The sequence below is a fragment of the Pseudomonas sp. XP1 genome (assembly GCF_053557675.1).
Genome location: NZ_JBNRIJ010000022.1, coordinates 18034 through 75212 on the forward strand (window position 1 = coordinate 18034; position 57179 = coordinate 75212).

A 57179-nucleotide genomic window follows, 5' to 3' on the forward strand; every position below is an offset into this window, starting at 1 on the left:
CCTGCAGTCTTGCGACATGCTCCTGATCGACGGCCTGCACGCCTTCGACTTCACCTCCGATGAATCCGGCCTCACCATCGAATGCATGGACGGCCGCCAGCTCCGCCGCTGGTCCTTCACCCCCGAGCAGATCACTGCTGCCATCGCCGTGGGTGACGAGTGGCAACTCGACGATGCCAACGGCGAGCATCGACTAGTCTGTATGAGTGCCTTTCGTGCCCCGGATGATGATGAAGATGAATCGGATCTGGACGAGCCTGCTGACCGCTAGCCTGATGAGCATGACCCTCCACGCCCACGCCGCCACCTTGTTGGTGGGCAGTTACACCGATGGCGCCAGCCAGGGCATCTACCGCTATCGGTTTGACGAAAAGACCGGCCATATCGACCCTGCGCCGCAGCAGGTGGTGAAGAGTGTCAGCCCTTCCTGGCTGGTACTGTCGGCCGATCAACGCCAGCTGTTCGCAGTCAATGAAACCCCGAACGGCCATGCCAGCAGTTTCAGCGTCAGTGCAAAAGGCGAGATCAAGCCCCTCAACCAGGTGGCCAGCCAAGGTGACGAGCCGACTCACGCCAGCCTCAGCCAGGACCAGCGTTACCTGTTCGTGGCCAACTACGCGGTCCAGCCCGACCCCGGCGGCAGCCTGGTGGTAATCCCGGTGGCCAAGGACGGCAAGCTCAAGCCAGTGGTGCAACAGGCCCGGCACAAGGCGAGTGGGGTCAACCCCGAGCGCCAGGTCGGCGCTCATGTGCATTCGCTGGTGTTGTCACCGGACGGTCGCCACCTGTATGCCAGCGACCTGGGTGCCGACAAGGTGTTCATCTACCGCTACGACGGTGCCAGCACAGACCACCCGCTGACGCCGGCGATCCCCGCGTCGGTGGACCTGCCGCCGGGCAGCGGGCCGCGCCACCTGTTGTTCGACGCCAAGGGCCGGCACGCCTACCTGACCCTGGAGATGACTGCCGAAGTGGTGATGTTCGATGTGCAGGAGGGCAACCTGGTCGAGCGCCAGCGCCTGCCCCTGACCGAGAGCAGAGAAGCTGCGGCTAAAGCGGCAGGTGGCTTGCATCTGTCGGCGGACGGGCGCTTCCTTTATGTGAGCAACCGTGGCACTGTCAACGAGATCGTGGTGTTCAGCGTGGGCAAGCAGGACGGCCAGTTGGCATTCCTGCAGCGCCGTTCGGTGGAGGGTGATCACCCCCGCGAGTTCGCCCTCGACCCGAGTGACAACTTCCTGCTGGTGGCCAACCAGAAGAGCAACCAGATCGTGGTGATACGCCGCGATCCGCGCAGCGGCCGCCTGTTGGAGACGGTACAGACACTGAAGCAGGATGCGCCGTCGGACCTGAAGTTCATCGAGTGATATCGATCGGCGTGATAATCGATACTGCCGCAATGAATTTTTGCCTGCGGCTTCGGCGGCGTAAGTTTGACCCAAGGCCCAAACGGGCCAACGTCAAACCACCGCCGTCGAGGTCAGCCCAGATGAACTTCAATCTCTTCCCGGTCATTGCCGCATCCGCCATTTCCGCTTCGGTCGTATTGCCGACGCATGCCCATGCCGACAGCAGCGGCAAGGCGTCCGCCACCCATAGCTACACCGAACAGTACCTGCGCCAGAGTGCCAATTTCCACGCGGCATTGAGTGGCAAGCACAACCACTGAATCCTGTACTGGCCCTATCGCCGGCAAGCCGGCTCCCACAGGGGTTGAGCAGGCCTCAGGTCCAGCACCGTACCTGTGGGAGCTGGCTTGCCGGCGATAGGGCCAGTACAGGAAACAGGGTTCATTTGGCCATTACGGCCTTGAACAGCTCCGAAGCCAACCACCCCTCCAGCCAGCTCCGCACCCGCGGATAAGCCGCCTCGGCGAACCACTGCGGTTCGACCCCGGCAAACTGGCGCATCAGGGGCAGCAATGCGGCATCGGCAATGCTCGGGTGCGTGGCCAGCAAGTAGGGCCTGCCCGCCAGCAGGCCTTCGAGCTCCGCCAGCCAGGCCTCGGCCTGCTGGCGGTAATGCTCGCGGGTATGCTCGGGGTAGCGCTCGGCATACTTGTACAGGTTTACCTGCCCCTTGAACGTGCTGTCGTTGCGCGCAATCAGTGTTTCAGCCTGCTGCGCCGCCGCAGGGTCGCCCTGCAGTCGCCAGTCCTGTGGGTCGTTTTGCGCCAGCGCCCAGTGCATGATGTCCAGGCTTTCTTCGAGCACTCCGGCACCGGTATCCAGTACCGGCACCGTGCCCTTGGGTGACAAGGCCAGCAGTTGCGCCGGCTTGTTCTTCATCGCCACCTCGCGAATCTCCACCTCGCACCCCGCATAGCGCAGGGCCAGGCGCGCGCGCATGGCCCAGGGGCAGCGGCGGAACGAGTAGAGGATCACCCGCACACCTCCACGTCACTCAGGCCATTGCCTTGGCGGCGCACCTGGATCTGCACCGGGATGCGTTCGTGCATTTCCTGCACGTGGGAAATAACCGCCACCTTGCGGCCCTGAGCTTGCAAACCGTCGAGGGCGTCCATGGCCAGTTGCAGCGACTCGGGGTCGAGGCTGCCGAAGCCTTCGTCGATGAACAGCGATTCGATACGCAGCGTGCTGGAGGCCATCGAGGCCAGCCCCAGGGCCAGGGCCAGCGACACCAGGAAGGTTTCCCCGCCAGACAGCGAGTGCACCGAACGCAGTTCGTCACCCATCTCGGTGTCCAGCACCAGCAGGCCGAGGGCGCTGCCGCCGCGCTTGAGGCGGTAGCGGCGGGCCAGCTGGCGCAACTGGGCGTTGGCGTGGTGCAGCAGCAGGTCGAGGTTGTAGCCCTGGGCGATCTTGCGGAACACATCGCCCGAGGCCGAACCGATCAGGGCGTTCAGGCGAGCCCAGCGTTGCCACTGCTGATGGGCCTGCTCGATTTCCGCCGCCAGCGCCTGGTGCGCCTGTTGGCGACGCTGGTCATCGGCCTGCTGTGCACGCAGTTCGGCGCATTGCTGCTCGTGGCCGGCCAAGCGTTCGCGCAGCTCGGCCAGGGCCTGTTCCAACGCGTCGGCAGAGGTGTCCACGGTCATTTGCGCAGCATGTTGCTGCAGGCGTTGTTCACGTTCCTGCAGCAGCACGCGGCCCTGTTCGATGGCTTTTTCCGCCCCTTGCAGGCGCTGGCGCAGTTCATTGACTTGCGTGTCATCCATGCTCAGCAGGCGATTCAGGCCGGCGTCGTCCAGTTCCGGGTGTTCACCGCGCCACTGGGCGATCTGGCCCTGCAACTGCTGGCACTCGGCATACAGCGCCTGCTGCTGCTGGGTGTTGGCCTTGAGTTCGCTGGCCAGTTGCACGCCTTGGGTGCGCAGGTCCTGCAGGCGCTGGGCAGTGTCGGCGTCGAGGGCGCGGGCCTGCTCCAGCGTGGTGTCCATGTGCTGTTGCCAGGCTTCGGCGCTGTCGTGCTCGCCCAGCAGTTCGCCGAGCGAAGCCTGGGCCTGTTGGCGCTGTTCGTCGAGGGCGGCAAGTGTCTGCTGCAACTGCTGCAGGGTCTGAATGCGAGCCTGTTGCTGGTCACGCAGTTTGTCCAGCTGGGCCTGGCGGGCTTGCTGTTCTTCCTGTTCGTCCTTGCGCTGATCGAGTTGCTGCAGGCGTTGGGCAATCTGCTGGTCCAGAGCGAGGAAGGCATTGGCCGGGTCGTCGTTCAAGGCCTTGAGGGCCTCTTCGGGCAACACCCCGGCCAGGTCGTCAAGGCCTTGCTGCAACTGCTGCTCGTCGCTGGCCAGGGCCTGGTGCTGTTGCTCCAGATGGCGCTGGGCTTGCTGTTGCGCCTGTTGGGCAGCCTGCAGTTGCTGGTTGAGACGGGCTGCATCTTTTTGCAGGGCGAGCAGGGCGCTCTGGCGTTTCTCATCCTGGCCGATTTCTTCGTCCAGGCGTCGCAGCTGGCTGTCGAGCCAGGAACTGCGGGCCTTGTCGTCCTGCGGGGCCAGGGCCGGCCACAGGCTGTGTGCCTGCACCTGGGCTACCAGCGGTTGCAGCTGTTCGCCCAGTTGCTGCTGTTGCTGCTGGAAGTCCTTGAGCTGGGCGTTGACCACGCCCAGCTGAGTGCGCAGCTCAACCAGCTTGCTGTTGAGGGTTTCGACCTGCTTCTGCGCGGCATCTTCCTCGGCCTGGTCATGGCGACCCAGGCTTTGCAGCAGCGCTTCTGGCTGGTGAAACGGGTGCTCGGCGCTGCCACACACCGGGCAGGGTTCGCCATCGCGCAACTGGCCGCGCAACTCTTCGACGCTGGTATTGCGTGCCAGGCGCTGGCGTTCCAGCAACTGGCGGGTGAGGTTGAACGCTTGCTCGGCGGCCTCCAGCTCGGCCTTGGCGGCGGTGCCTTCGGTAATCAGTTGCTGGCGCTGCTGCATGGCCTGCTGCTGACGCACGCGCACGGCCTCCAGCTGCTGACGCAGTTCCAGTTCGCGGCCATGCAGGCGTGACAGCTCTTCCACGGCGCGCTGCTGCTTGCGGTTGTCCTGCAGCATGCTACCCAGCAGGTCGATCTGTTCTGCCAGGGCCTGGGGTTCGGCCTTGGCTTCGCGGAACAGCAGTTCGAAGGCATCGCGCTCGGCCTGCAAGTGCGCATTGGCCTGGCTGGCCTGGGCCTGCAGGCCGGGCAATTCTTCGCGGCCCTTGGCCAGGCGGCCACCGATCAGCATCACTTGCTTCAGCTGCGGCAGGTAGGCGTGCCAGGCATTGGCCAGGCCCGCCAGGTGCTGGCTGTCGGCGAGCGCGGTATCGATCTGCGCCAGTTGCTGCAGGCTGCGCTGCTGGTTGTCTTCCAGCTGCTGCAGGTGCTGTTGGCCTTCGGCGACCTGCTGCTCGGCCTGCAGGCCGGCACTGCGCTGTGCTGCCAGCTCCTGGTCCAGGCGGGCCAGGTTGTCCTGGGCGGCAAAGGCCTGGCGCAGGCGAGGGGCGTTTTCGCTGTGTTGGGCCAGGCTATCGGCAAGTGCCTGACGCGCGGCGTCCAGCGCCTGTTCGAGCTCGCTGGTGCGTACCTGCAGCTCGGCTTGCTGCTGCTGTTGCTCGGCGATCTTCGCTGCCAGCGGTGCCAGTTGCGCGGTCAGTGTCTGCTGGCGGTGGAACTGGTGACGCTGCGGGGCCAGGCGCTCCAGGCGCACCAGGTCCAGGCGCTGGTCAGCCAGTTGTTGCCAGTCCTGTTCGGCGGCCTGCAGCGCAGTGCCGGCTTCGGCGTGCTGGGCCTGCAGTTGGCGCTGCACGCTCAGCCAGTTGCGTTGCTGTTCCAGCTGGCGCTCGCCGGCCTGGTCGGCCTTGAACTGCAATTGCGCCTGCTCCAGGCGCTGGTCGAGCTCGGCGCGTGCTTCGGCGGCCATCGGCAGCAGGTGGCTGGCACGGTCCTTCAGGGCGTTGTGGGCCTCGCCGGCTTCGCGTGCCTTGCTGAAGGCGCGCTGGCCCAGGCGGGTGTAGATGGCGGTGTTGGTAAGCTTTTCCAGCAGCTCGCTGCGTTCTTTGTCGTCGGCCTTGAGGAAGGCGCCGAATTCGCTCTGGGCCAGCATCACCGCGCGGGTGAACTGTTCGAAGTTCAGGCCCAGGCGGGCTTCGACCAGTTGTTTGTATTCGTTCTTGCCGCTGCCCAGTACCTGCTCGCTGTCCAGGTCGTAGAAGCTCTGGCGGCTGTGCTGCAGCTTGCCGTTTGCCTTGTCGCGGGCGCGGTTGGCTTCCCAGCGGGCGCGGTAGCGGCGGCCATCGATGCCGACGAAATCGACTTCGGCAAAGCCACTGCCGGTGCCGCGGCGCAGCAGGTTGCGCGGGTCGGAGGTAGGGATTTCACCGTCGGCGTCGGGCACCTTGGCTTCGCGGCCAATGTCGTTCAGCCGTGGCACGGTGCCGAACAACGCCAGGCAAAGGGCGTCGAGCAGGGTACTCTTGCCCGCCCCGGTAGGCCCGGTGATGGCGAACAGGCCGGCGCTGGCCAGCGGCTCGGCGGTGAAATCGATATCGACCGGGCCAGCCAGGGATGCCAGGTTCTTCAGGCGGATGGCGAGAATCTTCATGGCTGTTCCTCTTCCTGCTGCACGTCCTGCAACAGCAGGGCGAAGTCGGCCAGCGCCTGTTCGTCGGCGGGGTTGCCATAGGCCTGCTCCCAGGCACGGCTGAACAGGTCCTGCGGGGTCATCTGGGCCAGTTCGACAAAGGCCAGGTCATCGTCTTCGGTATTGTTGCGGCCGGCGTATTCGGCGCTGATGCGGATCAAGCGCACGGCCTTGCCTTGCAGTGCGGTTTCGATCTGCTGGCGCAGGTCGGGTTGCGGCTCGTCCAGTATCACCCGCACCTCCAGCCAGGGCTGGCGATTGGGGTCTTCGAGCAGGTCGACCACTGGCAGATCGGCCAGCTGTTCCAGCAGTTCGCCCAGTGGTGCCGGGCCGACCCGTTGCAGGGCTACGGCGCGCGGTACCGGGCGCGGTTCGACGCTGACCAGGCCGGTGCCGTCCAGCTCCACTTCCAGCACCTGGTGCGGGTAGTTGATTTCGGCGAACGACAGCGGGATCGGCGAGCCGCTGTAGCGGATGCGTTCTTCGCGGTTGACCTTCTGCGGCTTGTGCAGGTGGCCCAGGGCGACGTAACTGATGGCCTTGTCGAACAGCTTGGCCGGCAGCGCCTCGGCGTTGCCGATGATCAGGCTGCGCTCGGAGTCCTCCGACACCGCACCACCGGCCATGTGCGCGTGGCTGATGGCGATCAGCGCCTGGTCCTTCTTGCGCTTTTTTTGCGCGGCGGCGATCAGCTGCTGGTGCACCTGGGTGATGCCTTGCAGGTAGTCGTCGCCCAATTGCGGGCCGGTCACCTCGGCCGGGCGCAGGAAGGGCAGGGCCAGGCACCAGGCAGCGACCTTGCCACGGCCGTTGGTCAACGGAATCAGCAGGCGCTCGGCGTCCAGCTGGCCCTCGTCCAGCCAGTGCACACGGCCCAGGGCATGGGTGCGCAGGCGGCGCATCAGCGCCGCGGGCAGCTCGATGCGCGAGCCGGAGTCGTGGTTGCCGGCGATCATCACGATGTCCAGCTTCGGCTGTTGCTCGTGGGCCTGGACGATGAAGTCGTAGAGACGTTCCTGGGCTTTGACCGGCGGGTTGACCGTGTCGAAGATATCGCCGGCGATCAGCAGCGCATCCGGCTGGCGCAGGCGCAGCTGGCCGAGCAGCCAGTCGAGGAAGCAGGCGTGTTCGAAGTCGCGTTCCTGGCCGTGCAGGCTTTGGCCCAGGTGCCAGTCGGAGGTATGAAACAGACGCATGGATGACCTGTTGGTGTCGAGTCGAGCAAGCGGGGAAAGGGCGGTATGGTAACCCAAGCATGGGGCTAACAGGTGCTCGCCTGAAGATGTATGGCGCTCGATCTCTCAGGCGCTGAAAGTGTGTTAGAGAACACCTGACAGCCTTGATGCGATCACGCTTTCTGCAGTAGCGGCCTTGTGTCGCCAAAGGGCGTTGGGTTGCAGGTGCAGAAATATCTTACGGTGGCACCGGCTGCGCCGGTGTTCGCGGGTGAACCCGCTCCCACAGGTACTGCGCAAGGTTCCTGGCGTACGCGGTCATTGTGGGAGCGGGTTTACCCGCGAAGAGGCCCGCAGAGGCAGCACATCACTTGGGATAGAGCGGCGGCAGGCTGCCATTCTCGCCCGCCGGCAACAACACCTGCTCAGCCGGCGGTATCGTCCCAATCGCCCGCCACAAATCCTCACCCTGCCAATACTGGCCACTCTCGCTGTACAGCGCCCCGTTCAACCCATCCAGTGCATCCGACAACGGCACGAACCGCGCCGCCATCTCGGCCAGGGTTTCCGGCTGCTGGCGGGCCCAGGCGTCCAGCGCCTGGCGGGTTGCCTGTGGGTCGTTGGCCTGGCAAGCGCGCTTGAGGTCGTCCAGCAAGGTACGGGGGCTCGGCCCGGCCTGCGCGGCGCGCAGCACTGCCGGCTGCGAGCGGGCACGCCACCACAGGGCAAAGCCCAGCAAGGTGGTGAGGGCGAACAGCAGGGTGGCCAGCTGCCAGGGCCACAGCAAGCCGCTGGCACTGCTGTTATCGCCCGCCGGGGTGTCGGCACTCAGCGCCGGGTTGTCCTGCACGTTCAGCGTGCGCGCCGGCAGGCTACTGTGCTCCAGGTGGTCTTCGCGGGTGTTCCACCAGGTCACTTCCAGCGCCGGCAGCGCCAGCGCACCGCTGTGGGTCGGTACCAGGGCTTCGCGCTCTTCGCGGTTGGCGGTCATGCCGCGGTCGCTGATTTCGTTGCGCAGCAACGGCTGGTCGGGATAGCGGCGCAGGCCGGTGATTTCGGTGGCTGGCAGCGGTGGCAGCTGGGTGCTGGACAAGCCTTCGGCACGCAAGGTGATGTTGCGGGTCAGCGAGTCGCCAATCTGCACCTGCTGGTTGCCAGGGTCGGGGTTCCAGTGCTCTTCCAGGGTCAGGCTGCGGGCCGGTAGCCATGGCACGCCAGCAGGCCAGGCCGCCGGAATCGGCCGTACGGCCAGGCGCAATGGCAGCGAGCTGACCTGCACCTGGTGGCCGGCCCGGGCCGTGCCGTTGGTTTGTGTGGCCTCGTCCGGGCTGGCGGCGGCGGTGGCGGTGAAGGTCAGCGGCGGGATGTCGAGGGTGCCGCTTTGCTGGGCATACACGGCATAGCGGGTTTCGATCACGCCGTGGCGGACGCCGTTGATTTCCTTTTCATACGTGCGCGATTCACCCAGCGGTTCGACTTTGGCGTTTTCCAGCTGCAGCGGGCTCAGGCTGCTGTCGTCGTACAGTGCCACCGAATGGTAGATGCGCAGGGTGAGTACGGCCTGGGCCTGGACGTAGACCTCGCTGCTGTCGAGCGTGGCTTCGATGAACACCTGCGAGGCACTGTCCTGACGGCTGGCATCGGCCTGCAACACTTGCAGTTCGATGGCCTGGCTGTGCGACTGACCCAGTTGCAGTTCGGGGATGCGCAGGCTGCCGCTGCGCCGCGGCAGCAGGGTGATGATCCAGCGGGTGCTGGCGCGGGTTTCGCCGTCGAGGCTGTGCAGGCTGTTCAGCTGGCGCGTGCCGCGCACCTCGAAGTCACCCTCCAGCGCGCGCAGGTCGGGCTTGCCGAACTGGGTGACGTCCTGGCTTTCCAGGGTCAGCTCCAGGCTTTCGCCGGCTTCCAGGCGGGTGCGGTCGACGCTGGCCCGCAGCAGCGGTTCGGCCTGGGCCAGCACGGCCCACAGCAGACTGAGGAGAAAGACGCCGAAGCGACTCATCATGGGGTTTCCTGATGCAATTGCTGTTCATACCAGAATTTGCGCCGCAGCAGCTCCGCCGGATTATCGGGGATTTCCCGCAGCCATTGTTCCAGGGCCTGGCGCTGTTCGGCATCGAGGCTGGTCGATACCGGGCGCTGCGGCGGCTGGATGACGCTGTCATCCGCGCCCGCCTGGTTGCCGGGCGCTGCCTGGCTGTTGCTGGTGCCTTCGCCGGGCTGTTCGGCGCTGGCTTGTTCGTCGTTGCCGGGCGTGCCCTGGGCCGGGCTGCTGGCCGAGCTGCTGTTGCCTTCGGTTTCGCTGCCGGGCGTGCCTTGGGCATCGCCGCTGGCCGGTTGTTCCTCGGCCTTGGCCTCGCGCTGTTGCAACAGTTGTTGCACGAGAGCCTGGTTGTCCAGCGCCGGTTGCAGGTCGGGCTGGCGTTCCAGGGCTTGTTCGTAGGCGTCCAGGGCAGCTTCCAGCTCACCGCTGCGGGCCAGGGCATTGCCTCGATTGTAGTGGGCGGCGGCGGTGTCGCCTTGGGAAAAGGCTTCGGCGGCGCCGGCATAGTCGCCCGCCTGGTACAGGGCCATGCCGCGCCATTGCGGGTCCTGGAACTGGCGCGCAGCGCTTGCCGGACGGTTCTGCTCCAGCAGGCGCTGGCCTTGCTGGTCGGGGCGCAGCCACAGGTCGTTGAACTCGAAGGCCTGGCTGGGCTGGGGCAGGGCCAGCAGCAGCGGCAGGCAGAATAGCCAGCCGCGTCGGCCGGCACAGGCGGCCAGCAGCAACAGCGGTAGCAGCAGCCAGTAACCCTGATCGGCCCAGCTGTCCAGTTGCAGGGTCTGGCCGTCATTGCGCCCGGTGCGCGGGTTGTCGAACAGGCCCAGGCCACGCAGGTCGAGGTCGTCGATGCGGGCATGCCGGTAGCGCCCGCCTGTACCGCTGATGAAGCCCTTGAGGCTGGCGCTGTCCAGGCGTGGCACCAGGATGCCGCCCTGGTCGTCCTTGAGATATTCGCCATTGACCTGACGCACCGGTGCGCCTTCGCGGCTGCCGATGCCCAGCATCAGCAGGCTCGGGCCCTGGCGGCCGAGGGCCTGGGCGATGCCTTGGCGCTCCGGGGCGCTGAGCGACGAGCCGATCAGCAGCAGCCGGCCCTGGCCCAGGCCACTCTGGGCCAGCAGGGCCAGGCCTTTTTGCACGGCCAGGTCGGCGCGCTGGCCAGGTTTGGGCATGATCGACGGGTCGATCGCCTCAAGCAGGTTGCGGCTGGTGGCCAGGTCGTCGGACAGCGGCACCAGGGTGTGCGCGGAGCCGGCATAGACCACCAGCGCGGTCTGGCTGTCGCGGCGGTGCTCCAACAGGTCGAGGATTTTGCGCCTTGCTTGCTCCAGACGGTTGGGCGGGCTGTCTTCGGCGAGCATCTGCGGGGTCAGTTCCAGCAGGATCACCAGCGGGTCGGCCGGGCGCTGGCGGCTTTCTTCCACGCGCTGCCAACTGGGCCCGAGCAGGGCCAGGACCACCAGAGCCCAGGCCAGGCCCAGCGCTACCCACGGCAGCTTGCTGGTGCTGCCGCTGCCACCGCCGAGCAGGACGCCATGGAACGCCGGTGGCAGAATCATCTGCCAGCGCCCGGCGCGCTTGCGCCGGTGCCACAGTTTGTACAGCAGCCAGCCGAGCAGGGGCACGGCCAGCAGCCAGAGCGGGCGCAACCATTCGGGCCACAGTTCGATCATCGCCGCCTCCTCAGGCGCAGGCGCTTCAGGCGCTGGCGCCATTCCGGGTGCGGTTGCAGGAAGCGCGGCTTGCGCAGCATGCGGTGCAACAGGTTGTCGGGCCATTGCACGGCCAGCACCAGCAGCACGCTCAGCAGCAAGGCCAGGGCCAGGGGCCAGGCATACAAGGCCTTGGCCGTGCGCGCCTGGGTGGGTTGCTGGGCCACCGGCTCGAGCTGGTCGAGGGTGTCGCCGATGGCGTCAAGTTCGGCGCCGTCATGGGCGCGGAAGTAGGTACCGTGGGTGATGTCGGCAATTTCCTTGAGCGAGGCTTCGTCCAGATCCAGGCTCGGGTTCAGGCCGAGCAGGCCAGGGGTGCCACTGGCTTCGGGGTTGGCGCCGATGCCGATGGTGTAGATGCGCACGCCTTCCTGGGCGGCCAGGCGGGCGGCGGTCAGCGGGTGGATCTGCCCGCCGTTGTTGGCGCCGTCGGTGATCAGCACCAGTACCCGGCTTTGTGCCGGGCGTTGGCGCAGGCGCTTGACCGCCAGGCCAATGGCGTCGCCGATGGCGGTGTTCTTGCCGGCGATGCCGATCTGCGCTTCGTCGAGGAAGGTGCGCACGGTGCGCCGGTCAAAAGTGAGCGGGGCCTGCAGGTAGGCCTGGCTGCCGAACAGGATCAGGCCCACGCGGTCGCCCTCGCGGTCCTGCAGAAAGTCGCCGAGCAGCGCCTTGACCAGGTCGAGGCGGCTGATCTCTTCGTTCTGCCACTGCATGTCGGGGAAGTCCATCGACCCGGACACATCCACCGCCACCAGCAGGTCGCGGCCGCTGGCAGCCACTGGTACCGGCTCGCCCAACCATTGCGGGCGGGCGGCGGCGCACAGCAGCAACAGCCAGATGACGACAAAGGGTGCCTGCTGGCGCCAGGTCGGCAGGTTGAGCCGCGCGCGGCGCCCGGCCAGGCCTTCCAGTTCGTCGAGGAAGCCCACCTTGAGCACCGGTTCGCCGCTGTCGGCGGCCGGCAGCACCAGGCGCGCCAGCCACGGCAGCGGCAACAGGGCGAAGACCCACGGCCAGGCCAGTTCAAACATGCTTGCGAATCCAGGTTTCGACGGCCTGGCTGAGCCCGGCGATGGCTTTGTCGTCAAGCTTGCACTCGGGCTTGTAGGCGCCTTCTACCAGTACCATCCAGCGGGTCAGGCCGGCGGCCGGGCAGCGGTTGTCGAGAAACGCCAGCCACTGGCGGCCGTTGAGGGTATGGCTGTTGGCGCCTGGGTAATGGTTGCGGCACAGGCGTTTGAGCAGGGCGTTGATCTGTTGCAGCCAGGCTCCGGCCGGGGCGCCGTCGTAGGGGCGCGGCAGGCGGGCCAGTTCGGCCAGCGCTTCCACGCGTACCGGGTCCAAAGGTTGTTCGGCACGCACGATGCGGCGTTTGCCCGGGCGCCAGCGGCGCACCCGCCACAGGCCCCAGGCCAGCAGCGGCAGCACAGCCACCAGTAGCCACCAGCCGGGTGCCGGCGGCCACAGGCCGATCGGTGCGGGGGCGATCAGCGGCTGCAGTTGGTCAAGCGGGTTCATCGGCCGCTGCTCTTCATGACGCGCTCCGTGGCCGCTGGGCGTTCAGGTATTCGCGTAGCTGTTCGATCATTTCGCTCTGGGTGCTCAGGGGCATCAGCAGCACGCGCAGCTTTTGCGCCATCAGCTCCCAGCGCTCGATGCGCGCTTCGGCCTGCTGGCGGTAGGCCCGGCGCAGGTTGGTGTCCAGGGTGTCGAGCTCAAGCTGCGCGCTGCGCTGGGCAAAGCGCAGCAGGCCGGCGGCGGGCAGTGCGTGGTCGAGCGGGTCGGACACCGGCATCAGCAGCAGGTCGCAATGGCGCGAGAGCATGGCCAGGTGCTGTTCCACCTGGGCAGTGAGCGAGCGCTCATCGCAGATGACGATGGCCAGGCTGCCGGGGCGCAGCACTTCGCGGGCGCGGCGCAGGGCCAGGCCGAGGCTGTCGGCACCGGGCGTGGCCTCGGTGTGCAGCGCCTGGTTGACCTTGGCCAGGCGGTTGAGCAGTTGCAGCAAGCTCTGCTTGCTGCGCCGGGGCTTGATTTCGTGGTGCTCGTTGTCGCCGAACACCAAACCGCCAATGCGGTCGTTGTGGCCCAGCGCGGCCCAGCCGAACAGCGCGGCGGCCTGGGCGGCCAGCACCGACTTGAATATCAGCCCAGAGCCGAAGAACAGCCGCTGGCTCTGCTCGACGAGGATGAAGATGGGCCGTTCGCGCTCCTCGTGGAACAGCTTGGTGTGCGGCTCCTGGGTACGCGCGGTGACCCGCCAGTCGATGTTGCGCACATCGTCACCGGCCTGGTACACGCGCACCTGGTCGAAGTCCACGCCCCGTCCGCGCAATTTGGAGTGGTGCAGCCCCACCAGCGGGCTGCGCTGGCCGGGCCGGGAAAACAGCTGGATTTCGCGCACGCGGTGGCGCATGTCGATCAGCTCGGCAAGGCCGATGCGGATGCCGGGCTCGGCCAGCGATGCGGTGGGCATGGGCTCAGGCAACGGCGACGACGTCGAGGATGCGCTGGACCACGCGGTCCTGGTCGATCCCCGCCGCCTCGGCCTCGAACGAGAGGATGATGCGGTGGCGCAGTACGTCGAACAGTACCGCCTGGATGTCTTCGGGGCTGACGAAGTCGCGCCCGGCCAGCCAGGCGTGCGCGCGCGCGCAGCGGTCCAGCGATATGGAGCCACGCGGGCTGGCGCCGTAGGCGATCCAGTCGGCCAGTTCGGCGTCGAACTTGGCCGGAGTGCGGGTGGCCATCACCAGTTGCACCAGGTACTCCTCCACCGCGTCGGCCATGTACAGGCCGAGGATTTCCTTGCGGGCGGCGAAGATCGCCTGCTGGCTGACCCGGCGCTCGGGCTTGGTCTCGCCGCCCAGGGCTTCACCACGAGCCTGCAGCAGGATGCGCCGCTCCACTGCCGCGTCGGGGAAGCCGATTTTCACGTGCATCAGGAAGCGGTCGAGCTGGGCCTCGGGCAGTGGGTAGGTGCCTTCCTGCTCGATCGGGTTCTGCGTTGCCATCACCAGGAACAGCGGCGACAGGTCGTAGGTACTGCGGCCCACGCTGACCTGGCGTTCGGCCATGGCTTCGAGCAGTGCGGACTGCACCTTGGCCGGGGCGCGGTTGATTTCGTCGGCCAGCACCAGGTTATGGAAGATCGGCCCCTGCTGGAACACGAAGCTGCCGGTTTCCGGGCGGTAGATTTCGGTGCCGGTGATGTCGGCCGGGAGCAGGTCGGGGGTGAACTGAATGCGATGGAACTGTGCCTCGATGCCTTCGGCAAGCTCTTTGATGGCTTTGGTCTTGGCCAGGCCCGGCGCGCCTTCGACCAGCATGTGGCCGTCGGCCAGGAGCACGATCAACAGCCGCTCGACCAGTTTTTCCTGGCCTAGGATCTGGGAAGAAAGAAAGGTGCGCAGCGCGATCAGCGCTTCACGGTGTTCCATCGGTGACGGTTCCTGGTATGGGGCCGCAGGCGGCTGGAAGCAGCTGCCCTGGCAAGGGGTGATACTTTAATCCATCCGGGGGGGTGGCGACCAATGGCGGTAGGGAAATTTATCCTTGCCGGGGCCATGCAGGTGCGGAAATGTCCTGCATATGGCTGGCCATTGGCTGATGTTCCGCAGCGGCGTGTTGGCGCTTGCTTGTGCTTTTTGTACAAGCAGGAGGCACCACGATGGACCTGAACAGCTGTAGCACCGCACACATCACGCCAGTCACTCTGCGTTTTGGTGTGTTCTTCGATGGCACCGGTAACAACCTGAACAATGTGATGCCGGTGGATGCACCGGGGGGTAAAGGAGGCAGTTATGCCAATGCCTTGAGCAACGTGGCCCTGTTGTATGCGCTGTACCCGGCGCAGGGGGCCGGCGCTGACGGGGCCACGGTGTTCCTCAAGCGCTATGTCGAAGGCGTGGGCACCCTGGCGGGCGAGGAGGATCATGTCTATGCCTTCTTCACCGGGCGTGGGTGCAGGGGGGCCGAGACCCGGGTCAACGAGGCCCTGGAGGGAATTGCCGGGCAACTGCGGGAGTGGGGCCAGGCGAATCCGCAGGCAAGACTCGAGCGGGTCGAGTTCGACTTGTTCGGTTTCAGCCGAGGGGCAGCTGCTGTGCGACATCTGGCCAACCTGCTGCATGATGGCGGCGGCAGCCTGTTGGCTGTGCCCTGTGGCATCGTGATCAACTTCATCGGCCTGTTCGACACGGTGGCGGCGATCATCGCGCCGCTGCAGGGCGACTTCGACCCCGCCGACGACCGCCATGGTGACTTGCGCCTGGGCCTGGGCGCGGGCATTGCTCGGCAAATGGTGCAGCTGGTGGCGGAGGACGAGCAGCGACACAACTTCCCGCTGGTGCGCAGCGACCATGACATCGTGCTTCCGGGCGTGCACTCGAACATTGGCGGTGGTTACCCGGATACCACACAAGAGCAGGTGCTGCTGTGCAAACCGCAGTCACAGCGGGTGCCAGTGGGCATGCGCGCCGAGCAGACTCGCGTGCATGCCACCGTCAGTGCCTTGCTGGCGTCGGCGTTCGGCGAACTGGGGGCGCCCAGGCCGCAGGTGCTCGCCTGGGAGGAACCGATCGCCGGTGGCCGGCCGAGCGAGGCGCAAAAGCAGGTATATGCGGCGGTGTACCGCGAGCGGGAAGTGGCGGGACAGCTCTCCCGGGTATACCTGAGCATCATGCGGGAGCTGGCAGTGCGGGCGGGTGTGCCGTTTGCGCCGTTGGGCGGGCAGGCTGAGCATCGGTTGCCGGAGGAGTTGCTGGGCATCAGCCGCAAGTTGCACGGGTTTGCCTTGGGTGAGTGTGAACAGCATGGGTTGACCGAGGATGAACTGCGTTTGTTGCGTGACAGGTATGTGCATACATCGGCGAACTGGAATGCGTTGAAGGGGTTGCGTAACAGTGTGTTGGATGTGCTGTTCGTCGATCGGCCGGCGGCGGGAGGGCGGGTGATACACGCCAACCCGGTTGGGTGATTGGCCTGGATGGATAGAAGGGCGTGATGGCTGGCGGGTCTTCGCCGTTGCGTTTTCAGGGCCTGTCCGAATCAGCGCCGCGCGGGCGGCGCTCGATCTGACAGGCGCTACAAATATTGTGGCAAACACCCGCCAGCCATCATGCCAGCTCCTCCAGCAGGCCCTTCAGGTAGGCGCTACCGTGCCCGTCCAGCGGCTGCAGGGGCAGGCGTGGAGCGCCGACATCCTGGCCGAGCAGCTTCAAACCGGCCTTGATGGTGGTGGGCAGGCCGCGGCGGGTGATGTACTCCAACAGTTCGTACTGGCGGTAGAACAGCGCGCGAGCTTCAGCCAGGTCGCCTTGCTGCACCGCGTCCCACAGTGCCAGGTTCAGCGCCGGGATCAGGTTGGGCGCGGCAGTGCACCAGCCGGTGGCGCCGGCCACCAGGGCTTCCAGGGTGAGCGGGTTGCAACCGTTGTAGAAGGCCACCTGGCCATCGGTGGCCTTGAACAGGCGGTGCATGCGCTGTATGTCGCCGGTGCTTTCCTTGACCATGGTCACATTGGGCACTTCGCCGAGAATGCGCAGGATCAGCTCCACAGACAGGTCGGTGCCGCTGGTGCCCGGGTTGTTGTAGAGCATGATCGGAATGTCGATGGCCGCGCCCACGGCCTTGTAGTGGGCGACCACTTCGGCTTCGGTGAGCTTCCAGTAGGAGACGGGCAGCACCATCACCGCCGTGGCGCCGCAGGCCTGTGCCAGGCGAGCGCGCTGCACGGTGTGTGCGGTGGTCAGGTCGGAGACGCTGACCACGCTGGGCACGCGACCGGCAATGCGTGCCAGGCTGAAGCGCACCACCGTTTCCCATTCGCTGTCGGACAGGTAGGCGCCTTCGCCGGTGCTGCCCAGCGGGGCAATGGCATGCACGCCGTCGGCGATCAGCCGGTCGATGGACAGGCCCAGGGCATCCAGGTCGAGTGTGCCGTCTGCCGTGAAGGGAGTGATGGTGTAGCCGATAACGCCGCGAATTACAGGTGTAGACATAACCAGGCACCTCTGCCGTTGTTGGGGAAAGAGTACAACTTCAGTCAGCCCAGGCAGTCGCCATGGGCACGCAAGGCACGGCGCGCGTAATAGCTGAAGGCGGCGCCATGACGTTTGGGGGTGGAGATCCAGTCGTGAGCCTCCTTGCCCAGGGCATCCGGAATGGGGCGGATGTCACCGGCACCCATGGCCAGCAGCTGCATCTTGGCCGCGCGCTCGAACAGCAGGGCGAGCACGCAGGCTTCCTCGATCGAGCGGCCGGCGATCAGCAGGCCATGGTGGGAAAGCAGGATCGCGCGCTTGTCGCCGATCGCCCTGGAAATGATTTCACCTTCTTCGTTGCCCACCGGTACGCCGGGCCATTTCTTGAGGAACGCGCAGTCGTCGAACAGTGGGCACAGGTCCATGTGCGAGATGGCCAGCGGCACTTCCAGCATCGACAGGGCGGCGCTGTGCAGCGGGTGGGTGTGGATGATGCAGTTGACGTCGGGGCGTGCGCGGTACAGCCAGCTGTGGAAGCGGTTGGCCGGGTTGGCCATGCCGCTGCCTTGCAGCACGGTGAGGTCTTCGTCGACCACCAGCAGGTTGGAAGCGGCGATCTCGTCGAAACCCAGGCCGAGTTGTTGCGTGTAGTAGGTGCCAGGCTGCTCGGCGCGGGCGGTGATCTGCCCGGCCAGGCCGGAGTCGTGGCCGCCATCGAACAGGATGCGGCAGGTGAGGGCGAGCTTTTGTCGAGGGGTGTAGGTGTTGTCGGTCAGCGCCGTCAGCATCTGCTGCTGGGCGAGCTTGACCAGCTGGTCCTTGGGTGTCTGCATGGTGGTCGTCATGGGCGGTACCTGCATGGGGAGGGGCGATGGATTGCTGATCGGCGAGGGCGCCGTCAGGACACAATTGCGATATTAATGACACAAAGTGTCATATGCAAGCGATGTGTCATCTCCAATATCAGTTCAGGCAATGTGGCCCAGTGCAAACCGTTATGGCCCGCATACGCAACTGGTATTACTTGCTCCGGCTGCACGCTGTTTAGCATCGACCGGGTCTTAACCGCGACGAGAACAACAACGTGAACCTCGCAACCCTAACCAGTCGAAGTGCCAGATACTGGCCGGAACGTTTGGCGGTGATCGACCGCCACACCCGGCTTACCTTTGCCCAGCTTGAACAGCGGACCAATCAGTTGGCCTCGGCCTTGTTGGCCCATGGCATCGCCACCGGCGAACATGTCGCGATCCTGGCTCCCAACCGGGTCGAACTGGTGGAGGCGGAGGTGGCTTTCTACAAGGCCGGCCTGGTCAAGGTCCCGGTCAATGCACGCCTGGCGCTGGATGAAGTGATCCAGGTACTGAACGACGCCTGCAGCGTCGCGCTGATCGCCGACCCACAAGCTGCCGAGGCCTTGCTGGCGCGCAGGCAGGAGGTGCCTGCGCTGCGCCTGATCGTTACCCTCGGCGAGCAGGGCGGTGACATCGGCTACGCCGCACTGCTGGCCCAGGGCAGCAGCCAGCCAGTCAGTTGCGACCTGCCTGACGAAGCACTGGCCGTGTTGCACTACACCTCGGGCAGTTCCGGTGTGCTCAAGGCAGCAATGCTCAGTGTCGGCAACCGCAAGGCGCTGATCCGCAAGAGCATCGCCAGCCCCACGCGGCGTGCCGGCCCAGGCGACATCATGGCCCATGTCGGCCCCATCACCCATGCCAGCGGCATGCAGCTGATGCCGCTGCTGGCGGTGGGCGCCTGCAACCTGTTGCTGGATCGCTACGATGACCAGTTGCTGCTCGAGACCATCCAGCGCGAGGGCGTGACCCGGTTGTTCCTGGTACCGGCCATGATCAACCGTCTGGTCAATTTCCCCGGGGTCGAGCGCTATGACCTGAGCAGCCTGCGCCTGGTGATGTATGGCGCAGCGCCAATGGCGCCAGCGCTCGTCAAGCGGGCCATCGAGGTGTTCGGGCCGATATTGGCCCAGGGCTACGGCGCTGGCGAAACCTGCTCGCTGGTGACGGTGCTGACCGAGCAGGACCACCTGTGCGAAGACGGCGACTACCGCCGGCTGGCCTCGTGCGGACGATGCTACTTCGAGACCGACCTGCGTGTAGTGAACGACGATTTTAGCGACGTCCAGCCAGGCGAGGTGGGCGAGATCGTGGTCAAGGGCCCGGACATCATGCAGGGCTACTGGCGCGCACCGCACCTTACCGCCGAGGTGATGCGTGACGGCTACTACCTCACCGGCGACCTGGCCACAGTGGACCAGCAGGGCTACGTGTTCATCGTCGACCGCAAGAAGGAAATGATCATTTCCGGCGGCTTCAACATCTACCCCAGCGAAGTCGAGCAGGTGCTCTACAGCCTGCCGCAAGTGTTCGAGGCCGCCGTGGTGGGCGTGCCCGACGAGCAGTGGGGCGAAGCGGTGCGTGCAGTGATCGTGCTCAAGCCTGGCATGCAGCTGCAGGAACACGAGGTGATCGAACATTGTGCCCAGGCCCTTGCCGGGTTCAAGAAACCGCGCGGGGTGGACTTCGTCAGCGAGCTGCCGAAGAACCCCAACGGCAAGGTGGTGCGCCGCCTGATTCGAGACGCCTACTGGCAAAACAGCGAACGCCGCATTTGACCTGAGGAATTGCCATGTACCAGCCAAGTGAAAAGGCCAGACAGATCATCGAGGCCATCGGCGGCTTCGTTCGCAACGAGATCCTGCCCCTGGAACAAAGCGCCGGCCTCAGCTGGGCCGAGCCCCACCCGCGTGAAGTGCTGCAGCAGGTGTGGCAGCGCTCGTGCGAGCAGGGCTTCTACAACATCATGCTGCCTGAAACGATCGGTGGTGCAGGATTGAGCGTGTCCGATTTATGTGCGGTGAAAGAGGCCACGGTGCTGACTGGCTCCATGCTGGCGCCGCATATTCTCGGCGAGCTTTCCGGGCCGCCGCGTGTTGGCCACCTGTTCAAGGTGGCCAGCCCAACCCAGGTCGAGGCATTCCTGCAGCCGGTGTGCCGGGCCGAAAAGGCCGTGTGCTTCGCGCTGACCGAAAGTGAAGCCGGGTCCGATGCCACGGCGATCAGGACTACCGCCCGGCTTGAAGGCGAGTACTACGTGCTGAGCGGGGCCAAGCGCTACATTTCCGGTGCACCTTATGCCGAAATCGCGGTACTGCTCGCGGTCACTGGTCCCGGGCGCGGCGCCCAAGGCATCTCGGCATTCTTTGTCGAGCTGGATGCACCGGGAGTGCGGGTAGAAAGCGATTACTCGGTCATGTCCGGCGGCGGCGCCCATGGCGACATCCTTCTCGATGAGGTACGGGTGCCGGTGGCCAACCGCATTGGCGAGGAAGGGCAGGGCTTCAAGCTGGCAATGGGCCGCATCACCCTCAATCGTCTGCTGCATTGTCCAACCATGCTGGGCCTGGCGGGGCTGGCGCTGAACCTGTCGATCGACTACGCCCGCACGCGCAAGCAGTTTGGCCAGCCGATCGCGATGTTCCAGTCGATCAATCACATGATCGCCGACATGGCCACCGAGCTGCATGCGGCACGCAGCATGGTCTATGCCACTGCCGCGCTGAATGACGCCGGTGGCGATATCCGTACCCAGGCGCCGATGTGCAAGCTGTTCGTATCGGAAACGGCCTTCCGTATCGCCGACCGTGCCGTGCAGATTCATGGGGGGGCCGGGCTGTTGCGGGGCAACCCGGTGGAGTGGATTTTCCGTGCGACCCGTATGATGCGCATTCTTACCGGAACCAGCGAAATCCAGCGCAACACCATTGCCAAGGGCGTGCTCATGCCCGAGCAGTGAACTGCACACCCGGCCTCGATTGGCCGGGCTCTCCCACAAGAACAATAAGAGAGATCGACATGACTCATACTGACTCCCCCGCGCGTGCAGGCACGGCCTGGATGATTGCGGTACTGCTGGCGATGCTTATGTTGGTGAACTTCCTGGACAAGGTGGTCATCGGCCTTGTAGCGGTACCCATGTCCAGGGAACTGGGTTTGTCCCCGGCCGAGTTCGGCCTGGTAGGCGGCGCGTTGCACTGGTTCTTCGCCATCTCTGCGGTGGTCGGCGGCTTCATGGCCAACCGCCGGCCGACCCGCACGCTGCTGTTGGGCATGGGCGCGTTCTGGGCACTGATCCAGTTGCCCATGCTGTTCGTCACCTCCCTGTGGGCGATTGTCGCTTGCCGGGTGTTGCTGGGCATCGGCGAAGGGCCGGCGTCACCGGTGGCTACCCATGCCTTGTACAAGTGGTTCCCCAACGACCGGCGCAACCTGCCGGTGGCGCTGTTGCATACCGGTAGTGCACTGGGGCTGCTGGTGGCAGGCGCAATGATTCCATGGATCAGCGTGCACTATGGCTGGCGCATGAACTTCATCGTGCTGGCTCTGATCGGCGCGGCGTGGTGCGCGCTGTGGTGGGCATTGGGGCGTGAGGGTACGCTTGACCGCATCCGCCCCGGCCAGCTCAAGGAAGAGCAGGCGCACATCGCCTACCGTCGTCTGCTCGGCGACCGCACGGTGCTGGGCAATTACCTGTGCCACTTCGCCGCCAATTGGTCGCTGGCCCTGACCTTGACCTGGGTGCCGAGCTACCTGGAAACCGGGCTGGGCATCGACCCGATCATGACCGGCCGGGTGTTCGTGCTGTTCGTGGTGGTGACCACGCCGCTGAGCCTGTTCATGGCGTGGCTGTCGCAGCGCATGATGCGCGCCGGGGTGGCGACGCGCTGGTCGCGCGGGGCCTTCGTCTCTCTGTGCCTGATTGCCAGCGGGTTGCTGTCGGCGGCGTTGTTCCTGCCGGGTCTGGGCAATGTCGAGCGAATCATGAGCCTGACCTTCAGCGGCGGGCTGGCGCTGGTCATGTACTCGGTGGGGCCAGCCATGCTGGCGGAGTTCACGCCTAGCGGGCAGCGTGGCGGCATTCTGGCTATCGGCAATGGTATCGCTTCGCTGGCAGGGCTGGCGGCACCCGTAGTCACGGGTTTGCTGGTGCAGGGCGCCGGAGCCGACCACCCGGCAGGGTATGGCCAGGGCTTCCTGGTGTGCGGGGCGGTGCTGGTGATCGCCGGGTTGACCGGGCTGGTGTGGATGGACCCGCAGAAAACCCGCCAACGGCTGCTGCAGGTGGACACGGCTGCGCTGGCCCGGGCCTGAGCTGCGCTGCGTTCAGAGGCTCTGCTGCGGCAGTGGAGCACGCTCGATCAGGGTGCCTCTCCAGCGCTCGCTGCGCACCGCATCCACCAGCAGCCCGCGCACCAGGTCGCGCATGCAGGCGGCGGCGAATGACAGTGGCTTGTGTTGCGAATGGGCCAGGGCAATGGTACGGGTGATGCGCGGTTCCACGATCAGCCGCGCACTGGCCGGGGCTGCCAGGTCCAGCAAGGGCGGCCAGTTGCTGATGGTCGCCGCCAGGCCGGCACGTACCAGGCTGGTTATGCCGGGTGCCGACTGCTGTTCATAGCTTGAATCCAGCGTCACGCCGGTTTCCATGGCCGCCTGCTCGATGCGCCTGCGCAGGTGCAGGCTGCGCGGCGGCATCACCAGCCGGCTCGACGCTGCCTCGGCCAGAGTGATTGGTGAGTCGTCCGGACCATGCGCAGGCAGGCCTACCCAGTACAGGTCTTCGGAGAACACGGGTTCGGCAACCACGTGCGCCAGCTCTTCGGCGTTGGGCACCACACCGAAATCCACCTTGCCCAGCTCGATCGCCTGGCCGCCTTCGCGGCTCAAGCCGTCCCATACGGTGAGCTTGATGCCGGGAAAGCGTGCCTGCGCCTGGGTGATGATGGCTGGCAACAGCAACGCCGAAGCCGTGGCCGGAATCGAGATGGCCACGTGGCCCTTGGGGTTGCCCCGGCTGGATTTGAGTTCGTCCTTGACCGAATCGAGCTTCTGTATCACCGAGCGTGCCACCTCGTACAGCTGGCGCCCTGCATCGGTCAGCTCGATGCCGTCATGCTGGCGCGCCAGCAATTGCATTTCCAGTTCGCTTTCCAGCAGGCCTATCTGACGGCTCAATGCCGGCTGGGCAATGAACGCGTGCCGCGCGGCGTTGGAGAAACTGCCGGCTTCGACAATGGCAATCAGGTAACGCAGCTGTTTCAAAGTCATGGCAATTCTCAGGCTATGCCGAAGTGGTATGGCAACTATCGGGAGACGTTATTTGTTCCGGTCTGGTGGCCTACTTAGTATCAGGGAACACCGAATCGAGGATAACAGAAACGTTCGCTTATTTACCCAAGCCCTTTCATACAAGCCTTTGCGCCGTGTTACGGCGCTAACTCGCAACTCACTCTCGAATAAACACAATAAGAGGTTAAGAGTGATGGCATTCCGTACTTCTGGTCTTTCGGGGCCGTTGTCGTTGCTTGCATCTGCACTTTTTTCTATGCCTGCCCTGGCCGTGCAATTTAATCTTGGAGCGTTTGAAGGACAGTTTGATTCAGCGCTTTCGTTTGGCACCAGCATTTCCACTGCCAACCCGGACCCGGCTTTGCACAATAGTGCAAACAGTGATGACGGCCGCCTGAACTTTGCCTCGGGTGATGTGTTTTCGGCAGTGTTCAAAGGTACCCATGATCTGGAGCTCAAACATGCCAACCTGGGTGTGTTCCTGCGTGGCTCCTACTGGTACGACACGGCGCTGCGTGACCATGACCAGCGCCTCAAGGCGGTCGAGGACAACAACCGCAAGCGCTCGGCCAAGACCGCAGGTACACAGTTGCTCGACGCCTTCGGCTACTACCTCTACGACATCGATGGCCAGCCAGGCTCGGTAAGGCTGGGCAAGCAGGTGGTGAACTGGGGCGAGAGCACCTTCATCCAGGGCGGGCTGAACGTCATCAATCCCTTCAACCTGGCGGCGTTGCGCCGCCCAGGTTCGGAGGTGAAGGACGCGCTGGTACCGGTGAACCTGTTCTATTTCACTCAAAACCTGACCGAGGCGTTGTCGGTCGATGGCTTCTACCAGCTGGACTGGGACCAGACCCAGCTCGACAACTGCGGCACGTTCTTCTCCAACAACGACTTCCTGCCCGATGGTTGCGATGGCCTGGACGTGGGGGCCAGGTTGCTTGGCAACCCGGCTGCCGTGGCCGGCCTTGCACCGTTTGGCGTGAACCTGACCAGCGAAGGCGTGCGCATACCCCGGGGCAGTGACCAGGATGCCCGCGACGGCGGGCAGTGGGGCGTTTCGCTGCGCTGGTACGTGGCGGCGCTGGACACCGAGTTCGGTGCCTACGCTGCCAACTATCACAGCCGCACGCCTTATCTGGGGACGGTCAGCAGCCCATACTTCGACAACAGCCGCTTCGCCCCACAGTTGTGCGCCAACCTGGGCATTGGCCCGGCCGGCTGTGCCGGGTTTCTCGGTTCCGCTGCCGGTCAGTCGCTGGCCGGCGCATTGCGCCTGGGTACCTCCCAGTACCGCGTGCAGTACCCCGAGGACATCCGCATGTACGGTTTGTCGTTCGCCACCACCCTGCGCAGCGGTACGGCTCTGCAGGGTGAGCTGAGTTACCGGCCGAATATGCCCATGCAGCTCAACGGTACCGACATCATCCAGTCACTGCTCAATGTCGAGGGGCGTTCGCCTTTGCTGGGCGACGGGCTGCGGCCAGACAGCGCCAGCACCTTGTTCGATGGCTACCGGCGCAAGGAGGTGACCCAGCTTCAGGTCACCGCCGTGCATGCCTTCAGCCAGGTACTGGGGGCCAACCAGATGCTGCTGGTGGGCGAGGCCGGGGCCACCTACGTCGGCGGGCTGGAGGGCGGCACAGGCCCGCGTTACGGCCGCTCGGGTACCTTCAACAGTGGCGAACTGGCGGACAACAGCGTATGCCGGGCGATTTCCAAGACGCCAGAGCACTGCAACGACCAAGGCTTCATGACCCCGTTCTCCTGGGGCTACCGGCTACGCGCCACCTTGACCTACCCCAACGTGATCGCCGGCTTCGACCTGCGGCCAAACCTGTCCTGGTCGCACGATGTGCACGGTACAGGCCCGGTGGAGGGCTCGGCTTTCAGCGAAGGCTCCAGGGCCATTAGCGTCGGGCTGGATGCGACGCTTGCCAGCACCTACAGCCTGAGCCTGTCGTACACCGACTTTATCGACGGCGATTATGGCACCCGTGGCGACCGGGACTTTGTCTCGCTGAGCCTGGGCGTCACCTTCTGAGGGCATGATGATGAAAATGCGAATGCTGATGATCGGCCTGTTCTGGGCCAGCGCCGGGTTGGCTGCAGCAGGCCTGCCTGACAACCTGACCCCTGTGGGCGCTGAACGTGCAGCCAGCCCGGACGGCCGTATCCCGGCCTGGCAAGGCGGGTTGACAGTAGCCCAGCAGCGCTTGGGCGACAACGGCACGCCGCTGGATCCGTATGCCGCCGAGCAGCCACTGTACCGGATCACGGCGGCCAACTATCGGCTTTACCAGAGCCAGCTTTCCGACGGCCAGGTAGCTTTGCTCAAGCGCTTCCCGCAAACCTTCGAACTGCCGGTCTACCCTACCCATCGCAGCGTGGCGGTGCCTGCCGGAGTCGCCGCCTCGGCCGCCCGCAACGCAGTGCAGGTGCAGCTGGATGACCAGGGCAACGGGCTGCGCGGGTTCAGTGGCGTGATTGCGTTTCCTCGGCCGGACAATGGCCTGGAGGTGATCTGGAACCACCTGACCCGGCACCGCAATGCCAGCTACATTCAGATGTCCGACAGCGTCACACCGCTCAAGAACGGCCGCTTCGTGCTGATGAGCGCGCGCCAGGACCTGGCCCGCCCGGAAGGCCTGAGCGGGCTGGGTGCAAGCAATGTGCTGTATTACTTCACCTACCGCATGATGGCACCATCACGGCTTGCCGGTGATGCCATGGTGGTCCATGAAACCCTTGACCAGGTAGCCGAGCCCCGCTTGTCCTGGGTCTACAGTGCCAGTCAGCGGCGTGTACGGCGCGCGCCGAGCATCGCCTACGACACCACCGGGCCAGGCACTGCCGGCCTGCGTACTGCCGACAGCCGCGACATGTTCAATGGCGCCCCCGACCGTTACGAATGGAAGTTGCTGGGCAAGCAGGCCCTGCATGTGCCCTACAACAGCTACCGCCTGGCATCGCCCGAGCTGAGCTATGCCGAGCTGATCAAACCTGGCCATGTCAATCCGGCGCCCACCCGCTACGAGCTGCATCGGGTGTGGGTGGTGGAGGCGACTCTGAAGCCCGGCGCACAGCACATCTACGCCAAGCGACGCTTCTATGTGGACGAAGACACCTGGGCCATTCTCGAAACCGACAGCTACGATGCTGGCGGCCAGCTGTGGCGTACATCACAGGCCCACAGCTTTTACCACCCGGGCGGCGAGGTGGCGGTCAACGCAATGGAGGTCACCTATGACCTCAAGAGTGGCCGCTACCATGCGTCAGGGCTGATCAACGAGCAGCGTCGCCCGTTTGACTTCAATGTTCGCACCAGCCTTTCGTATTTCTCTCCCGGCGCTTTGCGCAGCTTTGGCGTGCGCTGATGGACGTGTTCGAACCACGGCCGGACTGGACTCGGCGCCTGCTGGGGCAAGGCGAGGCGCCCGACCCTCGTTTCACCCTGGCCAACGAGCGCACGTTCCTGGCCTGGATCCGTACCGCGCTGGCGTTGCTGGGAGGTGCTATTGCCATCGAGACCTTTGCCGGCCAGGCCCTGCAGGCGCCGCTTCGGCTTTGGCTGGTCGGCGGCCTGATGTTGTTGAGCACGCTGCTGAGCGCCGGCGCCTGCCTGCGCTGGCTGCGGGTGGAGCGTGCCTTGCGCCAACGCCGGCCATTGCCGCTGCCAGCGCTGGTGCCGATGTTGGCACTGGGTTGCCTGGTCGCGGCATTGATGGCCGCTGCCGTGTTGTGGCCGCGTTGGCATGCTTGACCCGGGTTTGCAGGCCGAACGCACCGAACTGGCCTGGCGGCGTACCTGGCTGGCGCTGGTGGCAGTCGCGGGGCTGGCTTTGCGACAGGGCGACCTGCCGCTGGCCGCACTGGTGGGCTGCGCAACGCTGATGCTGTTGGCCCGCCAGGGGCGGCGCTACAGCGAGGGCCTGGCGATGTTGCGCGCCGAGCGCGGTCAGCCTGCGATTCTGCCGGTATTGGCGCTGGGTGGCGGGGTGTGCCTGATGGCGCTGGCAGGGTTGTACCGCTTGGCGAACGGGGGCTGAAACCTCTCCCACAGGTACAATGTGAGTCTGAAAGCCAAGACGGTACCGGTGGGAGCGGGCTTGCTGGCGAAGACGCCGGGGCTCAAGGGGTCACGATGTTGAAACGGGAATCGGCGTTCTCCAGGCCGCCCATGAAGCGCAGGAACTTCACCCGCTCACCCTCGATGGAGATTTCGCCCAGGGTGGCCTCCTTGAGGAACCCGGTCTGCTTCAGGGCAATGCGGTCCAACGTCTGTTTGCTCATGCTCACCTGCACATCGGCCTGGGCGTGACGAGTCAGGTCGCGATGGGTGAGCACGCCGTTGCGCAGGGTCAGGGCGTAATCTTCGCCCAGGTCGGTGAAGCGCCAGTTGATGCTAAGGTCGCTATCCGCCGCCTTGAAGGCATCCACTCGTACCCCCAGGTAATCGAAGAACAGGCTGGGTGTCAGTGCCCGCACCATGTCGTCGGCATTGCCGCCACTGCCGGTGGCGGCGGCTACTCCACCGCGCAGCTCCTGGGCGCCGCTGAGGTAGGCGTTGCGCCAGGTAGCGTTCTCGCTTTGGTAACCCAGCTGTTCCAGCGCATCGGCCTGGAGCTCGCGCGCTGCGGTATTGCCCGGCTCGGCGAATACCAGATGGTTCACCAGCTGCGCGACCCAGCGGTAGTCACCTTCGGCAAAGGCTTGGCGTGCCTGGGACAGCACCTGATCGGCGCCACCCATTGCCGCCACGTAGCGCTTGCCGGCAGCTTGCGGCGGGAGTGGGTCGAGGTTGGCCGGGTTGCCATCGTAAAAGCCCATGTAGCGTTGGTAGACCGCACGGACGTTATGGCTGAGCGAGCCATAGTAGTCGCGGCTGTACCACTTGCTGGCCAGGCGCGGCGGAAGGCTGGCCAGGCTCTGGGCGATTTCCATCGGTGTCTGGCCCTGGTTGATCAGGCGCAAGGTCTGGCTATCGATGAAGGCATACATGTCACGCTGGTCGGCCAGGTATTCGCGGATTGCCGGCCCGCCCCAGGTCGGCCAGTGATGCTGGGCAAACACCACCTCGGCCTGGTCGCCGTAACGCAACAGCGATTGGTCCAGGTAGTGCGCCCAGACTTTCGGGTCGCGCACCAGCGCCCCGCGCAGGGTCAGCACATTGTGCTGCACGTGGGTGGCGTTCTCGGCCATGCACAATGCCTTGAGCCCAGGGAAGTAGATGTTCATCTCCGCTGGCGCTTCGGTGCCCGGGGTCAACTGGAACTCTACCTCCACGCCGCTGAGGGTCATGCGTTGCAGCGGTTGGCTGATTTCCAGCGTCGGCGCTATCAGGCTGACGGTGGCATTGGCCGGCACCCCTTTGCCCAGGCCGGCATCCACCTGGCCGCGTGGCCCGCGGGGCAGTGGGGCGCCGTACATGTACTGGGCGCGGCGTTTCATGGCCGGACCGGCCAGCACGTTCTCGCCGATGGCATGCTCGAAGAAGCCTTCAGGTGCAATGACCTGGACCTTGCCGGCCTTGACGTCCGCCTCGTCGATCACCCCGCGCGCGCCGCCGAAGTGGTCGATGTGTGGGTGGGTGTAGATGAGCGTGGTCACCGGCTTGCGCGGGCGGTGCCGGAAATACATCTCAAGGCCAGCCCTGGCGGTTTCGACGGCCAGCAGCGGATCGAGCACGATCAGCCCGTCTTGGCCTTCGATGATGGTCATGTTGGCCAGGTCCAGGCCGCGAACCTGGTAGATGCCTTCGGTGACCTTGAACAGCCCGGCGATGGTGTTCAGCTGGGCGATGCGCCACAGGCTCGGGTTTACCGTGGCCGGGGCCTGCGCCGGGTCGAGAAAACGGTACTGGCCCAGGTCCCACACTGTCTTGCCATCGGCGGTCGCGACCGGCCCGTCGAAGCGCTCGATCAGCCCGCGCCGGGCCGCCTCGTAATCCCGGTGGTCATCGAAGGGCAGGCGTTGCAGCCATTGCTGGTTGCTGGCCTGGGTGGCCGGGGTGGCGTCCTTTGCCGCCGTAGTGGCCAGGCTCGGGAGGGGCGCCAGCAGGGCGAGCGCCAGCATCGACAGTGGGAAGCGCATGGTGTGTCCTTGTTGTTATCGGGGCGGACCACTGTAGGGGACCGGTTCGGGCACCGGCCAATACCAGAGCGGCATGGTTGCCATCGCATTTGCTGATGGCCTCAGGCAGGCGGGAGCTCCAGGATCTGCTCCACCAGCCAGGCAAGGGCGGGGTCGTGCCGGCGGTGGGTCAGGTGCACCAGTTCCAGCTCGAACGGCTCCAGGGCAAAGGGCAGTTCGTGCACCGTGAGGGGCAGCAACTTCGCGAACTGCTGTGCAAGTTGCCGCGGCAGCACCACGCACATCTCGGTGGCGGCAGCCAGATGCGCGGCTTGCAGGTAGTTGGGAGTGGTGTACGCAATTTGCCGGGTCAGGCCTTGTTCGGCCAGCCATTGGTCGACCATGCCCCGGGTCTGGCCACCGTGTACCCAGATATGCCGCAAGCCGAGGAACGCCTGAAGGTCCAGCGCCTGGTCCGGCGCCAGTTGCGGATGCTTCTGGCGCAGCGCGACTTGCAGGGTTTCACGCCGCCAGGGGCGACGGCTGAAGCGTGCCGGCACCTCGTCGAAGCGCCCCAGTACCAGATCGAGGTCGCCGCGGTCCAGCGCTTCGGCCGGCAGGTTGGGAGCCAGGTGCACCACATCGATGCGCAAGTGTGGGGCCAGTACCTGCAGGCGTGCCAGCAGCGGTGGCATGCACAGCTGTTCGACGAAGTCGGTGAGGGCGATGCGCAGTTGACGGTGGCTGCGCTGTGGCTCGAAGGCATCGCCGGTGGCCAGGGTCTGCTCGATCTGTTGCAGGGCCGCTCGAATCGGCCCTTCCAGTGCCAGTGCTCGCGGCGTAGGGCGCATGCGCCGGCCAACACGAACCAGCAGCGGGTCGCCCAGCTGGTCGCGCAGCCGCGCCAGGGCGTTGCTTACCGTGGGCTGGGTCAGGGCCAGTCGTTCAGCCGCCCGCGAGACATTTTGCTCGCGCAGCAGCATGTCGAAGACCCGTAACAGGTTCAGATCGAAGTTGGAAATATTCATGGCCAGAATATATGGCATACGAAATGGAAATTTCAAAAATACCTGCGGCCTGCTTAGGGTGATGCCTGTCCTCATACCTACAACAAGCAGGAGCGTTGCGCGTGAATACCCCCTTTCCGATCAACCAGGTGGCCGTGATAGGCGCAGGTACCATGGGCCGCGGCATCGTCATCAGCCTCGCCAGTGCCGGCCTGTCGGTGCTGTGGCTCGACAGCAACGCATCAGCCCTGGACGCTGGCCTGAGCATGGTCAGCCAGGCCTGGGCCCAGCAGGTGGAAAAGCAGCGTGTCACCCAGGCCGAGGCCGAAGCCTGCCTGGCGCGCGTGCAGGCGGTGGATGGCTACACCGCGCTGGCCCAGGCCGATCTGGTGATCGAGGCGGTGTATGAAAGCCTTGAACTCAAGCAGGAAATCTTCCGAGCCCTGGATCAGTACCTCAAACCTGAGGCGATCCTGGCCAGCAATACCTCGGCGCTGGACATCGACGCGATCGCGGCGGTGACCCAGCGACCGTCGCGGGTGCTGGGCCTGCATTTCTTCAGCCCCGCGCATGTCATGAAGCTGCTCGAGATAGTGCGCGGCGTGCACACCGACCAGGCGGTGCTCGATACCGCCCTGGCGCTGGGCGAACGCCTGGGCAAAGTGGCGGTAGTGGCCGGCAACTGCCCGGGTTTCATCGGTAACCGCATGCTGCGCAGTTATGTGGCCGAAGCGCGCAAGTTGCTGCTCGAAGGCGCGCTGCCGCACCAGGTGGATGCGGTGCTGCAACAGTTCGGTTTTGCCATGGGCCCGTTCCGCATGTACGACGTGGTAGGCATCGACCTGGAATGGCGCGCCCGTCAGCTGGCCAGGCAGGGTATGCACGATCCGCTGGTGCAAGTGGACAATGCGCTGTGCGATCTGGGCCGGCTGGGTCAGAAGACCGGGAAGGGCTATTACCGTTATGCACCTGGCAGCCGCCAGGCCGAGCATGACCCCGAGGTCGACGCCCTGGTGCTCAAGGTTTCCAACGACCTGGGTTACCGTCGCCGGGGCATCAGTGCGGAGGAAATCGTCGAGCGCTGCCTGCTGGCGCTGGTCAACGAGGGGGCCAGGATTCTGCAGGAAGGCATCGCTGCCGACAGCACCGACATCGACCGGGTGTGGCTCAACGGCTATGGCTTCCCGGCGGCCACTGGTGGCCCGATGCGCTGGGCCGATGACCAGGGTGCAGCATTCATCCTGGCCCGGCTGGAGTACCTGCAAAGCGTACTGGGCGAGCATTGGCGCCCGGCCGGCCTGCTCTACTCGATGGTGGCCAAGGGCAAGCGCTTCGACCAGCTGGCGGAGGCTCAGGCATGAATTACCAGGCTCCCTTGCGCGACATGCGCTTCGTGCTGCACGAACTGTTCGACGTTGCCGGCCATTGTCGGCAGCTGGGCATCGATCTGGACCGCGACACCCTCGACGGCATCCTGGAAGAGGCCGCGCGTTTTACCGGCGAAGTCGTCGCTCCTCTCAACCGCAACAGTGACGAGCAGGGCTGCCAGTTGGCCGGGGGGGAGGTCACCACGCCCGACGGTTTTCGCGACGCCTACCGGCAATACGTCGCCCATGGTTGGGCCAGCATGACCGGCCCGCAGGCTTACGGCGGACAAGGCCTGCCGCAAATGGCCTCGGCCAGTTTCCACGAAATGCTGATGGCCGCGTCGTTGTCGTTCCGCATCTATTCCGGCCTCACCGAAGGCGCCGTGCTGGCCCTGCATCGCCATGGCAGCCCGGCGCTGCAGCAGGCCTACCTGGCGCCCATGGTCAGTGGCGAGTGGGCCGGTACCATGTGCCTCACCGAACCGCAGGCCGGCACCGACCTGGCCTTGCTGCGCACCCGCGCCCAGCCGCAGGTCGACGGCTCCTATCGCATCACTGGCAGCAAGATCTTCATCAGTGGCGGCGAGCAGGACCTGACCGACAACATCATTCATCTGGTGCTTGCCCGCCTGCCCGATGCGCCTGCCGGGGTGCGGGGCATCAGCCTGTTCCTCGTGCCCAAGCTGCTGCCGGGTGGCGAGCGCAACGCGCTGGGTTGTGGTGCGCTTGAGCACAAGATGGGCATCAAGGGTGCCTCGACTTGCGTGATGAATTTCGACGGTGCCCTGGGATGGCTGGTGGGTGAGGCCAACCAGGGCCTGGCGTGCATGTTCACCATGATGAACGACGCCCGTTTCCAGGTCGGCCTGCAAGGGCTGGGCATTGCCGAGGCGGCTTTCCAGGGTGGCCTGGCCTATGCTCGCGAACGCTTGCAATCGCGCGCGCTGACAGGCCCGGTTGCGGCGGACAGGCCGGCCGATCCGATCATCGTCCACCCGGATGTGCGACGCATGCTGCTGACCCAGAAGGCCCTCACCGAGGGCTGTCGCATGCTGGCTATCTACACGGCCCGGCAGCTTGACCTGGAGCACGCAGCGGCGGGCGATCAGGCACGCCAGGGCGCAGCCCGACGGGCGGCGCTGCTGATCCCGATCGTCAAGGCGTTCTTCACCGATGTCGGGCAGGAGGTCGCCAGCCTGGGCGTGCAACTGTACGGCGGGCACGGCTATATCCGCGAGTGGGGCATGGAGCAATTGATGCGTGATAGCCGCATCACCCAGCTCTATGAAGGCACCAACGGCATCCAGGCTCTCGACCTTGTGCGCCGCAAGCTGCTGGGCGATGGCGGGGCCGAGCTGAACCTTCTGGTCGATGAACTGGCCCTGCAGGTCGAGGCGGCTGGTGCCGGTGGTGGTCTGCATGCCATGGCGACAGCGGTCGGGCAGCGCCTGGAGGAATGGCGCGCACTAGCCGGCCATGTCGTCGAGGCTTGCCAGCATGACCCCCAGGAAATGGGCGCGGTCTCGGTGGACTTCCTGGCTTACTCGGCCTATGTGCTGCTTGCCGCGTTGTGGCTGCAGGCGGCCATGCGCGCCGAGGCGGCCCTGGCGGGTGGCAGTGCCGAGACGGGTTTCTATCGGGCCAAGCTGCACGCGGCGCAGTTCTACTGGCGACGTGTCCTGCCCCGTGCCACCGCCCACCGTGAAGCCCTGCTGGGCGGTGCAGATTGCCTCATGGCGCTGCCAGCGAGCGACTTTGCCTTTTAGCGCTCGGCCAACGACGACACAAGGAGAGCCAGATGCAGCCTTTCAGTTTTGCCACTACCGGACAGATACTCTGCGAAGCGGGCGCGGTGCAGCGCCTTGCCACTCTGTGCCGCGAGCGCGGCGCACGGCGTGTGCTGATCGTCAGTGACCCCGGTATCGCCCGCCTGGGCATGCTCGATGACCTGCTGCCGGGGTTCACGACGGCCAAGGTCGGCGTGGCGATCTTCAGCGAGGTCACCGCCGACCCCAGCGAAGCCTGTGTGCTGGCGGCCACCCAGCGGGCCCGGCATATCGGCGCCGACCTGGTGGTAGGCTTTGGCGGCGGCAGTTCGATGGATGTCGCCAAGCTGGTCGCGCTGCTGGCTCATCGTGACTGTACCCAGCCGCTTGCCGAGCTCTATGGCATAGACAAGGCCAAGGGCCGGCGCTTGCCGTTGATCCAGGTGCCGACCACGGCCGGCACCGGTTCGGAGGTGACGCCAATCGCCATCGTCACCACCGGCGCCACCAGCAAGATGGGCATCGTCTCGCCCCTGCTGTTGCCGGACCTGGCGGTACTTGATGCCGTGTGCACCCTCGGCCTGCCCCCCGCGGTAACCGCTGCGACCGGCATCGATGCGATGGTGCATGCCATCGAAGCCTATACCAGCCGTCTCAAGCGCAACCCGCTGTCGAGCCTGCTGGCCCGCGAGGCGCTGCGGCTGCTGGCGGAGAACCTGGACCAGGCCGTGCACAACGGCGGCAACCTGGATGCGCGCCAGGCCATGCTGCTCGGCGCCTGCCTGGCCGGCCAGGCGTTTGCCAATGCCCCGGTGGCGGCGGTACACGCCCTGGCTTATCCGTTGGGTGGGCACTTCCACATTCCCCATGGCCTGTCCAACGCACTGGTGTTGCCACATGTGCTGCGCTTCAACCTGCCCGTCGCGGTGACGGACTATGCCCAGCTGGCGGTGCCCCTGTTGGGCGCGCGGTTGCAGCCTGGCGACCTGCACCGGCAGGCTGATCAGTTCGTCGAGGAACTGGCTGTGCTGGGCGCCCGCTGCGGTTTGCCTGGGCGACTGCGCGATGCCGATGTTCCGCGCCATCGCCTGCCGCAACTGGCAGAAGATGCCATGCAACAGCAGCGCCTGCTGGTCAACAACCCGCGTGAAGTCACCCAGGCCGATGCACTGGCCATCTACGAGGCGGCCTACTGATGAGCGTGCATCGGCAACGTGACTATTATCGGCACTTCACGCCCATCGCCAACCGCTGGCATGACAACGACGCCTATGGGCACGTGAACAACGTGGTCTATTACGGCTTTTTCGACAGCGCCGTGAACCGCCTGCTGATCGAGCAGGGCGGACTGGATATCCACCACGGCGCGGCGATTGCGCTGGTGGTCAGCTCGGCCTGCGACTACCAGTCGCCTGTAGCGTTTCCGCAGGACATCGAGGTGGGCCTGGCGGTAAACCGGCTGGGCAACACCTCGGTGCAATACCAGTTGGCCGTTTTCATCCAGTGCCAATCCCTGGCCTGTGCCACCGGACGCTTCGTCCATGTGTTCGTCGACCGGCAGGGTCGACGCCCAGTCCCGGTGCCTGCCCGTTTGCGGCAGGTGTTGAGCGAATTGCAGCCCTTGTCCCCTGAGGAATTTCGACCATGAAAGACGCCGTGATCGTAGCCACTGCCCGTACACCCATCGGCAAAGCCATGCGTGGCGCCTTCAACGACCTGAAAACCCCCAGCATGACAGCCGTCGCCATTCGCGCAGCCGTCGAACGGGCTGGTATCGAGCCGGCGCAAGTGGAGGACCTGGTGCTGGGTACCGCCATGCAGAGTGGTACTGCCGCTATCAACCCTGGGCGTCTTTCGGCGCTGGCAGCCGGTTTGCCGCAGTCGGTCAGCGGGCAGACCCTCGACCGCCAGTGTGCGTCGGGCCTGATGGCCATCGCCACAGCGGCCAAGCAGATCATTGTCGATGGCATGCAGGTGACCATCGGCGCCGGCCAGGAGCAGATCAGCCTGGTGCAGCAGGTGCACAACCAGCTTGCCAGCGAGGCCTGTGACCCTGCCGTGCTGCGCATGAGCGAACACGCCTACATGCCGATGCTGCAAACCGCCGAGTTCGTCGCCCGCCGCTATGGCATCAGCCGGGATGCGCAGGATGCCTACGCCTTGCAGTCGCAGCAACGCACTGCTGCGGCGCAGGCGGCGGGGTTGTTCGCCGATGAAATCGTACCCGTCACGGCACGCAGGAAGGTGGTCGACAAACTGACCGGTGCGGTGAGCCATGAGCAAGTCTGCCTCAGCCAGGACGAAGGCAACCGGCCGGCGACCACCCTGGCAGACCTGCAAGGGTTGAAGCCAGTTGTCGAAGGCGGCTGCGTGACGGCTGGCAATGCCAGCCAGCTGTCTGATGGCGCCAGTGCCTGCGTGCTGATGGAAGGCGCCCTGGCCGCCCGCTCGGGCAGGGCGCCGCTGGGGCTGTATCGTGGCATCGCCGTGGCTGGGCTTGCGCCTGAAGAAATGGGTATCGGCCCTGTGCTGGCGGTGCCCAGGTTGCTGCGCCAGCACGGCCTGACGGTGGACGACATCGGCCTGTGGGAGCTGAACGAGGCGTTCGCCTGCCAGGTACTCTACTGCGCCCAGCGCTTGCAGATAGACCCTGCGAAGCTGAACGTCAATGGCGGTGCCATCGCCATCGGCCACCCCTACGGCATGAGCGGGGCGCGGATGGTGGGGCATGCGCTTCTGGAGGGCAAGCGGCGCGGTGTGAAGTACGTGGTGGTGACCATGTGCGTTGGCGGCGGGATGGGCGCGGCGGGGCTGTTCGAAGTGCTGTAGCAAAGGTTTGTCTGGCCAGCCCCGGGGCTTGGGCCGGTCAAGGCGCGCCGAACAGCATCGTCCAGTAAACGCCGTTATCGCTACGCGAGTTTTCGGCAAAGGCCGCACCTACCTGGGTAAACATCGGGTTCATCAGGTTGGCGCAATGCCCGGGGCTGGTCAGCCAGCCTGCCATCGCCTTGCTCGGCGAGCCCTGGCCTGCGGCAATGTTCTCGCCGATCTGCCGCCCACGGTAGCCGGCATCCCATGCCCGATCCGCGGGCAGATCACCGTCGAGGTCGCGGTGCGCGAAAAAATTGTCGTTGGCCATCGCCCGGCTGTGGCGCTGCGCCGCCGTTCCCAGGGCGGTGTTCCAGGTCAACGGGCGTGCAGCGGCAAAGCGCTTGCGACCACACAGGCGCGGCTTCGCCCGTGCAGCGTTCACCTGTGCCAGCAACGCGTTGCTTGCCGATCGCCTATCGTCAAGCTGGGCATCGAGCAGGGGCCGAGCCAGCAGCACCCGCCATTCATTGCGTGAGCGACTGACGCCGATATCGGCATATTGGCTATCGAGCAGGGCTGCGCAGTAGTCGCTGCGGAGCATGTCAAAGGCCTCCTCGGCATCTCGCGCGCCGACCAGGCGGATGGCCCGCACCTTCACCGCATGATAACCCGCAGCCTTCAATCCTTCCCGCAAACCCCCGCTGTAGCCGACCGGCAACGCCAGTTTCGGTTTCTGCACCAGCGGTGTCGAGCCCCGGACAATGCGCCGCTCGCAGCGCTGTGGCTGGGTGCGATAGTCGTTGATGGCTGCCACCAGTTGCCTCTCCCCGCTGGCATGGGCGGGGTTGGCAAACAGTGGAAGTAAAGGAATGAAGCAGAGCGAGACAAAGGGGAAGCGACGGACTGCTTGGCGCATGGGGGAATGGCTCTGGTGGATAACGACGGCAAGACCGATTTGAAAGCTCGGCTAAGACTGTGCGGCTCAATACAGGTTCACGTGTACGGAGTACAATTTTTCGCGGGTACTCAACGTGAATGCTGCAACAAGGTAAACCGCAATGACACAAGCTACCGATCAGGCTTTTTACGACCGCGCGGATGCGCATATCGAACTGGCGAACCAGCAGATCGAGAAAATCGAAGACCTGGGCAAGGTCAGTGCCTCGCTGACCTTCGGCGCCTCGCGCTTCAATGCCTGGATGAGTGCCCGCAGTTTCAAGACCAGTGCCGAACTGGCTGCCGCGCGGGAAGAGTTGTTGAAGTATTTCTGCGAGCAGTACCGGATGATGCTCGAGGACAACCTGGACGAGCACATCGAGCATTTTGACCGGTATGTGCTGGGCAAAGGCGACTGAGCCATGGGGGCGCGATCTCATGGAGCTGCACAAGGCTCATTGAATTAGCAGGGGCCCTGTGGGAGCGGCTTTAGCCGCGAACACCGGCGCAGCCGGTGCCATGCACCGCGTTGGATTCTTCGCGGGTGAACCCGCTCCCACAGGGTACGCGGACCGCTTGCGAATTCAGTCCTCTACCCGCCAGCGCAGCCTTACCGGGCCTTTTTTTCCAGAATCCGCGGCCCGGTACCTTCCTTGCCCAGCACATCCTCGGGGTTACGCAGTGGGCAATCTTCCAGCGACAGGCAGCCACAACCAATGCAGTTGTCCAGGCTGTCGCGCAACGCTTCCAAGGTGCGAATGCGGGCGTTCAGGTCTTCGCGCCAGGCGGTCGACATCTCACTCCATTGCGCTGCCGTGAGCTTGCTGTTGGGCGCATAGCGGCTGAAGGCCTGCTTGATCTCCTCAAGCGCAATACCCGTGCGCTGCGCCACCTTGATGATGGCCAGCGTGCGCAGCACCAGTGAAGGATAGCGGCGCTGGTTACCCGCCGTACGGACGCTGGCGATCAGCCCCTTGGTTTCGTAGAAGTGCAGCGCAGACACCGCCACGCCGCTGCGCTTGGCCACTTCCCCTACCGTTAGCATCCGTGTGTTGTCCGCTGCCATGCCTGTTGACCTCAAGTTAACTCGAGCTTTTATAGTCCTGCCCGATCTTCCCCGCAACCGCTTTTCCTGATGATCGGAGCACTGCATGAACAAAAGGACGTTACTGGCCTGGGCTGGCGCTGTTGCAGGTGTGCTGGCCGCTGCCTATGCATTGGTCGGCAGTGGCTCGGCGCCGCCGGCTACGGCGGCATGGCCGGCGACCAAGGTGGCGCTGGCCACGGCCGAGCAAGTGCAGCTGGCACGGCAGAACTTTGCCTCGGGGGAACTGGAGGCGGTCAACCAGGTACAGGTGGCGGCCGAGACGGCGGGGCGCATCACCCGCATCGCCTTCGAGTCGGGACAATGGGTGAGTGCAGGGCAATTGCTGGTACAGCTGAACGATGCCCCGGAGCAGGCCCAGCGTGTGCAGTTGCGGGCCAGGCTACGCAATGCCGAAGTGGTGCTGCAGCGCAGCCGCAAGCTGCGCGCGGTGAACGCCGTGTCACAGGAGCTGCTCGACAATGCGGCCACCGCCGTGGACGTGGCCAGCGGGGAGCTGCAGCATGTCGAGGCGCTGATCGCGCAGAAGGCAATACGCGCGCCGTTTGCCGGCAAGCTCGGCATTCGCCGGGTGCATCAGGGCCAGTACCTGAGCGCCGGTGAGACCATCGCCAGCCTGGCCGACATCAGCCAGCTGCACGTCAATTTTTCCTTGGGCGAACAAGCCGCCCCCGAAGTGCACGTGGGGCAACTGCTGGCGCTGACGGTGGATGCGGTGCGCGGGCAGGACTTCCAGGCCCGGGTGGTCGCGGTGGACCCGGTGGTGAGCAAGGCACGCCTGGTGCAGGTGCAGGCGGCCTTGCCGAACTCGGGCGGGCAGTTGCAGCCGGGCATGTACGCCGGCGTGCGCCTGGATGCCGCGCAGCCGTCAAGCGTGCTGGCCGTGCCGGAAACCGCGATCACCTACACCGCCTACGGGCAGACGGTGTTCGTCGCTACCCGGGACCCGGAACAGGGCACCCGGGTCAGCCGGGTGCGGGTGACTACTGGTGAGCGCTGGCAGGGCCGGGTGGAGATCACCTCAGGCCTGGCGCCCGGTGACCAGGTGGTGGTGTCCGGCCAGTTGAAACTGAGCGACGGCATGCCGGTCGAGCCTGTGGCGCAGGACAGCCTGCAGGCCAGCCAGGGAGGGCGGCAATCGTGAAGTTCACTGACCTCTTTGTCCGCCGCCCGGTGCTGGCGCTGGTGGTCAGCAGCCTGATCATCCTGCTGGGGCTGTTTGCCATGGGCAAGCTGCCGATCCGCCAGTACCCGCTGCTGGAAACCTCCACCATCACCATCAGCACCGAGTACCCGGGCGCCTCTGCCGAGCTGATGCAAGGCTTCGTGACCCAGCCGATCACCCAGGCGGTGTCGTCGGTCGAGGGCATCGACTACCTGTCCTCGTCGTCGCAGCAGGGGCGCAGCCTGATCACCTTGCGCATGGTGCTCAATCGCGATTCGACCCAGGCGCTTGCCGAGACCATGGCCAAGGTCAACCAGGTGCGCTATCGCCTGCCGGAAAAGGCCTACGACCCGGTGGTGGAGCTGTCGGCAGGTGACTCCACGGCGGTGGCCTACGTGGGCTTTGCCAGCGAAACCTTATCGATACCCGAACTGAGCGATTACCTGTCGCGGGTGGTGGAACCGCAGTTCTCCGGCATCGACGGTGTGGCCAAGGTGCAGTCGTTCGGCGGGCAGCGATTGGCCATGCGCCTGTGGCTGGACAGCGAGCAGATGGCCGGGCGCGGGGTGACGGCCGCCGACGTGGCGCAGGCGGTGCGTGCCAACAACTACCAGGCGACGCCGGGGCAGGTGCGTGGGCAGTACGTGCTGGCCGATATCCAGGTGGACACCGACCTGACCCGGGTCGAGGACTTCCGCGAGCTGATCATCCGCAACGATGGCACCGACCTGGTGCGCCTGCGCGATGTCGGCACCGTCGAGCTGAGCGCGGCCGCCACACAGACCAGCGCCACCATGGACGGCAAGCCCGCCGTGCACCTGGGGCTGTTCCCCACCCCAACCGGCAACCCGCTGGTGATCGTCGAGGGTATTCGCCAGCTGCTGCCGCAGATCCGCCAGACCCTGCCACCCGGGGTGGAGGTGGCGCTGGCCTACGAGACCGCACGCTTCATCGACGCCTCGATCGACGAGGTGCTGCGTACCCTGGTGGAAGCCATGCTGATCGTGGTGCTGGTCATCTGGCTGTGCCTGGGTTCGCTGCGCAGCGTGGTGATCGCGGTGGTGGCCATCCCGCTGTCGATGCTCGGCGCGGCAGGCCTGATGCTGCTGTTCGGCTTCAGCCTGAACCTGCTGACCTTGCTGGCGATGGTGCTGGCCATCGGCCTGGTGGTGGACGACGCCATCGTGGTGGTGGAGAACGTGCACCGCCATATCGAAGAGGGCAAGTCGCCGGTTGCCGCGGCGCTGGCCGGGGCGCGGGAAATCGCCGGGCCGGTGATCGCCATGACCCTGACCCTGGCCGCCGTATACGCGCCGATCGGCTTGATGGGCGGGCTGACCGGCACGCTGTTCCGTGAGTTTGCCCTGACCCTGGCGGGGGCGGTGATCGTGTCCGGCATCGTCGCGCTCACCCTGTCGCCGGTGATGAGTTCGCTGTTGTTGCAACCCGGCCAGCAGCATGGCGCCATGGCCAACATGGCCGACCGCCTGTTCGGCATGCTGACCGGGGCCTATGGGCGAGCACTTGCCTACACCCTGTCGCATCGCTGGATCAGTGGTGGTGTGGCGCTTCTGGTGTGCCTGAGCCTGCCTTGGCTATACCTGCTGCCGCAGCGCGAACTGGCCCCGCCCGAGGACCAGGCGGCGGTGCTGACGGCCATCAAGTCGCCGCAGCATGCCAGCCTGGATTATGTGGAGCGCTTTGCCCTGAAACTGGACCAGGTGATGAAGTCCCTCGCCGAAACCACCGACACCTGGATCATCAACGGCACCGACGGCCCGGCCGCCAGTTTCGGCGGCATCAACCTCAGCGCCTGGCAGGTTCGCGAGCGTTCCGCCGCGCAGGTGCAGGCGCAGTTGCAGCAGGCCGTGGCGGACATCGAGGGCAGCAGCATCTTCGCCTTCCAGGTGGCCTCGCTGCCGGGCTCCAGCGGTGGCTTGCCGGTGCAGATGGTGTTGCGCAGCGCACAGGACTACCCCGAGCTGTACCAGACCATGGAGATGATCAAGCAGCGCGCCCGCGACAGCGGCCTGTTCAGCGTGGTGGACAGCGACCTCGACTACAACAACCCGGTGGTCAAGGTGCGCATCGACCGCGCCAAGGCGGCCAGCCTGGGCATCAGCATGCAGGCTATCGGCGAGTCGCTGGGCGTGCTGGTGGGCGAACAGTACCTCAACCGCTTCGCCCTGTTCGGGCGCTCCTACGACGTGATCCCGCAAAGCATCCAGGACCAGCGCCTGACACCGGCTGCGCTGAACCGCCAGTACGTGCGTGCCGAAAACGGCAGCCTGGTGCCGCTGGCCACGGTGGTGCACCTGGACATCGAAGTGGCGCCCAACCGCTTGCTGCAGTTCGACCAGCAGAACGCCAGTACCCTGCAGGCGATCCCGGCGCCCGGTGTGTCGATGGGTAATGCCGTGGCATTTCTCGAACAGCTTGCCGCCGAACTGCCACCTGGCTTCAGCCATGACTGGCAATCGGAGTCGCGCCAGTACGTGCAGGAGGGCTTTGCCCTGATGTGGGCGTTTCTCGCCGCCCTGGTGGTGATCTACCTGGTGCTGGCCGCGCAGTACGAAAGCCTGGTGGACCCGCTGATCATCCTGGTGACCGTGCCACTGTCGATCTGCGGTGCGCTGCTGCCGCTGGCGCTGGGCTGGGCCACGCTGAACATCTACACGCAGATCGGCCTGGTGACCCTGATCGGCCTGATCAGCAAGCACGGCATCTTGATGGTGGAGTTTGCCAACGAGATCCAGGTGCGTGACAACCTCGACCGTGCCGCCGCCATCGTCCGCGCCGCGCAGATACGCCTGCGGCCGGTGCTGATGACCACGGCGGCGATGACCTTCGGCGTGCTGCCGCTGCTGTTTGCCAGCGGCGCCGGGGCCAACAGCCGCTTTGGCCTGGGGGTGGTGATCGTGTGCGGGATGCTGGTGGGGACCTTGTTTACCCTGTTTGTGCTGCCGACGATCTATGCCTTGCTGGCGCGAGACCATCGGGTGACCACGGTGCGGGGGCAGCAGTTGGCGGAGGCTGAGCGGGTGCTGGACATGTGAGGTAAACCTGGCCACATGCGCGATCCCTGTAGGAGCGGCCTTGTGTCGCGATAGGGCCGCTCCTACAGGGATCGCGCAAGTTTTGGGATATCGAGCATGGCGCTGGTTTGATCAGCCAGGCGACCGATCGCGGCGTATCTGGGTGACGAGGGTAAAGCGATCATCCGGGTGCACCGTCTCGGAAACCGCCATCAGGTCGCCGTTTTCCTCTCGGTAATGGCGAATGATCTTCAGCCCCGGCGCGCCTGCCTCGGCCTTCAGCACCCTGGCCATTTCCGCGGTCAGCAGCACTGCCCGCACCTGCTGGTCGACCACCGCGATCGCCCGGCCATAGTGCTGCTCGATCAGCCCCGCAATCAGTTGGTCGGGGTGCTCGCGGGCCAACTCGATGACCTCGGCATAGTCGCGCTGCGCGTACACATCGGTCCAGCACAGCGGCGCCGTGTTGTGCACGCGGTCGACACGGATGCTCGACACGCAGAAGTAGTGCTCGCCCGGAACCAGCCCCAGCCGCGCCGCCTCGCTCAGGTCGGCGACGAAGTGGCGCACGTCCTGGATTTCCCGTTGCTGGGTTTCCGCCAGGTGCGCCAGGTCCGCCACGCTGGCCAGTGACTGCGAATAGCCACCGCGCGGGCTGCTGGCCTCCACCCGGGTACCCACGCGCTTGCGCCGCGATACCAGCCCTTGGTTGAGCAACTGGTTGATCGCCGCGCGCACCGTGTGTCGGCTCACATCGTAAAGGTCGCACAGCTCGAACTCGGTCGGCAGCAGGCTGCCCACCGGGTAGCGGCCGCTGGCAATACCTTCCATCAAGTCCTTTGCCACGGTGGTGTAGCGCGTCGGATTCATACCTTTGGTCTGTCTCGCGAAGTAGCCCCGGAAATCAAGCCTGTGCGGGCAGGCTCATATGCAGCAAGGGGAACGGCCGGCCTTCGCCATCCAGCGGTGAGCGGCCGGTCTGGATGAAACCGTAGTGCCGGTAGAACCCCACTGCCTGCGGGTTCTGCTCGTTGACATCGACGCTCATAACGTTGTGCTTCTGGCGGCCGAAATCCAGCAGCGCGCGGCCAATGCCCTGGCCATGGCGCTCGGGGGCGACAAAGAGCATTTCCACGTGGTTGCCATTGAAGCCAATGAAACCAAGTGGGCGGTCTTCGGTGTCAACCGCAACCCAGAGCTCGACGGCCTGGAAGTAGACGTCGCGCAATTGCGGCAGCAGCGCGTCGATGTCGGACGCTTGCAGAAAGTGGTGCGTGGCGCGCACGGCGCGCAGCCAGATATCGAGCAGTTGCGGATGATCTGCAGCGATGCTTTGGCGGATGATCATGGAGTGATGCCTGGTCGGTGTATGGCTGCGGGGTCGGGAGGAAGAAAAAGGGTACCCGGATTGTAGGTGGCGGGGCAATGACGGTGGGGCAGGGCATCAGCTGATGCGTTGCCCGGGCTGGCCCTTTCGCGGGTAAACCGCTCCCACAAGCAAGCACTGCCCTCGAGCCCGGCGCCGTACCTGTGGGAGCGGGTTTACCCGCGATATCAGAAGCCCGCCTCCAGGCCCAGCAGGTCCTGCACCGTCTGCCTGCGGCGAATCATCCGTAGCGCCCCATCCTCGATCAGGAACTCCGGCAGCAATGGCCGGCTGTTGTAGTTCGACGACATCGACGCGCCATAGGCCCCGGCGTCGTGGATCACCAGCAGGTCACCCACCTGCGCCTGGGGCAGGTCGTGCGGGGTCAGTTCCTGGTCATCCTGGGTAAACACATCGCCCGACTCGCACAGCGGCCCGGCCACCACGGTCGGCTGCCGTGGGCGGTCGACCGGCTGGCCGTCGGCGTCGAGCAGGGTCATGCGGTGGTAGGCCCCGTACATCGCCGGGCGCATCAGGTCGTTGAAACCGGCGTCGATCATGACGAAGGTATTGCGGCCCACCTGCTTCACGGCGCGTACCTCGGCCACCAGGTAGCCCGATTCCGCCACCAGGAAGCGCCCTGGCTCGATCTCCATGCGCACGGGGTGGCCCAGCATCGCCTCGATCTCTTTGCGGGCCACGGCCCAGGTCTGGGCGTAGCGTTGCAGGTCGACCGGCTTGTCGCTGCTGCGGTACGGGGTGGAAAGCCCGCCGCCAATGGAAAACGCTTCGATGTCCACGCCTAGGCGGCCGATCAGCTCGATCATCGAGCGGGCCACTTGCTCCAGGTGCTGATAATCCACCCCCGAGCCGATGTGCATGTGCACCCCTACCAGGTGCAGGCCATGGGTTTTTACGCAGGCCAGCGCTTCGCCCAGCTCTTCGTGCCAGATGCCGTGCTTGCTGTTCTCGCCACCGGTGTTGGTCTTGCGGCTGTGGCCATGGCCGAAGCCGGGGTTGATGCGGATCCACACGCGGTGACCGGGCGAGCGTTCACCCAGTTGGCGCAGCATGTCGATGGAACCGGCGTTGACTTCGATCTTCGAGGCCACCACCCGCTCCAGGGTCGGCCGGTCCAGCGCGTCGCAGGTCAGCACCACGCCGGCAGGGTCGCCATCCACGCTTGCGCCCGCGGCAAAGGCCCGCTCCATTTCGCCCAGCGACACTGCGTCCAGCACCAGGCCGTGGGCGCGCATCAGGCGCAGCACATGCAGGTTGGGGTTGGCCTTCTGGGCGAAGCGCACGGTATCGAACACTTTCAGCTGTTCGACGCGCTCGGCGATGGTGCCGGCGTCATAGGCCCATAGCGGCGAGCCGTGCTGGCGGACAGCCTCGGCCAGAAGAGTGAAGGGTGCAGTCATGGTGGCGCTACTCATATAAGGAAGGCCACGAGAATGAGCCAAAGCAGGAATTCAGAAAAATAGCTATTTTTCTGTCAGCCATTCATATCTGATATGACTATTGCCGACTTGCCAGGTGTTGCCGTGAAACTGTCCGTCCGCCATATCGAAGTGTTTCGCGCCATCATGGCCGCTGGCAGCGTCACCGGTGCGGCGCGCTTGCTGTTTACCTCGCAGCCCACTGTCAGCCGCGAACTTGCGCGGCTGGAGCAGGTGACCGGGCTGAACCTGTTCGAGCGCGAAGGCGGCCGTCTGGTGCCGACGGCCCAGGCGCTGCTGTTGATCGAGGAGGTTGAGCGGGCCTACGTAGGGCTGGAGCGCATCGACCGCTTTGCCCAGGCCATCCGCAATTTCGAGCAGGGTCGGTTGGCCATTACCTGCCTGCCGCTATTTTCCCAGACCTTGCTGCCCAAGGCTTGCCAGCGCTTTCACCAACAGCACCGGGGCGTGAGCGTGAGTATCCTGGCGCAGGAGTCGCCGTTGCTGGAGGAGTCGCTGGTTGCCCAGCAGCATGACCTGGGCCTGACCGAGGTAGAGCAGATACCGCGTGGCGCCTACGGCGAATTGCTGTTCAGCGCCAACATGGTGTGCGTGCTGCCCGACGGGCACCCGTTGCAGGCAAGGGCCGAGCTGGAGCTGAGCGATTTCCACGAGGTCGACTTCATCAACCTGGCCAGCCTGGACACCTACCGGCAGCGCCTGGACCAGCACTTTCGCGCGGCGGGGGTGAACCGCCGCACGGTCATCGAAACCACCAGTGCTGCCTCGGTGTGCGCCATGGTCAGGCAAGGCCTGGGGGTGGCGATCATCAACCCGCTGAGCGGGCTGGAAGCGGCGCAGGGCGGGTTGCCGATCCGGCGGTTGCGGGTGTCCGTGCCGTACCAGGTGATGCTGATCAGGCCGGACCACCGGCCGGCATCGGCGGCGGTGGAGCCGTTTTGCCAGGCGTTGCGGGTGCAGGCCCGGGAGATGCAGCAGGCGCTGGCATGATCGTTGTGGGGGAACTGCCTTGCACAAAACCTAAAAACTGGCGCGATCACTGTGGGAGCGGGCAAGCCCGCGAAGCAGGCGACGCGATGGATGGCACCGGCTGTGCCGGTGTTCGCGGGCATGCCCGCTCCCACAGGGGCAGCGCCGGTATTCAGTTCGTCACAGCTCGCAGACGAACGTGCCGGTCCCGGCCAGGATGTTCTCCAGGGTTTCCTTCACTTCATCCATGTCACTCAACTCGCTGGTCAGGTTGATCTCCAGCACCTCATCGCCCTTCAGCGCATCCCGGTCGCCGGCCGCCACTTCGATCAGCAGGCGCTTGGCGCTCAGGGTCACTTTCAGGCCATCCAGCGTCGACGGCTCATCATCCAGGGTCAGGTCGACGGTGTCTTCGTCCGGGTAGCGGGTCAGCAGGAACATCTGACCCTTGTCGCTGTGGCAGCACAGGGTCGCCATGTTGTCTTCCTCGTCATCGCAAGGGGTGGCGAACAGAAGGGCAGTATTGATTTGCATGGACAAGGCTCGGATCAAAGGAAACGGAAGGGAATTCTGACAGTCTTGCCTACAGGCATAAACGTAAAGTTACCGCCCCTTGACCGAAATTGTCGCAGCGCTGCAAGCCTTGATGACCAATCAGTCGTTAAGCTTCGGCGAGCCCTGGGCGTGCCTGCGCACGTTCAACGCCTGGTTTTACCGTCCGCCTTGCCACGGGTTGGCTATCGTTGATCCGTACACGGCGCACGCAGCGACGCTTCAACTATTACAAAGCCCAAGCGGAGTACCACAGATGGCGTTCTTCACCGCAGCCAGCAAAGCCGACTTCCAGCATCAACTGCAAGCGGCCCTGGCGCAGCACATCAGCGAACAGTCCCTGCCACAAGTCGCGCTGTTCGCCGAGCAATTCTTCGGCATCATCTCTCTGGACGAACTCACGCAACGCAGGCTTTCCGACCTGGCCGGCTGCACCCTGTCAGCCTGGCGCATCATCGAGCGTTTCGACCCCGAATACCCGCAAGTACGGGTGTACAACCCCGATTACGAACGCAATGGCTGGCAATCGACCCACAGCGTGGTCGAAGTGCTGCACCACGACCTGCCGTTCCTGGTCGACTCGGTACGCACCGAGCTCAACCGCCGCGGCTACAGCATCCACACCCTGCAGACCACCGTGCTCAGCGTGCGCCGCGGCGCCAAGGGCGAGCTGCTTGAACTGCTGCCCAAGGGCACCCAGGGCGAGGGCGTACGTCATGAGTCGCTGATGTACCTGGAGATCGACCGTTGCGCCAACGCCGCCGAGCTGACGGTACTGGCCCGCGAGATCGAGCAGGTGCTGGCCGAGGTGCGGGTGGTGGTGGCCGACTTCGAACCGATGAAGGCCAAGCTGCGTGAAGTGGTGGCGGAGGTGGAGCAAACCGCCTTTGGCCCGGCGCAGAACGAAAAGGGCGAGGTCAAGGCTTTCCTCGAGTGGCTGCTGGACAACCACTTCACCTTCCTGGGCTATGAAGAATTCACTGTCAAGGGCGATGCCGATGGTGGCCAGATGGTCTACGACGAGCAGTCGTTCCTCGGCCTGCCGCGCCGCTTGCGCGTGGGCCTGACGAGCGACGAGCTGCGCATCGAAGACTATGCCGTGGCCTACCTCAATGAACCGTTGCTGCTGTCGTTCGCCAAGGCCGCGCTGCCAAGCCGCGTACACCGCCCGGCCTATCCGGACTACGTGTCGATCCGCCAGCTGGACGCCGACGGCAAGGTGATCAAGGAACACCGCTTCATGGGCCTGTATACCTCGTCGGTGTACGGCGAAAGCGTGCATGCCATCCCTTATATCCGGCAGAAGGTCACCGAAATCGAGCGCCGCTCGGGCTTCGATCCCAAGGCCCACCTGGGCAAGGAACTGGCCCAGGTGCTGGAAGTGCTGCCGCGCGACGACCTGTTCCAGACCCCGGTCGACGAGCTGTTCAGCACCGTCATGTCGATCGTGCAGATCCAGGAACGCAACAAGATCCGCGTGTTCCTGCGCAAGGACCCGTACGGCCGCTTCTGCTACTGCCTGGCCTATGTACCGCGGGAAATCTACTCCACCGAAGTGCGGCAGAAGATCCAGCAGGTGCTGATGGAGCGCCTGAAGGCCAGCGACTGCGAGTTCTGGACCTTCTTCTCCGAATCGGTGCTGGCCCGTGTGCAGCTGATTCTGCGGGTAGACCCGAAAAACCGTATCGACATCGACCCGCAGCAGCTGGAACGCGAAGTGATCCAGGCCTGCCGCTCGTGGCATGACGACTACTCGGCGCTGGTGGTCGAAAACTTCGGCGAAGCCCAGGGCACCAATATCCTCGCCGACTTCCCCAAAGGTTTCCCGGCTGGTTACCGCGAGCGCTTCGCCGCGCACTCGGCGGTGGTCGACCTGCAGCACGTGCTGAACCTGTCGGAAAGCAAGCCGCTGGCGATGAGCTTCTACCAGCCGCTGACCCAGGTCGGCGAGCGTACCCTGCACTGCAAGCTGTACCACGCCGACACCCCGCTGGCGCTGTCCGACGTGCTGCCGATCCTGGAAAACCTCGGCCTGCGCGTACTCGGCGAGTTCCCGTACCGCCTGCGCCATGCCAGTGGCCGCGGCTACTGGATCCACGACTTCGCCTTCACCTACAGCGAAGGCCTGAGCCTGGACATCCAGCAGCTCAACGACACCCTGCAGGATGCCTTCATCCACATCGTCCGCGGCGATGCCGAGAACGACGCCTTCAACCGCCTGGTGCTCACCGCCGGCCTGCCATGGCGCGATGTGGCGCTGTTGCGCGCCTATGCCCGTTACCTGAAGCAGATTCGACTGGGCTTCGACCTTGGCTACATCGCCAGCACCCTGAACAACCACACCGACATCGCCCGCGAGCTGACCCGGTTGTTCAAGACCCGCTTCTACCTTGCGCGCAAGCTCACCCAGGAGGACCTGGATGACAAGCAACTGCGCCTGGAACAAGCCATCCTGACAGCGCTGGACGACGTGCAGGTGCTCAACGAAGACCGCATCCTGCGTCGCTACCTGGACCTCATCAAGGCCACCCTGCGCACCAACTTCTACCAGCCGGATGCCAACGGCCAGAACAAGTCGTACTTCAGCTTCAAGTTCAACCCCAAGCTGATCCCCGAGCTGCCCAAGCCGGTGCCCAAGTTCGAGATCTTCGTCTACTCGCCACGGGTCGAGGGCGTGCACCTGCGCTTCGGCAACGTCGCCCGCGGCGGCTTGCGCTGGTCCGACCGCGAGGAAGACTTCCGCACCGAGGTGCTGGGCCTGGTTAAAGCCCAGCAGGTGAAGAACTCGGTGATCGTACCGGTCGGCGCCAAGGGCGGCTTCCTGCCGCGCCGCCTGCCGCTGGGCGGCAGCCGCGACGAGATCGCGGCCGAAGGCGTGGCGTGCTACCGCATCTTCATTTCCGGCCTGCTCGACATCACCGACAACCTCAAGGACGGTGGCGTGGTGCCGCCGGCCAACGTGGTACGCCACGATGATGACGACCCGTACCTGGTGGTGGCGGCCGACAAAGGCACCGCGACCTTCTCCGACATCGCCAACGGCATTGCCATCGACTATGGCTTCTGGCTGGGCGATGCCTTCGCCTCGGGCGGTTCGGCCGGTTACGACCACAAGAAGATGGGCATTACCGCGCGCGGCGCCTGGGTTGGCGTGCAGCGCCACTTCCGCGAGCGCGGCATCAATGTGCAGGAAGACCCGATCACCGTCATTGGCATCGGGGACATGGCCGGCGACGTGTTCGGCAACGGCCTGCTGATGTCCGACAAGCTGCAGCTGGTGGCTGCCTTCAACCACCTGCACATCTTCATCGACCCGAACCCGGAGCCAGCCGCAAGCTTTGCCGAGCGCAAGCGCCTGTTCGACCTGCCGCGTTCGGCCTGGAGCGACTACGACACCAGCATCATGTCCGAAGGCGGCGGGATCTTCCCGCGCAGTGCCAAGAGCATCGCCATCAGCCCGCAGATGAAAGAGCGCTTCGCCATCGACGCCGACCGCCTGACCCCGACCGAGCTGCTCAATGCTCTGCTCAAGGCACCGGTAGACCTGCTGTGGAACGGTGGCATCGGTACTTACGTCAAGGCCAGCACCGAGAGCCACGCCGACGTCGGCGACAAGGCCAACGACGCGCTGCGGGTCAATGGCAACGAACTGCGCTGCAAGGTGGTGGGCGAGGGCGGCAACCTGGGCATGACCCAGCTTGGCCGGGTCGAGTTCGGCCTGCATGGCGGCGCCACCAACACCGACTTCATCGACAACGCCGGCGGCGTGGACTGCTCCGACCACGAGGTCAACATCAAGATCCTGCTCAACGAAGTGGTGCAGGGTGGCGACATGACCGAGAAGCAGCGTAACCAGCTGCTGGGCAGCATGACCGACGAAGTGGCCGGCCTGGTGCTGGGCAACAACTACAAGCAGACCCAGGCGTTGTCACTGGCGGCTCGCCGCGCCCGCGAGCGGATTGCCGAGTACAAGCGCCTGATGGCCGACCTGGAGGCCCGTGGCAAGCTGGACCGCGCCATCGAGTTCCTGCCGTCCGAGGAGCAGTTGGCCGAGCGCCTGGCCGCCGGCCAGGGCCTGACCCGCGCCGAACTTTCGGTGCTGATCTCGTACAGCAAGATCGACCTCAAGGAACAGCTGCTCAAGTCGCTGGTGCCGGACGACGATTACCTGACCCGCGACATGGAAACCGCCTTCCCGCCGTCGCTGGTCAGCAAATTCGCCGACTCCATGCGCCGCCACCGCCTGAAGCGCGAAATCGTCAGCACCCAGATCGCCAACGATCTGGTCAACAACATGGGCATCACCTTCGTCCAGCGCCTGAAAGAGTCGACCGGCATGAGCCCGGCCAACGTGGCCGGAGCCTATGTGATCGTGCGCGATATCTTCCATCTGCCGCACTGGTTCCGCCAGATCGAGGCACTGGACTACCAGGTGCCGGCGGAAATCCAGCTGACCCTGATGGACGAACTGATGCGCCTGGGCCGCCGTGCCACCCGCTGGTTCCTGCGCAGCCGCCGCAACGAGCAGGACGCCGGGCGCGACACCGCGCACTTCGGGCCGAAGATCGCGCAACTGGGGCTCAAGCTCGACGAGTTGCTCGAAGGCCCGACTCGCGAGCGCTGGATGGTGCGCTACCAGGGCTTCGTCGAGGCTGGTGTACCGGAGTTGCTGGCGCGCATGGTGGCTGGCACTACCCACCTGTACACCCTGTTGCCGATCATCGAGGCCTCGGATGTTACTGGCCATGATCCGGCGCAGGTGGCCAAGGCGTTCTTCGCCGTGGGCAGCGCGCTGGACCTGACCTGGTACTTGCAGGAAATCAGCAACCTGCCGGTGGAAAACAACTGGCAGGCGCTGGCCCGCGAGGCGTTCCGCGACGACATCGACCTGCAGCAGCGGGCGATCACCATCTCGGTACTGCAGATGGCCGATGCGCCGGAAGACATGGACGCCCGCGTGGCGCTGTGGGCCGAGCAGCACCGGGTGATGGTGGAACGCTGGCGCGCCATGCTGGATGACCTGCGCAATGCCACCGGTACCGACTATGCGATGTACGCGGTGGCCAACCGCGAGCTGGTCGACCTGGCCATGAGCGGGCAGGCGGCGGTGGTGCCGTCCTGAGCTTCATGAGGCGGTAGAAGAAAGCCCCGGCAGTGATGCCGGGGCTTTTTTGTATTCCTGGGCCGGCCTCTTCGCGGGTGAACCCGCTCCCACAGAGGTATGGCGAGCCTTGGGTGCGGTGAGGTCCCTGTGGGAGCGGGTTTACCCGCGAAGAGGCCGGTACAGGCTTACTTGAACCTGCGCTCCACGCCTTTCTCCACCAGAATCTTCGCCGAAATCTCCTCCACCGAAAAATGCGTGGAATTGATGTTGGGAATGTTCTCCCGGCGGAACAGGTTCTCCACCTCGCGCACTTCGAACTCGCACTGGGCAAAGCTGGAATAGCGGCTGTTGGGCTTGCGCTCGTGGCGGATGGCGGTGAGGCGGTCGGGGTCGATGGTCAGGCCGAACAGCTTGTTGTGGTGCTTTTTCAGCACCGCCGGCAGCTGCAGGCGCTCCATGTCGTCCTCGGTCAGCGGATAGTTGGCGGCGCGGATGCCGAATTGCATGGCCATATAAAGGCAGGTGGGGGTCTTGCCGCAGCGCGATACGCCTACCAGGATCAGGTCGGCCTTGTCGTAGTAGTGGGTGCGCGCGCCATCGTCGTTGTCCAGGGCGAAATTCACCGCCTCGATGCGTTCCATGTAGTTGGAATTGCCGCCGATCGAGTGCGACTTGCCGACGGAATACGACGAATGGGCAGTCAATTCCTGTTCAAGCGGGGACAAAAACGAAGAAAAGATGTCGATCATGAAGCCATTCGAGGTAGCCAGGATCTCACGGATGTCCTGATTGACGATGGTGTCGAAGATGATCGGGCGTACACCATCGCGCTCGGCCGCGGCATTGATCTGCTGGACCATGGTCCGTGCCTTTTCCGGCGAATCGATGTAGGGACGGGTGAATTTATTGAACGGAATGCTCTCGAATTGAGCGAGCAGACTCTGGCCCAGGGTTTCGGCAGTGATGCCGGTGCCGTCGGAGATGAAGAACGCGGTTCGTTTCATTTGCGATCTGGGCCTTAAGCTGATGACGTTTCTTGGATATGATAAGTTCGGTTTGCCGAATGCGGCTGTCGGCATTCTCACTTATTTTCCAGGTACAGGCCACAAGCGTCCGGCCAAGTCAACGAAGGCAGGCGGGCGCCCTTGAGCTTTTCCAATACAGTTAGTGGAGAGATCACCTTGGTAGAGTACGTAGTTTCCCTCGATAAGCTCGGCGTCCATGATGTAGAGCATGTGGGGGGCAAGAACGCATCCCTGGGCGAGATGATCAGCAACCTCGCAGGTGCTGGTGTATCGGTACCGGGCGGCTTTGCCACTACGGCGCAGGCGTACCGCGATTTTCTCGAACAGAGTGGTCTCAACGACCGTATCCACGCCGCGCTCGACGCACTCGACGTGGATGACATCAACGCCCTGACCAAGACTGGTGCGCAGATTCGCCAGTGGGTCATGGAAGCCGACTTCCCGCCGCGTCTTGACAGCGAAATCCGTGCGGCCTTCGCCGAAATGGCCGCCGGCAACGAAAACATGGCCGTCGCCGTGCGTTCCTCGGCCACCGCCGAAGACCTTCCGGACGCCTCGTTCGCCGGCCAGCAGGAAACCTTCCTCAACATCCGCGGCGTCGACAACGTGATCCGCGCGGCCAAGGAAGTGTTCGCCTCCCTGTTCAACGACCGCGCCATCGCCTACCGCGTGCACCAGGGCTTCGACCACAAGCTGGTGGCCCTGTCCGCCGGCGTGCAGCGCATGGTCCGCTCCGAAACCGGCACCGCCGGCGTCATGTTCACCCTCGACACCGAGTCGGGCTTCCGCGACGTGGTGTTCATCACCGGTGCCTACGGCCTGGGCGAAACCGTGGTGCAGGGTGCGGTCAACCCTGACGAATTCTACGTGCACAAGAGCACCCTGCAGGCAGGCCGCCCGGCTATCCTGCGCCGCAACCTGGGCAGCAAGGCGATCAAGATGGTCTACGGCGAAGAAGCCAAGGCCGGCCGTTCGGTCAAGACCGTCGAAGTGGACCGCGCCGAGCGCGCGCGCTTCTGCCTGACCGATGCCGAGGTCAGCGAGCTGGCCAAGCAGGCCATGATCATCGAGCAGCACTACCAGCGCCCGATGGACATCGAATGGGCCAAGGACGGTGACGACGGCAAGCTGTATATCGTCCAGGCGCGCCCCGAGACGGTGAAGAGCCGCTCCAGCGCCAACGTCATGGAACGCTACCTGCTGAAAGAGAAGGGCACCGTACTGGTCGAAGGCCGCGCCATTGGCCAGCGCATCGGCGCCGGCAAGGTCCGCGTGATCAACGACGTATCGGAAATGGACAAGGTCCAGCCGGGCGATGTGCTGGTCTCCGACATGACCGACCCGGACTGGGAACCGGTGATGAAGCGCGCGAGCGCCATCGTCACCAACCGTGGCGGGCGTACCTGCCACGCGGCGATCATCGCTCGTGAGCTGGGCATTCCGGCGGTGGTCGGTTGCGGCAATGCCACCCAGGTGTTGAAAGACGGCCAGGGTGTGACCGTGTCCTGTGCCGAAGGCGACACCGGCTTCATCTTCGAGGGCGAGCTGGGCTTCGACGTCAAGCAGAACTCGGTCGACGCCATGCCCGACCTGCCGTTCAAGATCATGATGAACGTCGGCAACCCGGATCGTGCGTTCGATTTCGCCCAGCTGCCCAACGCCGGTGTCGGCCTGGCGCGCCTGGAGTTCATCATCAACCGCATGATCGGCGTGCACCCCAAGGCACTGCTGAACTACGCCGGCCTGCCAGCCGACCTGAAAGACAGCGTCGACAAGCGCATCGCCGGCTACAACGACCCGGTCGGCTTCTATGTCGAGAAGCTGGTCGAAGGCATCAGCACCCTGGCTGCGGCCTTCTACCCGAAAAAGGTCATCGTGCGCCTGTCGGACTTCAAGTCCAACGAGTACGCCAACTTGATCGGCGGCAAGCTGTACGAGCCGGAAGAAGAAAACCCGATGCTGGGCTTCCGTGGCGCTTCGCGTTACATCAGCGAATCGTTCCGTGACTGCTTCGAGCTCGAGTGCCGTGCGCTCAAGCGCGTGCGCAACGAGATGGGCCTGACCAACGTCGAGATCATGGTGCCGTTCGTGCGTACCCTGGGTGAAGCCAGCCAGGTTGTCGACCTGCTCGCCGAAAACGGCCTGGCCCGTGGTGACAACGGCCTGCGCGTGATCATGATGTGCGAACTGCCGTCCAACGCCATCCTCGCCGAAGAGTTCCTGGAATACTTCGACGGCTTCTCGATCGGCTCCAACGACCTGACCCAGCTGACCCTGGGCCTGGACCGTGATTCGGGCATCATCGCCCACCTGTTCGACGAGCGTAACCCTGCGGTGAAGAAGCTGCTGGCCAACGCCATTGCCGCGTGCAACAAGGCTGGCAAGTACATCGGCATCTGCGGCCAGGGCCCGTCGGACCACCCGGACCTGGCCAAGTGGCTGATGGAACAGGGCATCGACAGTGTGTCGCTGAACCCGGACTCGGTACTCGAAACCTGGTTCTACCTGGCCGAAGGGCAGGGCGCGGTCTGATGCAGTAAAACGCGGGGGTACGTCTGGCGTACCCCCGCCTGGTTTTTTCCAGGGCGAGCTCCAGCAATGGATCCCGCCCTTTTTTGTGCACCAAGCAACCTTATGCAAAGCAGCAGCACTCTATTCCCCGTCGCCTTGCTCAGTGCCGAACGCCGCGGCGACCTCAGCGAAGACGTGTACCGGATCAAGGCCGGCAACAGCCCTGACCCCAGCGTCGAGCTGGCTGTCACCCGCCTGGGGCTGGCCGATCAGGGCCAGGCCCAGGGCGTGCCGGTCATTCTCCTGCACGGTAGCTTCTCCAACCGCCGCTTCTGGTACTCGCCCAAAGGGATTGGCCTGGGGGCCTATCTCGCCCGCGCCGGCTTCGATGTATGGATCCCGGAAATGCGCGGCCACGGCCTGTCGCCGCGCAACCATGACTGGAAGCACAACAGCGTTGCCGCCTATGCCCGCGATGACCTGCCGCTGATTGCCGCGTTCGTGCGTGAACAATCGGGCCAGGCGCCGCACTGGGTCGGCCATTCCCTGGGTGGTACGACCCTGGCGGCAGCGCTGGGCGGTGGCTTTCTGCCTGCCGAGCAGGTGGCCAGCGTGGCGCTGTTCGGCACCCAGATCAGCCGCGTGTACTGGCCGCTGAAGGTGCCGCCACTGACGTGGGGGGCGAAGCTGCTGCTCAAGCGCTGGGGGCAGATCTCCGGGCCGCGTTTCAAGCGTGGGCCGGAGGATGAGCCGATCGGCCTGGCCCTGGAGAGCATGCGCTGGCATGGCCTGTTCGGGCGCTTTGGCGACAAGCAGAGCGACTGGTGGGCGGGGCTGGCCAAGGTGGATGTGCCGCTGCTGGCGGTGGCTGGTGCAGGGGACTTCCAGGACCCGGTGTGGGCCTGCCGCAAGCTGTTCGAGCAATTGGGCGGTGAGCGCAAGCAGTTTTTGCGGTTGGGCCCCGAGGAAGGGTTCGAGGCTTTCGGGCATGTCGACATGCTGGTGAGCAAGGCCGCGCAGGTGCAGGTGTGGCCGCTGGTGGAGCGTTGGCTGCGGGATCCGCTGGTGCCGGTGCATGAATCCACGGTGGTGGCGGAGCCTGTGCCCGTTGGTTGAATGGGTTGCGCCTGTGCTGGCCTCTTCGCGGGTAAACCCGCTCCCACAGGAATACCACAGGGCTCGAGTGCAGTGCGGTCCCTGTGGGAGCGGGTTTACCCGCGAAAGGGCCGGTACAGGCAAAACACAATTGACTGCTTGGTCCCGGATGACTGCGATGGGCTCTACGGTGTAGCCTTGGCCGATACCCGCTTTCGTTGTGACTGACAGGAGCTTCCCATGCAGCATTACGTTACGCCCGACCTGTGTGATGCCTACCCGGACCTGGTGCAGGTGCTGGAACCGATGTTCAGCAATTTCGGCGGCCGTGATTCGTTCGGCGGCCAGATCGTCACCATCAAGTGCTTCGAAGACAACTCGCTGGTCAAGGAGCAGGTCGAGCTCGATGGCAAGGGCAAGGTCCTGGTCGTCGACGGCGGTGGCTCGCTGCGCCGTGCATTGCTCGGCGACATGCTCGCCGAGAAGGCTGCCAAGAACGGTTGGGAAGGCCTGGTCATCTACGGCTGCGTGCGTGACGTCGACGTGCTGATCCAGACCGATGTCGGTGTGCAGGCCCTGGCCAGCCACCCGATGAAGACCGACAAGCGCGGCATCGGCGACCTTAACGTGGCAGTGACCTTCGCCGGGGTGACCTTCCGCCCGGGCGAGTACGTGTATGCCGACAACAATGGCGTGCTGGTTTCG

45 protein-coding genes (1 of these 45 running past the window's edge) are annotated in these 57179 nt (G+C 65.0%); 24 read left to right on the plus strand and 21 right to left on the minus strand.

Features of this window, described 5'->3' with window-relative positions:
• The first annotated feature begins 1 nt into the window (after position 1).
• From ACK1U9_RS18115 to ACK1U9_RS18125, 3 genes are all read left to right on the plus strand, one after another.
• On the plus strand, positions 2-271 hold the full coding sequence (locus ACK1U9_RS18115) for a DUF5629 family protein (RefSeq protein WP_449110078.1): 270 nt from the start codon (positions 2-4) through the stop codon (positions 269-271).
• Positions 237-1367 (plus strand): lactonase family protein, encoded by a 1131-nt coding sequence (locus ACK1U9_RS18120; RefSeq protein WP_258229914.1) that lies wholly within the window; start codon positions 237-239, stop codon positions 1365-1367. Before ACK1U9_RS18115 ends, ACK1U9_RS18120 begins: the two co-directional genes overlap by 35 nt.
• A 122-nt stretch (positions 1368-1489) precedes the next feature.
• A complete protein-coding gene (locus ACK1U9_RS18125) occupies positions 1490-1669 on the plus strand; it encodes a hypothetical protein (protein WP_025338263.1) in 180 nt (59 codons plus the stop codon).
• Between the two features lie 121 nt (positions 1670-1790).
• Here ACK1U9_RS18125 and ACK1U9_RS18130 read toward each other — a convergent pair whose 3' ends face one another.
• The 9 genes from ACK1U9_RS18130 to ACK1U9_RS18170 form a co-directional block, all read right to left on the minus strand.
• Complete coding sequence (locus tag ACK1U9_RS18130; protein ID WP_108480200.1) at positions 1791-2384, minus strand: glutathione S-transferase; 594 nt, start codon at positions 2382-2384, stop codon at positions 1791-1793.
• A complete protein-coding gene (locus ACK1U9_RS18135) occupies positions 2381-6025 on the minus strand; it encodes an AAA family ATPase (RefSeq protein WP_108480199.1) in 3645 nt (1214 codons plus the stop codon). Before ACK1U9_RS18135 ends, ACK1U9_RS18130 begins: the two co-directional genes overlap by 4 nt.
• Positions 6022-7260: an exonuclease SbcCD subunit D C-terminal domain-containing protein gene (locus ACK1U9_RS18140; RefSeq protein WP_108480198.1), complete on the minus strand. Its 1239-nt coding sequence runs from the start codon at positions 7258-7260 to the stop codon at positions 6022-6024. Before ACK1U9_RS18140 ends, ACK1U9_RS18135 begins: the two co-directional genes overlap by 4 nt.
• Positions 7261-7606: 346 nt before the next feature.
• Positions 7607-9241: a BatD family protein gene (locus ACK1U9_RS18145; RefSeq protein ID WP_108480197.1), complete on the minus strand. Its 1635-nt coding sequence runs from the start codon at positions 9239-9241 to the stop codon at positions 7607-7609.
• Complete coding sequence (locus ACK1U9_RS18150) at positions 9241-10956, minus strand: vWA domain-containing protein (RefSeq protein ID WP_085601493.1); 1716 nt, start codon at positions 10954-10956, stop codon at positions 9241-9243. Before ACK1U9_RS18150 ends, ACK1U9_RS18145 begins: the two co-directional genes overlap by 1 nt.
• Positions 10953-12029, minus strand: a complete 1077-nt coding sequence (locus ACK1U9_RS18155; protein ID WP_046616319.1) for a vWA domain-containing protein — start codon at positions 12027-12029, stop codon at positions 10953-10955. Before ACK1U9_RS18155 ends, ACK1U9_RS18150 begins: the two co-directional genes overlap by 4 nt.
• Positions 12022-12516 (minus strand): DUF4381 domain-containing protein, encoded by a 495-nt coding sequence (locus ACK1U9_RS18160; RefSeq protein ID WP_046616318.1) that lies wholly within the window; start codon positions 12514-12516, stop codon positions 12022-12024. The genes ACK1U9_RS18155 and ACK1U9_RS18160 overlap by 8 nt, the downstream gene beginning before the upstream one ends.
• Before the next feature lie 13 nt (positions 12517-12529).
• Positions 12530-13474 (minus strand): DUF58 domain-containing protein, encoded by a 945-nt coding sequence (locus tag ACK1U9_RS18165; RefSeq protein WP_108481383.1) that lies wholly within the window; start codon positions 13472-13474, stop codon positions 12530-12532.
• Between the two features lie 4 nt (positions 13475-13478).
• Positions 13479-14438: an AAA family ATPase gene (locus tag ACK1U9_RS18170; RefSeq protein ID WP_013971644.1), complete on the minus strand. Its 960-nt coding sequence runs from the start codon at positions 14436-14438 to the stop codon at positions 13479-13481.
• 230 nt (positions 14439-14668) lie between these two features.
• On the opposite strand from ACK1U9_RS18170, the gene ACK1U9_RS18175 reads away from it, so the two are divergent.
• Positions 14669-15976: a T6SS phospholipase effector Tle1-like catalytic domain-containing protein gene (locus ACK1U9_RS18175; RefSeq protein ID WP_108481382.1), complete on the plus strand. Its 1308-nt coding sequence runs from the start codon at positions 14669-14671 to the stop codon at positions 15974-15976.
• Between the two features lie 139 nt (positions 15977-16115).
• Here the strand turns inward: ACK1U9_RS18175 and ACK1U9_RS18180 are convergent, their stop codons facing one another.
• Together ACK1U9_RS18180 and ACK1U9_RS18185 are read right to left on the minus strand one after the other, a co-directional pair.
• The gene (locus ACK1U9_RS18180; RefSeq protein ID WP_108481381.1) at positions 16116-17000 is read right to left on the minus strand and encodes a dihydrodipicolinate synthase family protein; all 885 of its coding nucleotides are present in this window, start codon (positions 16998-17000) and stop codon (positions 16116-16118) included.
• 44 nt (positions 17001-17044) lie between these two features.
• On the minus strand, positions 17045-17827 hold the full coding sequence (locus ACK1U9_RS18185) for an aldolase (protein WP_108481380.1): 783 nt from the start codon (positions 17825-17827) through the stop codon (positions 17045-17047).
• A gap of 239 nt (positions 17828-18066) precedes the next feature.
• On the opposite strand from ACK1U9_RS18185, the gene ACK1U9_RS18190 reads away from it, so the two are divergent.
• From ACK1U9_RS18190 to ACK1U9_RS18200, 3 genes are all read left to right on the plus strand, one after another.
• Positions 18067-19614, plus strand: coding sequence for an AMP-binding protein (locus tag ACK1U9_RS18190; protein WP_085601496.1), 1548 nt, complete (start codon positions 18067-18069; stop codon positions 19612-19614).
• A 14-nt stretch (positions 19615-19628) separates the two neighbouring features.
• Positions 19629-20795 carry an acyl-CoA dehydrogenase family protein gene (locus ACK1U9_RS18195; protein WP_108481379.1) on the plus strand — a complete coding sequence of 389 codons (1167 nt, stop codon included), beginning with the start codon at positions 19629-19631 and terminating at the stop codon, positions 20793-20795.
• 101 nt (positions 20796-20896) lie between these two features.
• A complete protein-coding gene (locus tag ACK1U9_RS18200) occupies positions 20897-22150 on the plus strand; it encodes an MFS transporter (protein WP_046616310.1) in 1254 nt (417 codons plus the stop codon).
• Between the two features lie 12 nt (positions 22151-22162).
• Here the strand turns inward: ACK1U9_RS18200 and ACK1U9_RS18205 are convergent, their stop codons facing one another.
• The gene (locus tag ACK1U9_RS18205) at positions 22163-23107 is read right to left on the minus strand and encodes a LysR family transcriptional regulator (RefSeq protein ID WP_046616309.1); all 945 of its coding nucleotides are present in this window, start codon (positions 23105-23107) and stop codon (positions 22163-22165) included.
• A 214-nt stretch (positions 23108-23321) separates the two neighbouring features.
• Here ACK1U9_RS18205 and ACK1U9_RS18210 point away from each other — a divergent pair, with 214 nt between their 5' ends.
• The 4 genes from ACK1U9_RS18210 to ACK1U9_RS18225 are packed head-to-tail and all read left to right on the plus strand — an operon-like array spanning position 23322 to position 27177.
• Positions 23322-25172, plus strand: coding sequence for a DUF1302 domain-containing protein (locus ACK1U9_RS18210; RefSeq protein WP_108481377.1), 1851 nt, complete (start codon positions 23322-23324; stop codon positions 25170-25172).
• 22 nt (positions 25173-25194) lie between these two features.
• A complete protein-coding gene (locus tag ACK1U9_RS18215) occupies positions 25195-26505 on the plus strand; it encodes a DUF1329 domain-containing protein (RefSeq protein WP_108481376.1) in 1311 nt (436 codons plus the stop codon).
• Positions 26505-26891 carry a YidH family protein gene (locus ACK1U9_RS18220; RefSeq protein ID WP_046616306.1) on the plus strand — a complete coding sequence of 129 codons (387 nt, stop codon included), beginning with the start codon at positions 26505-26507 and terminating at the stop codon, positions 26889-26891. The genes ACK1U9_RS18215 and ACK1U9_RS18220 overlap by 1 nt, the downstream gene beginning before the upstream one ends.
• Positions 26884-27177 carry a DUF202 domain-containing protein gene (locus ACK1U9_RS18225; RefSeq protein ID WP_108481375.1) on the plus strand — a complete coding sequence of 98 codons (294 nt, stop codon included), beginning with the start codon at positions 26884-26886 and terminating at the stop codon, positions 27175-27177. Before ACK1U9_RS18220 ends, ACK1U9_RS18225 begins: the two co-directional genes overlap by 8 nt.
• A gap of 82 nt (positions 27178-27259) precedes the next feature.
• Here the strand turns inward: ACK1U9_RS18225 and ACK1U9_RS18230 are convergent, their stop codons facing one another.
• Complete coding sequence (locus tag ACK1U9_RS18230; RefSeq protein WP_153671706.1) at positions 27260-29221, minus strand: alkyl/aryl-sulfatase; 1962 nt, start codon at positions 29219-29221, stop codon at positions 27260-27262.
• Positions 29222-29322: 101 nt separating this feature from the next.
• Complete coding sequence (locus ACK1U9_RS18235) at positions 29323-30246, minus strand: LysR family transcriptional regulator (RefSeq protein ID WP_085601500.1); 924 nt, start codon at positions 30244-30246, stop codon at positions 29323-29325.
• 83 nt (positions 30247-30329) lie between these two features.
• Here ACK1U9_RS18235 and ACK1U9_RS18240 point away from each other — a divergent pair, with 83 nt between their 5' ends.
• The 5 genes from ACK1U9_RS18240 to ACK1U9_RS18260 are packed head-to-tail and all read left to right on the plus strand — an operon-like array spanning position 30330 to position 36169.
• Positions 30330-31568, plus strand: a complete 1239-nt coding sequence (locus tag ACK1U9_RS18240; protein WP_108481437.1) for a 3-hydroxyacyl-CoA dehydrogenase — start codon at positions 30330-30332, stop codon at positions 31566-31568.
• On the plus strand, positions 31565-33340 hold the full coding sequence (locus ACK1U9_RS18245) for an acyl-CoA dehydrogenase C-terminal domain-containing protein (protein ID WP_108481438.1): 1776 nt from the start codon (positions 31565-31567) through the stop codon (positions 33338-33340). Before ACK1U9_RS18240 ends, ACK1U9_RS18245 begins: the two co-directional genes overlap by 4 nt.
• A 32-nt stretch (positions 33341-33372) precedes the next feature.
• On the plus strand, positions 33373-34536 hold the full coding sequence (locus ACK1U9_RS18250; protein WP_108481439.1) for an iron-containing alcohol dehydrogenase: 1164 nt from the start codon (positions 33373-33375) through the stop codon (positions 34534-34536).
• The gene (locus tag ACK1U9_RS18255) at positions 34536-34988 is read left to right on the plus strand and encodes an acyl-CoA thioesterase (protein WP_449110079.1); all 453 of its coding nucleotides are present in this window, start codon (positions 34536-34538) and stop codon (positions 34986-34988) included. Before ACK1U9_RS18250 ends, ACK1U9_RS18255 begins: the two co-directional genes overlap by 1 nt.
• Complete coding sequence (locus tag ACK1U9_RS18260) at positions 34985-36169, plus strand: acetyl-CoA C-acyltransferase (RefSeq protein WP_135002554.1); 1185 nt, start codon at positions 34985-34987, stop codon at positions 36167-36169. The genes ACK1U9_RS18255 and ACK1U9_RS18260 overlap by 4 nt, the downstream gene beginning before the upstream one ends.
• Before the next feature lie 37 nt (positions 36170-36206).
• Here ACK1U9_RS18260 and ACK1U9_RS18265 read toward each other — a convergent pair whose 3' ends face one another.
• The gene (locus ACK1U9_RS18265) at positions 36207-37067 is read right to left on the minus strand and encodes a CAP domain-containing protein (protein ID WP_449110080.1); all 861 of its coding nucleotides are present in this window, start codon (positions 37065-37067) and stop codon (positions 36207-36209) included.
• Positions 37068-37209: 142 nt separating this feature from the next.
• Between ACK1U9_RS18265 and ACK1U9_RS18270 the strand changes: the two genes are divergently transcribed.
• Positions 37210-37506 carry a DUF3144 domain-containing protein gene (locus tag ACK1U9_RS18270; RefSeq protein WP_015269483.1) on the plus strand — a complete coding sequence of 99 codons (297 nt, stop codon included), beginning with the start codon at positions 37210-37212 and terminating at the stop codon, positions 37504-37506.
• Between the two features lie 191 nt (positions 37507-37697).
• Here ACK1U9_RS18270 and soxR read toward each other — a convergent pair whose 3' ends face one another.
• Positions 37698-38153 (minus strand): redox-sensitive transcriptional activator SoxR, encoded by a 456-nt coding sequence (gene soxR / locus ACK1U9_RS18275; RefSeq protein ID WP_085601506.1) that lies wholly within the window; start codon positions 38151-38153, stop codon positions 37698-37700.
• Between the two features lie 85 nt (positions 38154-38238).
• Here soxR and ACK1U9_RS18280 point away from each other — a divergent pair, with 85 nt between their 5' ends.
• Both ACK1U9_RS18280 and ACK1U9_RS18285 read left to right on the plus strand, forming a co-directional pair.
• Positions 38239-39336 carry an efflux RND transporter periplasmic adaptor subunit gene (locus ACK1U9_RS18280; protein ID WP_196183203.1) on the plus strand — a complete coding sequence of 366 codons (1098 nt, stop codon included), beginning with the start codon at positions 38239-38241 and terminating at the stop codon, positions 39334-39336.
• On the plus strand, positions 39333-42413 hold the full coding sequence (locus ACK1U9_RS18285) for a MexW/MexI family multidrug efflux RND transporter permease subunit (protein WP_135002551.1): 3081 nt from the start codon (positions 39333-39335) through the stop codon (positions 42411-42413). The genes ACK1U9_RS18280 and ACK1U9_RS18285 overlap by 4 nt, the downstream gene beginning before the upstream one ends.
• A gap of 111 nt (positions 42414-42524) precedes the next feature.
• Here the strand turns inward: ACK1U9_RS18285 and ACK1U9_RS18290 are convergent, their stop codons facing one another.
• The 3 genes from ACK1U9_RS18290 to lysA all read right to left on the minus strand — a co-directional run bounded on the left by ACK1U9_RS18290 (position 42525) and on the right by lysA (position 45179).
• Positions 42525-43262, minus strand: coding sequence for a GntR family transcriptional regulator (locus ACK1U9_RS18290; RefSeq protein WP_108481442.1), 738 nt, complete (start codon positions 43260-43262; stop codon positions 42525-42527).
• Between the two features lie 34 nt (positions 43263-43296).
• Complete coding sequence (locus tag ACK1U9_RS18295; protein ID WP_085601509.1) at positions 43297-43740, minus strand: acetyltransferase; 444 nt, start codon at positions 43738-43740, stop codon at positions 43297-43299.
• Positions 43741-43946: 206 nt separating this feature from the next.
• A complete protein-coding gene (gene lysA / locus ACK1U9_RS18300; RefSeq protein ID WP_135002550.1) occupies positions 43947-45179 on the minus strand; it encodes a diaminopimelate decarboxylase in 1233 nt (410 codons plus the stop codon).
• 123 nt (positions 45180-45302) lie between these two features.
• On the opposite strand from lysA, the gene ACK1U9_RS18305 reads away from it, so the two are divergent.
• Positions 45303-46208: a LysR family transcriptional regulator gene (locus ACK1U9_RS18305; RefSeq protein WP_046616290.1), complete on the plus strand. Its 906-nt coding sequence runs from the start codon at positions 45303-45305 to the stop codon at positions 46206-46208.
• Positions 46209-46367: 159 nt separating this feature from the next.
• Here ACK1U9_RS18305 and ACK1U9_RS18310 read toward each other — a convergent pair whose 3' ends face one another.
• Positions 46368-46721 (minus strand): hypothetical protein, encoded by a 354-nt coding sequence (locus ACK1U9_RS18310; protein ID WP_013971664.1) that lies wholly within the window; start codon positions 46719-46721, stop codon positions 46368-46370.
• A 274-nt stretch (positions 46722-46995) separates the two neighbouring features.
• On the opposite strand from ACK1U9_RS18310, the gene ACK1U9_RS18315 reads away from it, so the two are divergent.
• A complete protein-coding gene (locus ACK1U9_RS18315; RefSeq protein ID WP_108481446.1) occupies positions 46996-51861 on the plus strand; it encodes an NAD-glutamate dehydrogenase in 4866 nt (1621 codons plus the stop codon).
• 167 nt (positions 51862-52028) lie between these two features.
• Here ACK1U9_RS18315 and ppsR read toward each other — a convergent pair whose 3' ends face one another.
• Positions 52029-52847, minus strand: coding sequence for a posphoenolpyruvate synthetase regulatory kinase/phosphorylase PpsR (gene ppsR / locus ACK1U9_RS18320; protein ID WP_024086557.1), 819 nt, complete (start codon positions 52845-52847; stop codon positions 52029-52031).
• Positions 52848-53024: 177 nt separating this feature from the next.
• Here ppsR and ppsA point away from each other — a divergent pair, with 177 nt between their 5' ends.
• The 3 genes from ppsA to rraA form a co-directional block, all read left to right on the plus strand.
• Positions 53025-55400 carry a phosphoenolpyruvate synthase gene (gene ppsA / locus ACK1U9_RS18325; RefSeq protein ID WP_046616287.1) on the plus strand — a complete coding sequence of 792 codons (2376 nt, stop codon included), beginning with the start codon at positions 53025-53027 and terminating at the stop codon, positions 55398-55400.
• Positions 55401-55502: 102 nt separating this feature from the next.
• A complete protein-coding gene (locus ACK1U9_RS18330) occupies positions 55503-56495 on the plus strand; it encodes an alpha/beta fold hydrolase (protein WP_449110081.1) in 993 nt (330 codons plus the stop codon).
• A gap of 219 nt (positions 56496-56714) precedes the next feature.
• Positions 56715-57179, plus strand: partial view of a ribonuclease E activity regulator RraA gene (rraA, locus tag ACK1U9_RS18335; protein ID WP_021785500.1) — the 5' portion only. 27 nt of this gene lie beyond the right edge of the window; only the first 465 of its 492 coding nucleotides appear in the window; its start codon is at positions 56715-56717; its stop codon lies off the right edge, out of view.

Excerpts from the sequence above, each read along its gene's own strand:
- ACK1U9_RS18120 (WP_258229914.1), top strand. The coding sequence starts at position 237 with ATGAATCGGATCTGGACGAGCCTGCTGACCGCTAGCCTGATGAGCATG.
- ACK1U9_RS18125 (WP_025338263.1), top strand. The coding sequence starts at position 1,490 with ATGAACTTCAATCTCTTCCCGGTCATTGCCGCATCCGCCATTTCCGCT.
- ACK1U9_RS18135 (WP_108480199.1), bottom strand. The coding sequence starts at position 6,025 with ATGAAGATTCTCGCCATCCGCCTGAAGAACCTGGCATCCCTGGCTGGC.
- ACK1U9_RS18140 (WP_108480198.1), bottom strand. The coding sequence starts at position 7,260 with ATGCGTCTGTTTCATACCTCCGACTGGCACCTGGGCCAAAGCCTGCAC.
- ACK1U9_RS18145 (WP_108480197.1), bottom strand. The coding sequence starts at position 9,241 with ATGAGTCGCTTCGGCGTCTTTCTCCTCAGTCTGCTGTGGGCCGTGCTG.
- ACK1U9_RS18150 (WP_085601493.1), bottom strand. The coding sequence starts at position 10,956 with ATGATCGAACTGTGGCCCGAATGGTTGCGCCCGCTCTGGCTGCTGGCC.
- ACK1U9_RS18155 (WP_046616319.1), bottom strand. The coding sequence starts at position 12,029 with ATGTTTGAACTGGCCTGGCCGTGGGTCTTCGCCCTGTTGCCGCTGCCG.
- ACK1U9_RS18160 (WP_046616318.1), bottom strand. The coding sequence starts at position 12,516 with ATGAACCCGCTTGACCAACTGCAGCCGCTGATCGCCCCCGCACCGATC.
- ACK1U9_RS18165 (WP_108481383.1), bottom strand. The coding sequence starts at position 13,474 with ATGCCCACCGCATCGCTGGCCGAGCCCGGCATCCGCATCGGCCTTGCC.
- ACK1U9_RS18170 (WP_013971644.1), bottom strand. The coding sequence starts at position 14,438 with ATGGAACACCGTGAAGCGCTGATCGCGCTGCGCACCTTTCTTTCTTCC.
- ACK1U9_RS18175 (WP_108481382.1), top strand. The coding sequence starts at position 14,669 with ATGGACCTGAACAGCTGTAGCACCGCACACATCACGCCAGTCACTCTG.
- ACK1U9_RS18180 (WP_108481381.1), bottom strand. The coding sequence starts at position 17,000 with ATGTCTACACCTGTAATTCGCGGCGTTATCGGCTACACCATCACTCCC.
- ACK1U9_RS18185 (WP_108481380.1), bottom strand. The coding sequence starts at position 17,827 with ATGACGACCACCATGCAGACACCCAAGGACCAGCTGGTCAAGCTCGCC.
- ACK1U9_RS18195 (WP_108481379.1), top strand. The coding sequence starts at position 19,629 with ATGTACCAGCCAAGTGAAAAGGCCAGACAGATCATCGAGGCCATCGGC.
- ACK1U9_RS18200 (WP_046616310.1), top strand. The coding sequence starts at position 20,897 with ATGATTGCGGTACTGCTGGCGATGCTTATGTTGGTGAACTTCCTGGAC.
- ACK1U9_RS18205 (WP_046616309.1), bottom strand. The coding sequence starts at position 23,107 with ATGACTTTGAAACAGCTGCGTTACCTGATTGCCATTGTCGAAGCCGGC.
- ACK1U9_RS18210 (WP_108481377.1), top strand. The coding sequence starts at position 23,322 with ATGGCATTCCGTACTTCTGGTCTTTCGGGGCCGTTGTCGTTGCTTGCA.
- ACK1U9_RS18215 (WP_108481376.1), top strand. The coding sequence starts at position 25,195 with ATGCTGATGATCGGCCTGTTCTGGGCCAGCGCCGGGTTGGCTGCAGCA.
- ACK1U9_RS18220 (WP_046616306.1), top strand. The coding sequence starts at position 26,505 with ATGGACGTGTTCGAACCACGGCCGGACTGGACTCGGCGCCTGCTGGGG.
- ACK1U9_RS18225 (WP_108481375.1), top strand. The coding sequence starts at position 26,884 with ATGCTTGACCCGGGTTTGCAGGCCGAACGCACCGAACTGGCCTGGCGG.
- ACK1U9_RS18230 (WP_153671706.1), bottom strand. The coding sequence starts at position 29,221 with ATGCGCTTCCCACTGTCGATGCTGGCGCTCGCCCTGCTGGCGCCCCTC.
- ACK1U9_RS18235 (WP_085601500.1), bottom strand. The coding sequence starts at position 30,246 with ATGCCATATATTCTGGCCATGAATATTTCCAACTTCGATCTGAACCTG.
- ACK1U9_RS18245 (WP_108481438.1), top strand. The coding sequence starts at position 31,565 with ATGAATTACCAGGCTCCCTTGCGCGACATGCGCTTCGTGCTGCACGAA.
- ACK1U9_RS18250 (WP_108481439.1), top strand. The coding sequence starts at position 33,373 with ATGCAGCCTTTCAGTTTTGCCACTACCGGACAGATACTCTGCGAAGCG.
- ACK1U9_RS18255 (WP_449110079.1), top strand. The coding sequence starts at position 34,536 with ATGAGCGTGCATCGGCAACGTGACTATTATCGGCACTTCACGCCCATC.
- ACK1U9_RS18260 (WP_135002554.1), top strand. The coding sequence starts at position 34,985 with ATGAAAGACGCCGTGATCGTAGCCACTGCCCGTACACCCATCGGCAAA.
- ACK1U9_RS18265 (WP_449110080.1), bottom strand. The coding sequence starts at position 37,067 with ATGCGCCAAGCAGTCCGTCGCTTCCCCTTTGTCTCGCTCTGCTTCATT.
- ACK1U9_RS18270 (WP_015269483.1), top strand. The coding sequence starts at position 37,210 with ATGACACAAGCTACCGATCAGGCTTTTTACGACCGCGCGGATGCGCAT.
- soxR (WP_085601506.1), bottom strand. The coding sequence starts at position 38,153 with ATGGCAGCGGACAACACACGGATGCTAACGGTAGGGGAAGTGGCCAAG.
- ACK1U9_RS18280 (WP_196183203.1), top strand. The coding sequence starts at position 38,239 with ATGAACAAAAGGACGTTACTGGCCTGGGCTGGCGCTGTTGCAGGTGTG.
- ACK1U9_RS18290 (WP_108481442.1), bottom strand. The coding sequence starts at position 43,262 with ATGAATCCGACGCGCTACACCACCGTGGCAAAGGACTTGATGGAAGGT.
- ACK1U9_RS18295 (WP_085601509.1), bottom strand. The coding sequence starts at position 43,740 with ATGATCATCCGCCAAAGCATCGCTGCAGATCATCCGCAACTGCTCGAT.
- lysA (WP_135002550.1), bottom strand. The coding sequence starts at position 45,179 with ATGACTGCACCCTTCACTCTTCTGGCCGAGGCTGTCCGCCAGCACGGC.
- ACK1U9_RS18310 (WP_013971664.1), bottom strand. The coding sequence starts at position 46,721 with ATGCAAATCAATACTGCCCTTCTGTTCGCCACCCCTTGCGATGACGAG.
- ACK1U9_RS18315 (WP_108481446.1), top strand. The coding sequence starts at position 46,996 with ATGGCGTTCTTCACCGCAGCCAGCAAAGCCGACTTCCAGCATCAACTG.
- ppsR (WP_024086557.1), bottom strand. The coding sequence starts at position 52,847 with ATGAAACGAACCGCGTTCTTCATCTCCGACGGCACCGGCATCACTGCC.
- ACK1U9_RS18330 (WP_449110081.1), top strand. The coding sequence starts at position 55,503 with ATGCAAAGCAGCAGCACTCTATTCCCCGTCGCCTTGCTCAGTGCCGAA.